Below are 56,316 nucleotides of genomic sequence, written 5' to 3'. Positions count from 1 at the left end.
ATAAACGTCCTGCCTGACCGGCTACTGCTGTTCAGCGGCGCTGACGGCGATCATCAGGTGGGGGAGTTTCAAGTGACCATACCCGGGGGATTTTGACCGACCCACGGGGGTAGGCGCTCTTCAGCCCCGCCGTCAGCGTCAACTCGCGATAGGTCTGCGAATCCACATTGAGGCTGAAGCCGTCGGCACCGCCTTCCTGATAGGCGGGCGAGCGAACCAGCCCATAGTCCAACCGCAGCGAGGGCGCGATCGCAAGTCCCGGCTCGATCGGGATCAGCCTGCGAGCGCCGGCACCCGCATGACCGCTGTAGGAGCGATAGCCGGCACCGGCCGTGCTGTTGATGAAGCTGAGCGAGCGGCTCTCGCCATTGTCATTGAGCGCACCGTCGAGCTGGCCATCGATCTGGAAGCCGTTTCCGAGCGCATAGGCGCCATAAAACCCTGCTTGATATGAATCGATCGCGAGCCGGTTCGGAACCGCGACTTCGCTTCCGGTGATGGTCTGATGCGAATAAGCGAACACGCCGCCAAGCATTGCGCGCGGGGCGATCGTCGTGTCCACGCCGGCGGCGATGCCACCACCCGAGGCGTTGTAGCCGGCGACGCCATCGACAGCTCCCTGCCGGACACTGCCGCCGAGCGGCTTCATCCAAAAATTCCGCTCAGGCGCCACGCCCGTATTCAACCCGAGAACATCGTCGAGCCGCCCCGTCATCGTCTGCTGGAACGCGCGCTGCGTGGCATAGGTCGCCTGCGATGCCGCGCCGCTGAGAACGGGCAAGGTCTGGTTGACGGCGTTGACGAGACCCGGACCGTTGAGATTGTCGAGCGCGGTGAAGCCCGTCGCCATGCTGCCGCTCCACCCGAGCCACGTCGCAGACAAGCGGTAGAGCATATCGGCCGCACCGAGCCCTGCGCGGCTGTTCTGGGCTTGCAAGGTTTCGGCGTAGGGCCGCACCAAAGAGAGATAGGCGACGCCACCGGTCAGGTTGCCCGAGAGGTCGTAGGTGCTGACGAGCATCTGCGCACCCGATGCATCGCCGCTCGCGGCACCATAGAGGCTGGCGAGCGTGCCCTTCGAGAGCGTGTTGAAGAGGACATTGCCCTCTGGTGTCACCGACCCCAGCAGCGTGAAGTTGGCGGCACTGCTTCCCGCGGGCGCAATGCCGGCACCCCAAAAATATCCGTTCTGGTAGTTCGTGATGACGAAGCGACCGGGAGCAGAGGTGCCAAATAGCGTGGGGCTGACGATCCGCCATGGTGTGCCCGATGTCCACGCCCATTGCGGAACGGAGTTTGCGGGAACGGCTTGCGACGCCGGCGGCGTGAAAGTCGCGGGATCGTAGGGCAGCATGTAGGCCCAATGCGTCACGAGCAGGCTGTCGCCCGTGATCATCTGCATTTCCATGCCGGTCACGCCGTTGACGGTTCGCATGTGGCCGAGCCCAACCGTCACTGCGCCGCCCGCGGTCGGCGTGAACAGCGTCGTGATCTGGCCCGCGGTCGTGACAAACCCCTGGATGGTCGAAGTATCGGTCAGCAGCGCCGGACCAAGCTTGAGCTGCGCAACGCTCGTTCCGGTGAAGGCGCCGTTGGTCGCGGCCGCCAGCGACCACAGCGTCTGGTCGCCGATCGGGATCGGACTTGAAAAGCCGGTCTTCGGCGCGGCATAAGCCAAGAGCTGCGCCGTTGGCACGTACCAATGCGTGTTGGAAAGGGTCGAATCCCAGATCGCCGACTGGGCGCGGGCCTGCGAGCCGCCGCAGAGCAGCGTGGCGCCGGCAACGGACACCAGCGCAGCCGCGCGACACATCGCATGCACCATCGGCAAGATCGTTCCTCCCGAACCGCAGGATATGACCCTGCGGCGCCACCGGGCGGAGCAACCATTATTCCATTGGGGAGGCTGCCCCATGATCGTGGGGGTGTGGGGCAAGGTCGCGGCCTCGGCGCGCGAAGGGCGCCTCTTTGACCACCCTACGACGCTGTTCGCGCAGCTGCGCCAAGTTGCTCTTGTAGCCCGGATGGAGCGAAGCGAAATCCGGGACAGGTTCATCCGCTGATGCGATCGCCCCGAATTGCGCTGCACTCCATCCGGGCTACGAAGCTATTCCGTCTTCAAATCGTCCGGCCTCGGCATCAGGACGATGTTGTAGCCGGAATCGACATAGTGGATCTCGCCGGTCACGCCGCCGGAGAGATCCGACAACAGATACAGCGCTGAGCCGCCGAGCTCGTCGAGCGTGACGCCGCGGCGGAGCGGCGAATGTTTTTGCATGAAGCCGAACATCGCGCGCGCCTCGCCGATGCCCGAGCCGGCGAGCGTACGGATCGGACCTGCGGAGATGGCGTTGACGCGGATGCCACGCGGTCCGAAATCGGAGGCGAGGTAGCGCACGGAGGCCTCCAGCGCCGCCTTGGCCACGCCCATCACGTTGTAGTTCGGCATCGCGCGCTCCGAGGCGCCGAAGGTCAGCGTGATCATGCTGCCGCCCTCCGTCATCAGCTCGGCGGCACGCTTTGCGACCTCCGTGAACGAGAAGCAGGAGATCACCATGGTGCGCGAAAAATTCTCGCGGCTGGTGTCGGCGTAGCGGCCCTTCAGCTCGTTCTTGTCGGCAAAGCCGATGGCGTGGATGACGAAATCGAGCTTGCCCCATTTCTCGCGCAGCACGGCGAAGGTCGCATCGACGCTGGCGATGTCCTCGACGTCGCAAGGCAGCACCAATTCAACGCCGAGCTGCTCCGCCAACGGCTTGACGCGCTTGCCCAGCGCCTCGCCCTGGAAGGTGAAAGCAAGCTCGGCACCGTGGGCATGCAGCGCCTTCGCCATGCCCCAGGCGATCGAATGATCATTGGCGATGCCCATGATCAGACCGCGCTTGCCGTTCATCAGTCCTTCCATCTCGCAATTACTCTCCGCTCTCCGTCATGCCCGGGCTTGTCCCGGGCATCCACGTTCTTCCGCAACCGGTAGCAAAGACGTGGATGGCCGGGACGAGCCCGGCCATGACGAAAAAACTACCAGTGCGTCCGCAATGACGTCACACATCCAGCCGGCTGAACACCAGCGTGGCGTTGGTGCCGCCGAAGCCGAAGGAGTTCGACAGCACGGTGCCGATCTTGACGTTGTCGATGCGCTTGCGCACGATCGGCATGTCGGCAAACACGGGATCGAGCTCCTGGATGTGAGCGCTCTCGCAGATGAAGCCGTTGTTCATCATGAGCAGCGAGTAGATCGCCTCCTGCACGCCGGTCGCCCCGAGCGAATGGCCGGTCAGCGCCTTGGTCGCCGAGATCGGCGGGCACTTCTCGCCGGCACCGAACACGCGACGCAGCGCGTCGATCTCCGGCGGATCGCCTGCTGGCGTCGAGGTCGCGTGCGGATTGATGTAATCGACCTTGGTCTTCACTGTCGACATCGCCATGCGCATGCAGCGCTCGGCGCCCTCACCGGAAGGCGCGACCATGTCGTAGCCGTCCGACGTCGCGCCGTAGCCGACGATCTCGCCGTAAATGCGCGCGCCCCGCGCTTTGGCGTGTTCGAGCTCTTCCAGCACCAGCACGCCGGCGCCGCCGGCGATCACGAAGCCGTCGCGGTTGACGTCATAGGGACGCGAGGCGGTGGCGGGCGTGTCGTTGTATTTCGAGGACATCGCGCCCATGGCGTCGAACAGCACCGAAAGCGACCAGTCCAGTTCCTCGCAGCCGCCGGCGAAGATGACGTCCTGCTTGCCGATCTGGATCGTCTCATAGGCATTGCCGACGCAATGGTTCGACGTCGCGCAGGCCGAGGAGATCGAATAGTTCACGCCCTTGATCTTGAACCAGGTCGCGAGCGTCGCGGAAGCCGTGGACGACATCGCCTTCGGCACGGCAAACGGTCCGACGCGCTTCGGTCCCTTGGTGCGGGTGATGTCGGCGGATTCGACGATGGTGCGGGCTGACGGGCCGCCGGAACCCATGATGATGCCGGTGCGGATGTTGGAGACTTCGTCAGGCCCAAGACCGGAGTCCTGGATCGCCTGCTCCATCGCGATGTGATTCCACCCTGCGCCCTGGCCGAGGAAGCGCATCGCACGCCGGTCGACGACCGTCGCAGGATCAATCGTCGGCGCACCTTGCACCTGCGAACGGAAGCCGAGCTCGGCATATTTCTCAGCCCGCGTAATGCCCGACTTCGCCTCGTGAAGGCTCGCAAGCACTTCCTGGGTGTTGTTTCCGATCGACGAGACGATACCCATCCCGGTGACCACAACCCGCCTCATGACAGCCTCGCCTAAATCATTGTCTTTCTTGGTGATGCGCTCAGCCCAGGATCGTGCCCTGCTTGAACAGGCCGACCTTCAGATCCTTCGCGCGATAGATAATCTGGTCATCGACCGAAAGCCATCCGTCGGCGATGCCGAGCACCAGCTTTGAGCGCATCACGCGCTTGATGTCGATGTTGTACACAACCTTGCGGGCCTCGGGCAGCACCTGACCGCTGAACTTCAGCTCGTTCAGGCCAAGCGCGCGGCCGCGCCCCTCTCCACCGCTCCAGCCCAGAAAAAAGCCGACCATCTGCCACAGCGCATCGAGACCGAGGCAGCCGGGCATGACGGAATCGTTCTTGAAGTGGCAGCCGAAGAACCAGAGGTCGGGCTTCACGTCGAGCTCGGCGCGCACCATTCCCTTGCCGAACTCCCCGCCATTGTCATTGATTTCCGTGACGCGGTCGAACATGAGCATCGGCGGGAGCGGCAGTTGGGCATTGCCCGGGCCGAACATCTCGCCGCGGGCACATGCCAGCAAATCTTCATATTCGTAGCCGTTGCGCCTGTTCAGCATGCGGAAGCCTCTGTTCAAATCCCGATTGAGCGGCGTTTCTGGCGAAAATGGGCCCCGTTTCGTTCGGAAAGCCGCGCCAATTCCCGTCATCAGGCGCGACTGCCACGAGCCAGGATGGACTGCGGGCCGGGCCTCAATGCCCGGCTGCGCCATAATCGGCCAAGCGGAACCGCGGGCTCTCTAACACAGGCATTTCGGGTGGCAAAGCGATCTCATGAAGGTAAAGTGACCACCTGCTCGCCCGGTTCCACTTCTCATTAGAAACTCTCTAGTTGCGAGAAACTTGCATCTGCATCTATCTGTCCATATATTGCATATAGATGCAGTGTCCACGCGTGCCCGAAATCTGGAAATGAGCGAGAATCCCGCGCCCCATCACGACGACGACGTCCATACCGCCGCCCTCCTGTCCGGCCGCCAGCCGGCCTTGACCGGGTGCCCGTGGCATGACGTCAACGAAATGCTCCAGTCCGCGGGGCTTCGTCCGACGCGCCAGCGCATGGCGCTCGGCTGGCTCCTGTTCGGCAAGGGTGCTCGCCACCTTACGGCTGAAATGCTCTATGAGGAGGCGACGCTGGCCAAGGTGCCGGTGTCGCTCGCGACCGTCTACAACACGCTGAACCAGCTGACCGATGCCGGCCTGCTGCGCCAGGTCAGCGTCGACGGCACCAAGACCTATTTCGACACCAACGTCACCACCCACCACCATTATTACCTCGAGAACAGCCACGAGCTGGTCGATATCGAGGATCCGCATCTGGCACTGTCCAAGATGCCGGAGGTGCCCGAGGGTTACGAGATCGCGCGCATCGACATGGTCGTGCGCCTGCGCAAGAAGCGCTGAGATCGATCCAAAGCTGCTGAATTTGTCATCATGGCCGGGCTTGTCCCGGCCATTCTCGTTTTTGCGCTGTCATTCCGGGATGGTCCGAAGGACCAGACCTCAGATGCACAATTGCGCATCGGGGAATCTCGAGATCCCGGGTCTGGCGCTTTACGCCAACCCGGGTTGACGCCTGCGGCGTCAATTAACCTGCTCGTCCGAATAGACGCCCCAGAGACGCTCCTGCTGGATCCAGCCGTCAAAGCCGTTGCCGGTGACGCGGCACCAGTTTGCAGTGCACTTCTTGACCTGCGTGACGACGCCGGCCTGGAGCTTGGCCGCAACCGCGCTGTCGGGATCGGCCCGATCGTAGATCGGCGCGAGCTCGTCCTTGTGCTTCATGGTGACGACCGCGGTGCGGCGGCCCGACAGCAGCGAGTGATAGACCCAGCCCTCGGCGCCTTCGGAATCGCGCACCCGGCGCCAGTTCTCGAACTCGGCGGTGATTTCGACCGGCAGCCCGGCGCGGGTGTAGACCCAGGCGACGTCATTGTCCTTGGTCGGGCCGGCGCGGACGTTCACGTGATCCGATTTGAGGCTGACATAACGCGGCACCGGCAGGCCGCTCGCGGTCTGGGGGGTGCTATCCTTCGCCGAATGGGAGGGGCTGACCGAGGCGCTCAACCAGGTGCAAACGAGCGCCATCACCAAACAAAAACGCCCCAACGCCATCAACCCGTCTCCTGTCGAGGGCCCCGCCACGCCGGGCCCTCACCCCAAATTCAGAACCTGCCGCGCAAGCCCCTCGCCCGTGTTCCCGAAGCCTTAACCCGTGGTTCTTGTCTTGGCCCGGCCTTCTGCTAGAGAGGACGGACATCTGAACAACCAGTTTGCCCCGATTTTCCGGTCGGAAAAATCGGGAGAGCTTGAAGGAAGCGCCGGGGACGACACGGCAAAGGCAGTGTCGAACAACCGGGTTAATGAGGCCTCAACGGCCGGCCTTTGGCGACAAAGGCGGCTTGCGGCGCCTCATGAGGGCATGACATGTCGGTGAAGAAAAAGCCCCTCGTGGTGGTGACGCGCAAGCTGCCGGACTCGATCGAGACCCGGATGCGCGAGCTGTTCGACGCGCGGATCAATCTCGAGGACACGCCGATGTCGGCCGAGCAGATCGCTGAGGCCGCGCGCACCGCCGACGTGCTGGTTCCGACCGTCACCGACCACATCACTGCCGACATCGTTAACCAGCCCGACTGCAAGCTCCGCCTGATCGCCAATTTCGGCAACGGCGTCGACAATATCGATGTCGAGGCCGCGCATGCCCGCGGCATCACCGTCACCAACACGCCGAAAGTCCTGACCGAAGACACCGCCGACATGACCATGGCGCTGATCCTGGCCGTGCCGCGCCGGATGATCGAAGGCGCCTCGATCCTGACCGAAGGAAAGCCCTGGCCCGGCTGGTCGCCGACCTGGATGCTCGGCCACCGCATCGGCGGCAAGCGCCTCGGCATCATCGGCATGGGCCGCATCGGCCAGGCGGTCGCGCGCCGCGCCCGCGCCTTCGGCCTCCAGATCCACTACCACAATCGCCGTCCCGTGGCGCCGAAGATCGCTGAAGAGTTAGGGGCGACCTATTGGGAAAGCCTTGACCAGATGCTGGCGCGGATGGACATCATCTCGGTGAACTGTCCGCACACGCCGGCGACCTATCATCTGCTGTCGGCACGGCGGCTGAAGCTGATCCGCAAGGACGCCTACATTGTCAACACCGCGCGCGGCGAGGTGACCGACGAGGACACGCTGATCAAGCTGATCGAGGGCGGCGAGATCGGCGGCGCCGGCCTCGACGTCTATGAGCACGAGCCCGCGGTCAATCCAAAGCTGGTGCGGCTCGCCAAGGCCGGCAAGGTGACGCTGCTGCCGCATATGGGCTCGGCCACGATCGAGGGCCGCGTCGAGATGGGCGAGAAGGTGATCATCAACATCCGCACCTTCCTCGACGCGCACAAGCCGCCGGATCGCGTGCTGCCGAGCATGCTCTGAGGTCTATTTGCCGCGCGTTTCGCGCTTGCGCCAATCCGCGGCGAAATCGATGAAAGCGCGTAGCGCGGGCGGCGTCTGGCGCCGGCTCGGATAGTACAGGAACGGGCCCGGAAACGGTTCGCACCAATCTTCCATCAGGCTGACCAGCGCGCCGGATGTCACGGCGTCATGGACGTAGCCATCGAGCGTCGCCCAGATGCCGGCGCCGTCGAGCGCAGCGCGCATGGCAAGGCCCATGTTGGTCGAGATCAGCTTTGCGGGCGGATCGACCTTCACGATCTGGCCAGCCTTCTCGAACTCCAGATCATGCATGACGCCGCTCGAGTACCGGGCGCGGATGCAGTCATGGTCGAGCAGATCCTTCGGATGCTTCGGCGTGCCGCGGCGCGCGATGTACGCAGGCGATGCGACGACGACATAGCTCTGCGGACCGCTCAGCGGGATCGCCTGCGCGAGGTGCTCGCCATAACGCACGCCGGCATCGTAGCCCGCGCTGACGATGTCGACGAAGCCGCTTTCGGAAACGATGTCGAGGTCGACCTGCGGGTAGGTCGCGAGGAACGGCCCGACCATCGGCGCCAGCACGAGGTCCACCGCGGGCGGCGGCGCGTTGATGCGCAGGCGGCCCGAGGCCACCTCGCGCATGCCGCGGACCTGATCCAGGGCATCGCCGACATCGCGCAGCGCCGGAGCGATGCGGGACAGCAGCAGCTCGCCCGCCTCGGTCAGCGCGACGCTGCGGGTGGTGCGGTTCATCAGGCGGACGCCGAGGCGCTCCTCCAGATCCCGCAGCCGCTGGCTAAGGCTCGACACCGACACGCGAATTTCGACCGCCGCACGCCGGAAATTGCGGGTGCGGGCAACCGCCACGAAGACGTCGAGATCACGCAGATCGGGCTCGGCCATTGTCCTCTAATGTGAACAAGCTATTCTTGATTGTCCAGCTTATCGGCCTAATCGGTCAGGCGCATATCTGACCTCGTCACGCGGCGCAATCAGCCTGCCGCCTTCTCGAGGAGAGCCATCATGGAACAGCGCAAACTCGGTTCAACCGGTCCGACCGTCTCCGCCCTTGGTCTCGGCTGCATGGGCATGTCGGAGGTCTATGGCCCCGCCGACCGCGGCGAAAGCATCGCCACGGTCCATGCGGCGCTCGATGCCGGCATCACGCTGCTGGACACAGGTGATTTCTACGCCATGGGCCACAATGAAATGCTGGTGCGCGAGGCCCTGAAGGATGTGTCGCGCGAAAAAGTGCAGATCAGCGTGAAGTTCGGCGCACTGCGCGGGCCCGCCGGCGAGTTCGCCGGGATGGACACAAGGCCGGCCGCAACGAAAAACTTCCTGGCCTATTCGCTGCAACGTCTCGGCACCGACTACATCGACGTCTATCGCCCGGCGCGTCTCGATCCCAACATCCCGATCGAAGAGACCATCGGCGGTCTCGCCGATCTCGTGAAGGCCGGCTACATCAGGCATATCGGCCTGTCCGAGGTGGGCTCCGACACCATCCGCCGCGCGCACGCCGTGCATCCGATCGCCGATCTCCAGATCGAATATTCGCTGATCGAGCGCGGCATCGAACGCGACATCCTCAGGACCTGCCGCGAGCTCGGCATCGGCATCACGGCTTACGGCGTGCTGGCGCGCGGCCTGATCAGCGGCCATTGGTCGAAGGACTCCGGCAAGACCGGCAGGGATTACCGGCTGATGACGCCGCGCTTCCAGGGTGCAAATCTCGACGCCAATCTCGCACTGGTGGAGCAGCTCCGCGCCATCGCCACGGAGATCTGCGCAACGCCGGCGCAGGTCGCAATCGCCTGGGTGGCGGCTCAAGGCAAGGAGATCGTGCCGCTGGTCGGCGCACGCACCCGCAACCGTCTCACCGAAGCGCTCGGTGCGGCGAAGGTAACGCTGACGCCGGCGCATCTTGCGGCGCTTGCAAAAGCATTCCCGCCCGACGTCGCTTCCGGCACGCGCTACGCGGCCGAGCAGATGGCGCATCTCGACAGCGAGAAGCCGGCGACGCGGTAGCGGCAGCGATCAGGTGCGATGGGCGCTGAGATCGGTGACGACAGGCCCATCGCCGTTGAGCGGATTGGCCGGATCGCGCGCGTAGCGCAGCGTCTCGAAGCGCATCGCGCGCGCGTCGATCATCAGGAGGCGGCCGACGAGGCCGTCGCCGAAGCCGACGATCTCGCGGATCGCCTCCAGCGCCATCATCGAGCCCATCACGCCAGCAAGCGCGCCCATGACGCCGGCCTCGGCGCAGGCCGGCACCGTGCCGGGCGGCGGCGCCTCCGGAAACAGGCAGCGATAGGTCGGATTGAACACGCCCTGCTCGTTCTTCTCGTGCGCGCGGATGGTGGTGAGCGAGCCGTCGAAGGTGCCGAGCGCCGCCGTGATCAGCGGCCGCTTCGCGAAGAAGCAGGCATCCGAGACCAGATAACGCGTCGAGAAATTGTCGGAGCCGTCGAGCACGAGATCGTAGTCTCCGATCATGCTCAGCGCATTGTCGGCATTGAGCCAGGTGGCATGGCCGACGAAGCGGACATGCGGATTGAGCGCGGAGATCCGCTCGGCCGCGCTCTCGACCTTGTGCCGGCCGATATCGGGCGTCGTATGGATCACCTGGCGCTGGAGGTTTGACAGCGAGACCACGTCGTCATCGACCACGCCGAGCGTGCCGACGCCGGCGGCCGCCAGATACATCAGCGCGGGCGCGCCGAGCCCGCCGGCGCCGATCACCAGCACGGAGGCCCGCTTCAGCGCAGCCTGGCCCGGCCCGCCGACGTCGCGCAGCACGATATGCCGGGCATAGCGTTCAAGTTCGTCCGGGCTCAGCATCGTCGTCCTTCGTTCTCTCAAACCCTCATGGTGAGGAGCGCGGAACGCGCGTCTCGAACCATGAAGGCCCCGATCTCGCCTTCGGCCATCCTTCGAGACGCGGCCTTCGGCCGCTCCTCAGGATGAGGGCCTCGGTGCGTGGCTCGGCTCTTGGCCTGAACCACCCCAACATTGTTCGCGACCAACGAGATGTGCTTCAATGGTAGCACGTTCAATGGGCTGGCTGGATTTGTCATGAGATCGATGCTTGCGGCAACACTGATGTTTGCGGCTGCCACAGGCGCGAGCGCCCAGATGACGACGCCAGAGGTCCCCGGCACCAAGCCGAAGCCGGTCCAGACCGTGCCGATCCGGCCTCCCGCACTGCAGACGCCGTCGGCGACGGCTGATGCGATGGCGCAGGCGGAACGGCTGTCGCTCCAGTCCGACCTCGCCTGGGTCGGCCAATATAACGGCGCCATCACCGGCGACGTCAGCGCGCGCATGGTCGAGGCGATCAAGGAGTATCAGAAGGCCAAGGGTGGCAAGCCGACCGGCGTGTTCAATCCGCAGGAGCGCGCCGCGCTCGCCGAGACCGCGCGGCGCAAGCAGGAGAGCGTCGGCTGGAAGATCGTGATGGAGCCGACCAGCGGCGCCCGGCTCGGCATCCCCGGCAAATTGGTGCCGCAGCAGGCGACCGATGCCAACGGCTCGAAATGGACTTCGCCGACCGGCACGGTGCAGGTGCTGCTGAGCCGCCGCAAGGAAGCCAACCCGACCACGGCGAAACTCGCCGAGCTGGAGAAGGAACCGTCCGGGCGCAAGGTCGACTACACCGTGGTGAAGCCCGACTTCTTCGTGTTGTCGGGGTTGCAGGGCCTCAAGAAATTCTACGTGCGAGGCACCTTTAAGGGCGACGAAGTCCGCACCATGACGATCCTCTACGACCAGGCGACCGAGAACACCGTCGAGCCGGTCGTGATCGCGATGTCGAGTGCGTTCAATGCGTTTCCGACGGGACCGCAGGCCGCGCCGCCGCCGCGCAAGACCGTCGAATACGGCACCGGCATCGTCGTCAGCGACGATGGTGCGATTGTCACGGACCGCCTCGTCACCGATAGCTGTCTCGCGATCACCATTGCCGGCTATGGCAGCGCCGACCGTCTCGCCGAGGACAAGGAGCACGATCTCGCGCTCCTGCACATCTATGGCGCGCGCGGCCTGAAGCCGCTCAGCCTCACCGGCGGCGCGGCGAAGACGAGCGTCGATGTCGTCGGCATCGCCGATCCGCAGAGCCAGGGCGGAGCCGCGGGCGTGTCGAACCTCAAGGGCGCGCTGGCGCCGGTCACCAGCAGCGACTCTGCACTATCCCCTCCGCCGGCGGTCGGCTTCTCCGGCAGCCCGGCCATCGACGGCGACGGCAAGTTCGCCGGTGTCGCGCTGTTGAAGCCGGCGATGGTCGCGGGGCCCGCGACGTCGGTGCCGGCGTCGCAAGCGGTGATGGTGTCTGCGGAAACGGTGCGTGATTTCCTGAAGGCGAATGCCGTCACCGCGAATGGCACGTCGACGGATGCGAAGGCGGCCGTCGTCCGCGTGATCTGCGTGCGGAAGTAAGTCTCGTGTCCCGGACGCGCTGCAATGCGCCAGCGTTGCTGCGCGGAGCCGGAACCCATGTCTCTTCAAATTCGATGCACACAGATTCTGGGCCCCGGCTCTGCAGCGCACCGCTTCGCGCTGCGCTGCGTCCGGGGCACGAGATCAGGCGAGCCTAAATCGAATCCCGGCCTTCGCAAGCCCGCCCGAAATTCCCACCGGCGTGCCGTCCGCGCGCCAGCAGGCGGCGCCGGTCATGGTGCCGTCGTCGTGGAAGGCAATGCCGTTCATGCCGCCCGCCACCGTCGCGACGGGCTGCACCTTGTGGCCGAGGCCCGCCAGCTTCGCGCGCACGGCCTCCGGCACCTTCTGCTCGACTTCGAGCGCGTTGCCTTCGGTCCAGATACGCGGCGCCTCGACCGCTTCCTGCAGGCTCATGCCGTGGTCGATCAGATTGACCAGCGCCTGCATCGCGCTGGGGAAGATGCGCTTTCCCCCGGGCAGGCCGAGCGCATAGCGGAGCTTGCCGCCGCGCAGCGCCATCATCGGCGACATCGAGGTGGTGACGCGCTTGCCCGGCGCCAGCGACAGCGCGTGGCCGGGGCGCGGATCGAACAGGTTCATGTAGTTGTTGGCGATGGCGCCCAGGCCCGGGATCATGATCTTGGCGCCAAAGAGATTGTTGATGGTCTGCGTGGTCGCGACCACGTTGCCGAACGCGTCCGCCGCGGTCATGTGCGTGGTGTGCGCGCCTTCGAGCTGCGAGACGCCGGCGCCCCAGGCCTGCGCCCGCGCCGGATCGATGGCGCGGCGGCGTTCCTCGGCATAGGCCTTCGACGTCAGCCGCTCCACGGGAACGCCGACATAGGCCGGATCGCCGCTGGCCGCGGCGCGATCGGCGAAGGCGATCTTCAGGACTTCGGCGAGATAGTGGATCGTCTCCGGCGTGCCGAAACCGAGGTCTCCGATGTCATAGGCCTCGAGAATGTTCAGCATCTGCGCGATGTGCACGCCGGAGGCCGCGGGCGGCGGCGGGCCAAGGATGGTCCAGCCGCGATAGTCGGCGCGGATCGGTTGCCGTTCGACGGTCTTGTAGCCGGTGAGATCGTTGCGGCGGATGAAGCCGCCGGTCTTCTCCATGTAGTCGACGAGGATGTCACCGAGCGGCCCCTCGTAGAGGGCCTTCTGGCCGTGGTCGGCGATGGTGCGGAGCGTCTCGGCATATTCGGCCTGCACCACGCGTTCGCCGACCTTGAGCGGTTCGCCATCAGGCAAATAGACCGCCGCAATCGGCTTGTCCTTGCGCATCTCGGCGGCGCTCTCGCTGATGCATTCGTGCAAGTACGGCGTCGCCGCATAGCCGCGCGCGGCATGCTTGATCGCGGGCTGCATGACGTCCGCGAGGCTCATGGTGCCGAACCGCCGCAGCGTCTCGCACCAGGCTTTCAGCGAGCCCGGCGTGGCAACCGCCTTCGGGCCGTTGAGGTTCTCGTTGCCGACGGTATCGAACACGTCGTGCGCCGCGCCCGGCCTGGAGGTGTAGGTGGTGTCGCGCACGGCCGCAGGCACGGTGCTCTGCCCGTCGATGAAACGGTGGCTGCCATCGGCCAGACGTATATGCGCCATGCCGCCGCCGATGATACCGACCATCATCGGCTCGACCACGGTCAGCGTGAACAGGGTCGCGATCGCGGCGTCGATGGCGTTGCCGCCCGCGGCCAGCATCTCGGCGCCGGCGCTTGAGGCCAGCGGATGGTTGCTGACCACCATGCCGCGGCTCGAGACCGCCGGCATCTTCTCGCATTCAAAGATCGTTGCCGTCCGGTCGCGCCAGTTTCCGCCCATGTCGCCTGCCCCTTTTATTCGCGGCGGCAAGCACATCATACGCGCGACTACGGGTCCAGTATTGGTACGGATTAGCTGGCATTCCCGATTCTGCCATCATCGTTAGCGTTGATTCGGACATCCGCGGTCCCCTTTGGATCGGGCAGGGCACGTCCTGAGCGAGTAGAGCTCAGCATCGAGAAGCGATGCACGTTCGCGTGGCGTTACCCCACAGACCCAAGCATTCCAAAGGATTCAACTTTCCATGCACACGATCGTACTGGCCACCCAAAAGGGTGGCAGCGGCAAGAGCACGCTTGCCATCGGCCTCGCGCTGGCGGCCAAGCAGGCCGGCTTCACCGTCCGCCTGATCGAAACCGACCCGCAGGGTACCCTGTCCAACTGGCAGCGTCGCCGCCACGCTGACGATCTCGTCGTCGAGCCGATCTATCACGCTGCCGACATCGCGCCACGCCTGAAGATGCTGGCCGACAGCGGCCTCCAGCTCGCGGTCGTCGACACCGCGGCCGGCCTCAGCGCCGCGACCACCGCCGCGATCCGCCATTCCGACCTCTGCCTGATTCCCGCTCGCCCGAGCGTCGCCGACATCGAGGCGACCGTCTCGACGCTGAGCGTCGCGCGCGCCTGGAAGCGGCCCTACAGCTTCGTGCTGAACCAGGCGCCGATCCGCGGCCAGCGCATCGACAACGCCGCCAACATTCTCGCCGAGGAAGCCGCGCTCGATCTCGCCGAGGTGCTCGCGCGCCCGCTGATCGTGATGCGCAACGACCACCAGGACTCGCTCGCGAGCGGCCTCGCCGTCAGCGAATTCGCGCCGAACGGCAAGTCGGCGGACGAGATCCGCGGCCTCTGGCGCTGGATCGAGACCCGGCTCGAGCTCGAAGCCACGACCAATGTCCTGATCGACCAGGTCATCTCGGTCGCGGACGGGATGCTGCACGTCGCCGCCGAACACGCGGCGGACGAGACCACGACACTGGCGTCCTGAGCGGGGCGATCGCTCGGACGACAGGCGGCCTCTTCACTCATCCGGTTGAAGAGCCCAAGCGACGAAGCAATCCGGCCACCGGCCCGGCCGGATTGCTTCGCTTCGCGTTTTTTGATGACCCTTGTAGCCCGGATGGAGCGAAGCGAAATCCGGGAAAGTCTCGCTGCGGAAAGTCTGGACCCGGATTGCGCTACGCTCCATCCGGGCTACGGGCCTTCGCGTTTTTCAGGCTTCGACCTTCACACTCACTTCTGACATTTCTGACACCAGAAGGTGGAGCGCCCGTTCTGGGTGAATCGCTTCACGGTGCCACCGCACCCTGGCGTCTTGCAGGTCTCGCCCTCGCGGTCATAGACCTTGAAGGAATGCTGGAAATAGCCGAGCTCGCCCGAGGTCTGGCGATGGTCGCGCAAACTCGATCCGCCGGCCTTGATCGCGTCGTTGAGCACGGTGTGAATGGCACTCACCAGCCGCTTCGCATGATCGGTCGGCTCACCGCCGCCGACACCCTTGCGACCCTTGGTCGCGAGTGTCGCAGCAATGCGGCGCGGTGACAGATGCGAGCGATGCAGCGCTTCGCAGACATAGATGTTGCCGAGCCCGGCGACCACGCGCTGGTCGAGCAGCGCGGCCTTCAGGCTCGTCGTCTTGCCCTCGCACGATCGCGCCAGCATCGCAGCATCGAATTCGTTGCCGAGCGGCTCGGGACCGAGATCGCGCAGCAGCGGCTCGTCCTCGAGCGCGTTGCGCGCGATCACTTTCATGTAACCGAAGCGGCGCGGGTCGTTGAACACGATGTCGGCGCCGGAGGACATCCGAAACAGCACGTGGTCGTGCGTGGAGTCCTTGCCGCGCGGGTAGTGAAACTCGCCCGGCGCGGCCTCGTTGTCCGGCTTGATGACGCGGAACGAGCCCGACATGCCCAGATGCATCAGCAGCACGTCGCCGGAGGCGAGATCGGCCATGAGGTATTTTGCACGGCGGCCAAGCCCGGTGACGACCTGCCCCTGGAGCCGGGCCACGAAATCGGGCTGGAAGGGAAAGCGCAGATCCGGCCTGCGGGCCTCCGCGACGAGGATTTTCGCACCCTCCATGACGGGCTGAAGGCCGCGGCGGACGGTCTCGACTTCGGGCAATTCAGGCATGGTCAGGCATTCACCTTATGAGGGCGGTGTGATAGCGCCATTGCGGCGGCCGCGCTATGGTCCGCCCACTGGAGTAGAGTAATGGATCGGCCGGGCGAAACCACGCATTTTGGCTTCAGGGACGTTCCCCTGGGGGACAAGCAGACGCTGGTGAACGATGTGTTTCACAGCGTGGCGTCGCGCTATGACTTGATGAACGACCTGATGTCCGGTGGCCTGCACCGGGTCTGGAAGGACATCATGATCACCGCGCTCAACCCGCCGCGGGGTGACCGGCCGTTCGCGCTGCTCGATGTTGCCGGCGGCACCGGCGACATCTCGTTCCGCGCTGCCAAGGTGGCAGGTCCCGGCTTCCATGCCACGGTGTGCGACATCAACGCCGAGATGCTGGCCGTGGGCCGCGAGCGTGCCGCGAAGCGGCATCTCGAGACCCAGGTCGATTTCGTCGAGGGCAATGCCGAAGCGCTCGCCTTCGCCGACTGCAGCTTTGACGCATATACGATCGCTTTCGGCATTCGCAATGTGCCGCGGATCGACCTGGCGCTGCGCGAGGCCTATCGCGTGCTGAAGCCGGGCAGCCGCTTCCTGTGCCTGGAATTCTCTACCGTCGAGATGCCCGGGCTCGACCGGATCTATGACCTGTTCTCGTTCAAGGTGATCCCGCCGCTCGGCCGCATGGTCACGGGCGACGCCGAGTCCTACCAGTATCTCGTCGAATCGATCCGCAAGTTTCCGAAACCCAACGCCTTCGCCGACATGATCCGCGACGCCGGCTTCGCCCGCGTCGGCTGGCAGACATTGTCCGGCGGCATCGTCGCACTGCATTCGGGCTGGCGTTTGTGATTTCTTCCATTACCCACATTTCGCGCCTGATCCGCGCCGCGTTCGTGTTTGCGCGCGAGGGCGTGTTCGGTTCCGTCGATCCGACCCTAGTGCCGCCGCCAGGGCAACTCGCGCTGAAGCTTGCGCGCCTCGTCGAACGGCGCGGTCCAAAGCACGGACCGCGGCTGACGCGCGCGCTGACCCGGATGGGCCCAGCCTATCTCAAGCTCGGGCAGTTTCTGGCCACGCGTCCCGACGTCGTCGGCGTCGTCATGGCGCGTGATCTGGAAAGCCTCCAGGATCGCTTGCCGCCGTTTTCGCAAGCCGAAGCGGAAGCTGCGATCGCGACCTCGCTGGAGCGTCCGCTCAAGGACGTGTTCGCGAGCCTCGGCCCGCCGGTCGCCGCCGCCTCGATCGCGCAGGTGCATCGCGGCGAGGTGTCGCGCGACGGTGTCCGCAGGCCTGTCGCGGTGAAGGTGCTGCGGCCGAACGTGGCCTCGCGATTCCGCCGCGATCTCTCCGATTTCTTCTACGTCGCGCACAAGGCCGAGACCTATTCGAGCGAGGCGCGGCGTTTGCGACTGATCGAAGTCATCAACACCATGTCGCGCTCGGTCGCGATGGAGATGGACCTGCGGCTGGAAGCGGCTGCAATGTCGGAGATGGCGGAGAACACAGGCGACGATCCTGATTTTCGCGTGCCAACCGTCGACTGGGACCGCACCACGCACAACGTGCTGACGATGGAATGGATCGACGGCATCGCGCTGAACGATCACAAGCGCCTGCAAGAGGCGCAGGTCGACCTGCCCGATCTCGGCCGCAAGGTGATCCAGAGCTTTCTGCGGCACGCCCTGCGCGACGGTTTCTTCCACGCCGACATGCATCCGGGCAATCTGTTCCTTGACGACGCCGGACGCCTCGTCGCGGTCGATTTCGGCATCATGGGCCGGCTCGGGATGAAGGAGCGGCGTTTCCTCGCCGAAATCCTGCTCGGCTTCATCACCCGCAACTATCGCCGCGTCGCAGAAGTGCATTTCGAGGCGGGCTATGTGCCTGCGCATCACTCGGTCGAGAACTTTGCGCAGGCCATCCGCGCGATTGGCGAGCCCATTCACAACCGGACGGCCGAAGAGATCTCGATGGCGCGGCTGCTGACGCTGCTGCTCGAGGTCACCGGCCTGTTCGACATGACGACGCGACCCGAGCTGATCCTGCTGCAGAAGACCATGGTGGTGGTCGAGGGCGTGGCGCGCGGCTTCAATCCCAAGCTCGACATCTGGAAGGTCGCCGACCCCGTGGTGCGCGAATGGATCGAACGCAATCTCGGACCGATCGGCCGGGTGCAGGGCGCGCTGTCCGGCACCGGCGAGCTCGCCCGCGTGCTGATGCGCCTGCCCGACATCGCGCAGCGCTCCGTCGTGGTGCTCGAGCAATTGGAGACCATGACGCGGGAGGGCCTGCGGCTGTCGCCGGAGAGCATCGCGGCGATGGGCCGCAGCGAGGGCCGCAAGAACCGCTGGCGCACCGTGGCGCTCTGGATCATTGCCGCCACCTTCATCGGAATCCTGATCGCCGTCCGGAATCTGTGATTGCACTGCAATCACGAAAACGATAGCATCGCTATCATTCCGTGCTGGAGGGGCGTCATGGCAAGCCTGACCATCCGCAAGCTCGACGAGGGCGTCAAAACCTATTTGCGCCTTCGCTCGGCCAGGAACCGCAGGTCGGTCGAGGAAGAGGTCCGGGTCATCCTCGGAGAGCTGATCGAGGGCCGCGAGGAGCCGCTGACGCCGTTTGCGCTGCCACCGGCACAATCCACCGCCCCCACGCCGCAACGGACCGGCGCCCTCCCCGAGGCCAGCGTCACCCTGATCATCGGCGGCGGGATCGCCGCCTACAAGTCGCTCGACCTGATCCGCCGGCTCAAGGAACGCCGGATCGACGTCCGTTGTGTATTGACCAAGGCGGCGCAGCAATTCGTCACGCCGCTGGCCGTCAGCGCACTGTCGCATGAGCGCGTCTACACTGACCTGTTCGACCCCCAGAGCGAGTTCGACGCCGGGCACATCCGCCTGGCGCGCGACTGCGACCTGATCGTCGTCGCGCCCGCGACCGCCGACCTCCTGGCAAAGATGGCCAATGGCCATGCCGACGATCTCGCCAGCGCTATCCTGCTCGCGAGCAACCGCAAGGTCCTGCTGGCGCCGGCGATGAATCCGCTGATGTGGAACAACGCGGCGACGCGGCGCAACGTCACGCAGCTTCAGCGTGACGGCGTGGTGCTGATCGGCCCGAATTCCGGCGAGATGGCCGAGGCGGGCGAAGCTGGGATCGGCCGCATGTCCGAGGCGATCGAGATCGCCACCGCCGCCGAGCGCCTGCTGCGGCCACCGGTGCCGCGCCCGCTCGCCGGCAAGCGCGTGTTGATCACCGCAGGCCCCACCCACGAGCCGATCGACCCGGTGCGCTACATCGCCAACCGCTCCTCCGGCAAGCAGGGCTTCGCCATCGCCGTCGCCGCGCAGGCCGCGGGTGCCGAGGTGATCTTGGTCAGCGGCCCGGTCGATCTCGGCGATCCCCCGGGCGTGACGGTGAAGCGCGTGGAATCGGCCCGGCAGATGCTGGAGCAGGTGCAAGCGGCGCTTCCCGCCGACATCGCGATCTTCGCAGCCGCGGTCGCCGACTGGCGGGTCGCCAGTGAGGGCGGGCAGAAGCTGAAGAAGACCTCGGCCGGCATGCCGCCGCTTCAGCTGGTCGAGAATCCCGACATCCTCGCCACGATCTCGAAGCTGACCGACCGGCGCCCTCCGCTGGTGATCGGCTTTGCCGCCGAGACCGAGCACCTCATCGACAACGCCAAGTCCAAGCTGGCCCGCAAGGGCTGCGACTGGATCGTCGCCAACGACGTCTCGCCGGCGACCGGCGTGATGGGCGGCGACCGCAACACCGTGCATCTGATCAGCCGCAAGAATGGTGAGGAGGACGGCGAGATCACAGTTGATTCCTGGCCGGTGATGACCAAGGAACAGGTCGCCATCGAGCTGGTCGCGCATGTCGCAAAGAGCGTGACCGACAAATCCCGGGAGCCGGCATCTTGAGCACGAAAGTCACGGTCGAACTGCAGCAACTGGCCCACGCCGAAGGCCTTCCGCTGCCGGCCTACCAGACCCCCGAAGCCGCCGGCCTCGACCTGATGGCCGCAGTTCCCGACAGCGAGCCGATGACGCTCGCCGCCGGCCAATATGCGCTGGTGCCGACGGGCCTCGCGATCGCGCTGCCGCCCGGCCACGAGGCGCAGGTCCGGCCGCGCTCGGGCCTTGCCGCCAAGCACGGCGTCACCGTGCTGAACTCGCCCGGCACGATCGATGCGGACTATCGCGGCGAGATCAAGGTGATCCTGATCAACCACGGCGCGGCGCCCTTCGTGGTCAAGCGCGGCGAGCGCATCGCGCAGATGGTGATCGCGCCGGTGGCGCAAGCCGCGCTGGTTCCCGTGGCGACATTGTCCGCGACCGATCGCGGCGCCGGCGGCTTCGGCTCGACCGGCCGCTAACGCACGGCAGCTCCCGCCGAATCACCCGAAGACCTACGTGGATTGGAACCGCGCGCCCGGCATTTTTGTGGGACCGCCTTTGCGTTCACGATCTGGACTCTTACTGCTGGAGTCACGGTGGGGGTATTGTCGTTTGATTCGCGCGCGACGGGGGTCGCCGCGCGCAAATTCGTGCGATCTGGGGCAACTATGTCAGGCGTGATCGTGTCGATGCGTCGGACGCTGCTGTCGTGCACATCGTTGGCGCGCAACGGCTTGTTGGGAGGCGCTCTTGCGGCGCTGCTGCCGGCTGCGCCGGCTGAGGCTGCCGACCTCGTCGACACACTTTCCATAATGCTGGACTTCAACCGGCAGGAGCTCGCGGTGCTGGCCACCGCGCTCGCGCTGCTCGGCTTCTCGGTCGTGGCCGCGATCCTGTTGATGCGCACGCGCGTGCGCACGGCGAACAACGAGGCGCGGCTGCGCGCGCGGATCGGGGAACTGCAACTCCAGTCCGATCGCTTCGGCGCGCTGCTGTTCGCCGAGCCGCAGATCCTGATCTCCTGGCCGGCCGGCGACAATCGCGCGCAGATTTCCGGCGACATCTCCATGGTGCTGCCGCGCGATTCCTCCCCCCAGCGCGTCCTCGCGTTCGGAACATGGCTGCCGCCGGAACCCGCGCTCCAAATGGATCACGCGGTCGATGCACTGCGTGACCGCGGCGACGGGTTCCAGCTGACGCTGACCACCGCGTATGGCCACACGCTGGAGGCCATCGGCCGCGCCATCGGCGGCCAGGCCATCGTCAGGATTCGCGAACTCTCCGGACTCCGGCGCGATCTGGCCGAGACCAATCTGCGCTACAAGGCCCTCGCCGACGAGACCGAGATGCTGCGCGGCTTTGCCGCCGCGGCTCCCTGGCCGATCTGGGCCAAGGCCGAGAACGGCACGCTGACCTACGCCAATCCGGCCTATGTACGCGCGACCGAGGCAAGCAGCGCCACCGACGCCCAGCAGCGCAAGCTCGAGCTGCTCGACAGTGCCGACCGGACCGCGATGGAGCGGGGCCTGAAGGACGCGGCCAGTTTCACCTCGCGGCTGCCGATCGTGATCGGCGGCGAGCGGCGCATCTACGACGTCCGCGCGGTCAATGTCGGCAGCGGCAATGTCGGCGTCGCCATCGATGCCAGCGAGGCGGATGCGCTGAGCTCGGCGCTGGTGCGGATGGCGGAGGCGCATCGGCGCACGCTCGACCAGCTCTCCTCGGGCGTTGCCGTGTTCGACGGCCAGCGCCGGCTCGCCTTCTACAACGATTCCTACCGTCGGCTGTGGGACCTCGACCGCATCTTCCTCGACGCCAATCCCGACGATTCCAGCGTGCTCGACCAGCTCCGCGCAGCGCGCAAGCTGCCGGAGCAGCCGGACTTCCGCGCCTGGAAGGCCAAGCTGCACGAGGCCTATCGCGCGGTCGAGGCCGCCAAGGACACCTGGTACCTGCCCGACGGCCGCGCGCTCTCCGTCGTCACCACACCGAATCCGGAAGGCGGCGTCACCTATCTGTTCGACGACGTCACCGAAAGCCTCGAGCTCGCCCGCCGCTTCGACGGCATGATCCGCGTCCAGCGCGAGACGCTGGACAGCCTCGCCGAGGGCGTCGCAGTGTTCGGCAGCAACGGCAGGGCGCAGCTGTTCAACCCGGCCTTCGTCCGGATGTGGAAGCTGTCGAGCGACGCCATGCGCGACGAGCCGCACATCCAGACGGTCGAAGGCTGGTGCCATCAGCTGTTCGACGACGCGCAAGTCTGGCGGCAGATCCGCGAGGCCGTCACCTCGATCGAGAGCCGCGCCGACGTGCCGCTGAAGCTGGAGCGCAAGGACGGCAGCGTGCTCGACGGCATGATCCGTCCGCTGCATGACGGCGCGACCATGCTGACGTTCCAGGACATCACCGACACCGAGAATGTCGAGCGTGCGCTGCGCGAGCGCAACGAGGCGCTTGAGGCCGCCGACCAGATGAAGGTGGATTTCGTCCACCACGTCTCCTACGAGCTGCGCTCACCGCTCACCACCATCATCGGCTTCGCGCATTTCCTCAGCGATCCCTCGACCGGGCCGCTGACGCCGAAACAAGCCGAATATCTCGACTACGTCACCAAATCGACCAACGCGCTGCTGGCGCTGACCAACAACATCCTGGATCTCGCCACGATCGACGCCGGCGCCATGAAGCTGGAACTCGGCCCGGTCGACGTCAGCAAGGCCATCGAGCTCGCCGCCGAGGGCATCCAGGACCGCCTCGCCACCGACCGCATCCGCCTCAAGGTCGAGATCGCGCCCGATATCGGCAGCTTCGTCGGCGACGAGAAGCGCGTGGTGCAGGTGCTCTATAACCTCCTCGCCAACGCCGTCGGGTTTTCTCCACAGGATTCCACAGTCGGCATCAGCGCACGCCGCACCGAACGCAGCGTGGTCTTCACTGTGACAGATTCCGGGCCTGGAATACCTGCCGACATGAAGGACAAGGTGTTCAACTGGTTCGAAAGCCGCTCGCAGGGGTCGCGTCACCGCGGCGCCGGCCTCGGCCTGTCGCTGGTGCGCTCCTTCGTCGAGCTGCATGGCGGCAAGGTGCGGGTGGATTCGATCGTGGGCAGGGGCACGGTCGTGATCTGTGACTTCCCGACCGACCAGGCGGCGCGTCGCGACGCCGCCGAATGACTGAACCGACCACATTCTCCGTCGCGCTTGTCAACGAGACGGCCACTGCGCAATTGATGGCCGACCTTGCGCTGCTGGTCGGCCCCGGCGACGTCATCACCCTCACCGGCGATCTCGGTGCCGGCAAGACTGCGGCTGCGCGAGCCATGATCCGCTATCTCGCCGGCGACGAGGCGCTGGAAGTCCCGAGCCCGACCTTCACGCTGGTGCAGGGTTACGAGCTGCCGCCGTTTCCGGTGATGCACGCCGATCTCTACCGCGTCGAGGACGAGAGCGAGCTCGAGGAGATCGGCCTGTCACCGCTTCCCGATGCCACGCTCGTCCTGATCGAATGGCCGGAGCGCGCACCGTCGGCGATGCCGCAAGACCGCATCGACATCGCGCTGACGCACCGGCCGGCGCTGGGCTCGAACGCGCGCGCCGCCGACATCACCGGTTACGGCAAGAGCGCCGTGCAAGTCGCGCGGCTGAAGGCGCTGCGGGAATTCCTCGAGGCATCCGGCTACATGGATGCAACGCGCAAGCACATGGCCGGTGATGCCTCGACCCGCTCCTATGCGCGACTGCTGCGCGACGACGAGATCGTCATCCTCATGAACTTTCCGCAGCGCCCCGATGGCGCAGCGATGTACAGCGGAAAATCCTACAGCGCGGCGGTGCATCTCGCCGAGAACGTCAAGCCCTTCGTCGCCATCGACGAGGGCCTGCGCGCGCAGGGCATCTCCGCGCCCGCGATCCATCATTCCGATCTCGACCACGGCTTCCTGATCACCGAAGATTTCGGCAGCGAAGGCGTGATCGAGGGCAATCCGCCGCGCCCGATCGCGGAGCGCTACGAGGCTGCAACCGACGTGCTGGCGATGCTGCACAGCGAGACATTGCCGGAGACGCTGCGGCTGGCGGATCAGACCTACACCATTCCCGTCTTCGACACCGAAGCACTTCTGATCGAAATCGGGTTGATGCCGGAATGGTATCTGCCCGACCGCAATGCGCCGCTGAGCGACGAGAAGCGCGCGGAGTTTTTCGCCATGTGGCGCGAGCTGCTGAAGAAACCGCTGGCCGCGCCGAGGACGTGGATCATCCGCGACTACCACTCGCCCAATCTGATCTGGCTCGGAATGCGCACCGGCATCGCGCGCGTCGGTGTGATCGACTTCCAAGACACCGTGCTCGGGCCGCACTCCTATGACGTCGTGTCGCTGCTGCAGGACGCGCGTATCGACGTCCCTGAGACCCTCGAGCTGACACTGCTGTCGCGCTACATCAAGGCGCGCCGCGCGGACGACGCGAGCTTCGATCCCGCTGGCTTCGCCGAGCTCTATGCGATCATGTCGGCGCAGCGGAACACGCGCCTGCTCGGCACCTTCGCCCGCCTCAACCGCCGCGACGGTAAGCCGCATTATCTGCGCCACCAGCCGCGGATCTGGACCTACCTCCAGCGCTCGCTGGCACATCCCGCGCTGGCTCACCTGCGCGACTGGTATCTCGCCAACGTCCCGCCGCCCCAAGGGGCGTCCCAAGAGCCGTCTGAAGAGCAGCCTGAAGAGCAGCCTCAAGCCTGATTTGCGGCCGATTTACCGCCTGTTAGCCATCGCATCGGTATCATCGCCCGCAGGCAGCCGGACAAGGATGGGGCTGGAGCAAGGGCGGATGGCGGTCAAGACGGACCATCGTGGCAACAGCCGGGTTGTTTTCGAGCGCGGGATACCGGCCCAGATGATGGGGATCGACGGCACCTGGCGGCGCGAGTGCACCATGGAGGACGTCTCCGAGAGCGGCGCCAAGCTGACCATCGACGGCTCGGTCGAGGGCCTGCATCTGAAGGAATTTTTTCTCCTGCTGTCCTCCACCGGACTTGCGTACCGTCGCTGTGAGCTGGCGTGGGTCAACGGCGACCAGATCGGCGTCAATTTTCTCAAGCTCGGCGACAAGAAGAAGAAGGCGCGTTCCACATCCGGTGGGGCGTGACGGCCACACCCGTCGTACAACCGTCACGGCAGGTGGTTAAGGCGGTTAAGACGCGGTGCGGCCAATTGCGGTCCGTGTTAGGATTGCTGCGTACGCGAACTTCAAAAGTTCTCAAGTCCAGGATTCCGGGAAAGACGAGTCTGAGAAAGCGAACGATGTCCGTCAAGCCGACCAAAGCCATGGTGCTCGCCGCGGGGTTCGGGCTGCGCATGCGTCCGTTGACGGAGAAGATGCCGAAGCCGCTCGTGCCGGTGGCCGGCCAACCGCTGCTGGACCATGTGCTCGACAAGCTCGGCGACGCCGGCGTGACCGAGGCGATCGTCAATGTGCACTATCTGCCGGACCAGATCATCAATCACACCGCATCCCGCCAGCATCCGCGCGTGACCATCTCGGACGAGCGCGACCAGGTGCTCGGCACCGGTGGCGGTGTGGTCAAGGCGCTGCCGCTGCTCGGCGATGCGCCGTTCTTCCATGTCAATTCCGACACGCTGTGGATCGACGGCGTGCGCTCGAACCTGGCGCGGCTTGCGGAAAACTTCGACCCCGAGCGCATGGACATCCTGCTCTTGATGGCGCCGACCGCGACCAGCATCGGCTATAGCGGCCGTGGCGATTACGGCATGCTGCCCGACGGCGCCCTGCGCAAGCGCAAGGAAAAGGAGGTCGTTCCGTTCGTCTATGCCGGCGCTGCGATCCTGTCGCCCTCGATCTTCGCCGATGCGCCGCAGGGCGAGTTCTCGCTGACCAGGATGTTCGATCGCGCCAACGAGCAGGAGCGGCTGTTCGGCCTCCGCCTCGACGGCGTCTGGATGCATGTCGGCACGCCCGACGCGGTGCACGCGGCGGAAGAGGCGTTTCTGGAGAGCGTGGCGTAAGCCTGCCCCTGTCATGCCCCGCGAAGGCGGGGCATCCAGTACGCCGCGGCTTCTCGGCTAAATCTCCACCGTCTCTGGAATACTGGATCATCCGCCTTCGCGGATGATGACACCTGTTCCGGTCCGGCGAACAGCGGGGACTATCTCCCCTCCACCCATATCCATTTGAATCCGCGTCCCTATATTGGCGCCTGATTCCCGAATCAGGCAGCCCATGCGCGTTTTCAGCGTTCCCATCTCAGTTCCGTTCCTGCGCACGGTCGTCTCGAGCCTGCTCGACGGCCGGCTGGTCGACGGATTCGAGGCGCGCAAGGAACCGGCGCGGCTTGCGGATGCCACGCTGTACCTGCCGACAAGGCGCGCCATGCGCGTCGTGCGCGAGATCTTTCTCGACGAGATGGCGGCCGATGCGGTGGTCCTGCCGCGCATCGTCGCGCTCGGCGACATCGACGAGGACGAACTCGCTTTCGCCGACGAGGGCGAGCAGTTCTCCGGCGCAGCGCCGCTCGACATTCCGCCACGGCTCGGCGAGCTGGAACGGCGGCTGACGCTGGCGCGGCTCGTGGCTGCCTGGGCCAAGGGCCCGGTGCTGTCCCCGCTGGTGGTCGGCGGCCCCGCCTCGACACTCGCGCTGGCCGGCGACCTCGCACGCCTGATCGACGACATGGTGACGCGCGGCGTCGACTGGAGCGCGCTCGACGGCCTGGTGCCGGATATGCTCGACCGCTACTGGCAGCACTCGCTCGAATTCCTGCGCATCGCGCGCATTGCCTGGCCCGGCCATCTCGCCGAGATCAACCGGATCGAGCCCGCGGCGCGGCGCGATCTCCTCATCGCGGCGGAAGCCAGGCGGTTGACCGCACATCCCCATGGTCCGGTGATCGCCGCCGGCTCCACCGGCTCGATGCCGGCCACCGCAAAATTCCTGCATGCGGTCGCATCGCTGCCGCATGGCGCCGTGGTGCTGCCGGGCCTCGACACCGACCTCGACGAGGACGCCTGGCGCAGCATCGGCGGTGTGCGCGATTCGCTCGGCAAGTTCGCCGAGCATCCGGCGTCGAACCATCCGCAATATGCGATGCATGCACTGCTGGAGCGCTTCGGCATCAAGCGCAGCGACGTCGACATCCTCCAACCGCCGGCGGAAGGCGGCCGCGATCTGCTCGCATCGGAATCGATGCGTCCGTCGGCGAAGACGGAAGTCTGGCACGACCGGCTGAAGCAGCCTGATGTCGCCGCGAAGATCGCGGGCGGCATGAAGAATCTCGCAGTCGTCGAAGCCCCCAACCCTGAAATGGAAGCGCTCGCGATCGCCATCGCGATGCGCGAGGCGCGCCATCTCGACAAATCAGCGGCGCTCGTGACGCCCGACCGCGCGCTGGCGCGGCGGGTGATGGCCGCGCTGACGCGATGGGATCTCGCCTTCGACGATTCCGGCGGCGACGTGCTGATGGAAACATCCGCCGGCGTTTTCGCGCGTCTGGCATCGGAAGCGGCGACCAAGGGATTGGAGCCGCCGACGCTGCTGGCGATGCTGAAGCATCCGCTGTGCCGGCTTGGCCGGCTGCCTGGCGGATGGAAGGCGGCGATCGAGGGCCTCGAGCTTGCAGTCCTGCGCGGCACGCGGCCGCCTGCGGGCACCGCGGGCCTGCTGCGCGAATTCAATCGTTTCCGCGAGGAGCTGGCAAAGCTGTGGCGCAGCGAGGTCTCCGCGCTGCACCGTGCGGAGCCGCGTGCGCGTCTGAAGGCGGAGGACCTCGATCGTATCCAGGCGCTGATCGATGCCCTCCGACGAGCGTTGGCGCCGATCGAGAGTCTCGCGTCATCGAAACCGTACGACTTCGCCGAGCTCGCGCACCGGCACCGCGAGATCATGATCGAGCTGTCGCGCGACGAGCAGGGCATCCCGCTCGCCTTCGAGGAGCGCGAGGGCCTGGCGCTCGCAGCCGCCTTCGACGACCTCCTGCGCGGCGGCACCACCAGCGGATTGATGGTGACGCTGCCTGACTACGCCGACGTTTTCCAGACGGCGTTCAGCGACCGGGCCGTGCGGCGGCGGGACAAACCCGGCGCGCGGCTGCAGATCTACGGCCCGCTGGAATCGCGCCTGATGCAGGCGGACCGGATCATCATCGGCGGCCTGATCGAGGGCGTCTGGCCGCCGGCGCCGCGCATCGATCCCTGGCTCAGCCGGCCGATGCGGCACGAGCTTGGCCTCGATCTGCCGGAGCGCCGCATCGGCCTCTCCGCACACGACTTCGCGCAACTGCTCGGCGGCGACGAGGTGATCCTGACCCATTCCGCGAAGGCCGGCGGTGCACCGGCGGTCGCCTCGCGCTTCCTGCACCGGTTAGAGGCGGTCGCGGGCGACGAGCTCTGGAAGACGGCCATCCGCGCGGGCGAAAAATACGTGCAGTTTGCCGGCGCGCTGGACCAGCCCGACGAGGTCAGGCCGGTCAAGCAGCCCGAGCCGCGGCCGCCGCGCGCGACGCGGCCGCTGAAGATGTCGGTCACCGCGATCGAGGACTGGCTGCGTGATCCCTACACGATCTACGCAAAGCACATTTTGCGGCTCGACGCGCTCGACCCCGTCGACATGCCGCTGTCGGCCGCCGACCGCGGCTCGGCGATTCACGATGCGCTCGGCGAGTTCACGGAAAGCTACGCCACGCGCCTGCCCGACGATCCCGCCCGCGTGCTGCGCGCGATCGGTGAAAAATATTTCGCGCCGCTGATGGAGCGCCCTGAAGCGCGCGCGCTGTGGTGGCCGCGCTTCCAGCGCATCGCGCGCTGGTTTGGCGAATGGGAGACGGCACGCCGCGACGTGATCGAGGTCATCACTGCGGAGACGCGTGGCGAGATCTCGATCCGGCTCGACCACGACCGCAGCTTCCAGCTTTCCGCCCGCGCCGACCGCATCGAGCGGCGCCAGGGCGGCAGCTATGCCATCCTCGACTACAAGACCGGGCAGCCGCCGACCGGCAAGCAGGTCCGCATGGGCCTGTCACCGCAGCTCACGCTGGAAGCGGCGATCCTGCGCGAGGGCGGATTCCCTGACATCGACGCGGGTTCGTCCGTCAGCCAGCTCGTCTATGTGCGCCTGAGCGGCAACAATCCGCCCGGCGAGGAGCGCATCCTCGAGCTCAAGTATAAGCAAGGCGACGAGCCGCAGCCGCCGGACACGGCCGCCGCCGAAGCACGGGCGAAGCTCGAGGCGCTGATCCGTGCCTTCGAGGACGAGAATCAGGCGTACACCTCGTTGAACCTGCCGATGTGGACCAACCGCTACGGCACCTATGACGACCTCGCCCGCATCAAGGAATGGTCGGCGGCCGGCGGTTTGGGGATAGAGGAATGGTGAAGCTGCCCCGCCCCATTCCCGACGAGGTACGTGCGCGGCAGGCGCGCGCGTCCGATCCGACTGCGTCGGCGTTCGTGTCGGCCAATGCCGGCTCGGGCAAGACCCATGTGCTGGTGCAGCGCGTGATCCGCCTGCTGCTGTCGGGCGTACCGCCGGAAAAGATCCTCTGCATCACCTTCACCAAGGCCGCCGCCGCCAACATGGCCGAACGCGTGTTCACGACGCTCGGTCATTGGGTAACGCTGGATGACAACGCGCTCGACGCGGCGATTAAGGCGGTCGGCATCCCACATCCCGATCGAAGACTACGCCGCGAAGCGCGAAAGCTGTTTGCCTGCGCGCTGGAGACGCCGGGCGGGCTGAAGGTGCAGACCATCCACGCGCTCTGTACCCGGCTGCTCCAGCAGTTTCCGTTCGAGGCCAACGTGCCGGCGCGCTTTGCCGTGATCGACGAGCGCGACCAGACCGACATGATGGAGCGCGCCAATCTGAAGGTGCTGCTGGAGGCCGCGCGCGATCCGGAGACCGTTACCGGCCGCGCGCTGCTCACCGCGATGGCGAGTGCGGCCGACGTCACCTTCAAGGAGGTCGTGCGCGAGGCCTGTCTCAGCCGCGATCATTTCATGGCCTGGACCGACGAGGCCGGCAACGCCGGGGCAGCTGCTGAGCAGATGGCGGCGGTGCTGGGCGTGGAGACGAGCGATCGGATCGAGGACGTCGAGACGGAAATTCTCGACGGCCCATTCCTGCCGCGATCGCGCTGGAACGACATCGCCTTCGCGCTGGAAGACGGCACCTCTTCCGACAAGAGCCAGGCCGCTCGTTTCCGCGAGGCCAAGGTGTTTTCCGGCGCTGCACAGGTCGATGCCTATCTCGGCGTCTTCCTCACCGATGAAAAGCTGCCGCGCAAGGCGGTGCTGACCAAGAAATTTGGCGATCACAACCCATCCGTCGCCCGGCTGTTCGAGAACGAGGTGCAGCGCCTCGGCGGATTGATCGAGAAGCGCCGCGCGGTGACCATGCGCGACCGCACCGCGGCCCTGCTGCATATCGCGACCGCGGCCGCCGCAAACTACCGCCGTGAGAAGCAGGAGCGCGGGCTGCTCGACTACGACGACCTCATCGACAAGACGCTGGCGATGCTCGACCGCGTTTCCTCGGGCTGGGTGCATTACAAGCTCGACCGTGGCGTCGACCACGTCCTGATCGACGAGGCCCAGGATACGAGCCCGCGGCAGTGGGACATCGTCGCGCATATCATTTCGGAGTTCACCGCCGGCGAAGGCGCGCGTGAAGGATTGAAACGCACGGTCTTCGCCGTCGGCGACGAGAAGCAGTCGATCTTCTCCTTTCAGGGCGCCCAGCCCCGGGAATTCGATGCGCGCCGGCGCGAGCTGCACCGCAAGTTCACCGCCGCCGGGCTGAAGTTCGATCCGGTCGCCTTCACCTATTCGTTCCGTTCGGGCGCGGCGATCCTGCGCTCGGTCGACCACGTCTTCCGCGAGCCCCAGATCTACAAGAGCATCCATTCGGTCGAGATCGGCCATCCCCTGCACAATGCGCTCGCCGATGCGGGCCCGAGCGTGATCGAGCTGTGGGATCTCGCCGAGCCCGATGACAGGCAGGAGATCGAGGGCTGGCGCGCGCCGTTCGATGGCGTCGCCGCCACCAGCCCCGAGGTGAAGCTCGCCCGCCGCATCCAGACCGAGATCAAGCAACTGGTCGAGAGCGGCACGCTGACGGGACACGAAGGCGAGCGCCGGCCCTTACGTTACGGCGACATGCTGATCCTGGTGCGCCGGCGCGGCAATGCGTTCGACGCCGTGATCCAGGCGCTGAAGCACGCCAACGTTCCGGTCGCCGGCGCTGACCGGCTGAAGCTGACCGAACACATCGCGATCATCGACCTGATGAATCTGGCGGACGCGCTGCTGCTGCCGCAGGACGATCTCGCGCTCGCGGTTGCGCTGAAGAGCCCTCTGTTCGGGCTCGATGACGACGACCTGTTTCAGCTCGCCTGGGGCCGCAAGGGATCGCTGCGCCGCGCGCTCGCCGAACATGCCGCCACAAGCGAGACGTTCGCCACGGCACTGCGGCGGCTTGAAGCCTGCGAGACGCGGTCGCGCGAGGAGACTCCGTTCGCCTTCTACGCCTGGCTGCTCGGCGGCGACGGCGGACGCGCACGCATCCTGCGCCGGCTCGGCCATGAGGCCAACGACGCGCTCGACGAGTTCCTGGAGCTGGCGCTGAATTACGAGCGCAAGGCACCGGCCTCCCTGCAGGGTTTCATGGCCTGGCTGCGCTCGGCCGACACCGAGGTGAAGCGTGACATGGAGATCTCGCGCGACGAGGTGCGGGTCATGACGGTGCACGGCGCCAAGGGCCTCGAAGCCTCCGTCGTGTTCATGGTCGACACGACATCATCGCCGGCGGATTCGCAGCGCGTCCGGCTGATCCACGTGCCGCGCGGCAACGGCGGCGAGGTCGTGGTCTGGGCCGGGCGCAAGGCCGATGATCCCAAGCCCGTCGCCGACGCACGCAAGGCCATGATCGAGGAGACCGAGGACGAGTATCGCCGCCTGCTCTATGTCGCGATGACGCGCGCGGCCGATCGGCTGATCGTCGGCGGCTGCATGCCCGGTAACATGAAGACGGTCCGCAAGCTGAGCTGGTATGACCTCATCGACACCGGGCTCACCGGCTCGGGCCTGGACAAGCAGACGATCGAGACGCCGCTCGGCAAGGTGACCCGATTCGCCCGGCCGGAGGATGTCGCGGCGCTGGGCACGCCTGCGATGTCGATGGACCAATCGATCGCATTGCCGGACTGGCTGCGGACGCCGGTACCGCACGAGAGCGTCGATGACGATCCAGTGCGCCCCTCCGGCCAGTCGGCCGAGGAAGGCCGTAGCGTGCGGTCAGGCGAATCGGTGCAGTCGCGCGCGCTGGCGCTGCAGCGCGGCACGCTGGTGCACCGGCTGCTGCAATCCCTCCCCGACATCGCCCCCGAGCGCCGGCGCGACGCCGCGCTTGGCTTCATGGCGCGCAACGCGCCCGATTGGACGGAGGCCGACCGGACCGCGCTGACCGACAAGGTTCTCGCCCTGATCGCCGAACCGCGCTTTGCCCCGGTGTTTGCCGCCGGCAGCCGTGCCGAGGTCTCGATCGTCGGCCGATTGGACCGGCCGGGCCGGCCGCCAGCGCTGGTGTCGGGGCAGATTGACCGGCTGGTCGTTGGTCCGGATGAGGTTCTGATCGTCGATTTCAAGACCAACCAGGCGGCGCCCAAAAGCGCCGCTGAGGCGCCCGCCGCCTATGTCCGGCAGCTTGCGCTGTACCGGGCGGTGCTGGCGCGGCTTTATCCCCGAAAGCCGATCAGGGCCGTCCTGCTCTGGACCGAGGCCCTTGAATATATGGAGATTTCAGCCCCCGCGCTGGACGCGGCGCTGGCATCCCTTCATGTCGGCGTGAGCGTCCTTGACCCGGCAAGGGGCCGTTCATAGGTTGACGCCATGATCCCAAGCGCGATTCCCATCCGCGCCGATTCTTTCAACCGAGTGAGGTACTCCAATGGCCGTTAGCAAGGTTTCCGACGCCGATTTCGAAGCCGAAGTGCTCAAGGCGAACGGCCCCGTGGTCGTCGATTTCTGGGCCGAATGGTGCGGCCCCTGCCGCATGATCGCACCTGCGCTCGACGAGATCGCCGGCGCGATGGGCGACAAGGTCAAGATCGTGAAGCTCAACGTCGACGAGAGCCCGAAGACCGCGTCGAAATACGGCGTGATGTCGATCCCGACGCTGATGATCTTCAAGGGCGGCGAGATGGCCTCCCGTCAGGTCGGCGCCGCGCCGAAGGCAAAGCTTCAGCAGTGGATCACGTCGGCGGTCTGATCCGCTTCGCGCGAAACTGAGAATTCTTCAACGGCCGGCGACCCGCCGGCCGTTTTGTTTTTGCTCGACGGCAATCACGCCGATCTCGTTTCGGCGAGTTTGGCGAGACTGGCGAGAACATCGGGAAAGTCCGATGCGACAGCCGGACCGATCTCGGACGCTTGCGGCCCTCGCGCGTCGACGGCGTAAATGATGCGCGTGCGCCCTGCCCCAAGGGATTCGATGCGGTGGGCGACCTTGATGACGAGATCGCCGACCCGCGTTTCGTCGACGAAGCAGACGTTCTCGCGCACATCGATCAGTTGCGAACGCAGCGCCTCCTCGCCGGGCGGCTTCATCGTGAACCAGGTGCCGGTCGCAAACGGCCCGTCGATGTCGATCTGCTCGATGCCTGCATTCCAGCTTTTCCAGCCGGGGACATCGCGGAAGATGCTCCAGATCGTCCCTGCGGTTGCGGACGTCTCGACAGCATATTCGTGTCGCCAGACATCTCCGTCATCCATGGCGCGCTCCCTCTTTGTTATGTACGCCGATAATGAGCGCACTTCTCAAGAAGTCCAACCGTAGCCCGGATGGAGCGCAGCGTAATCCGGGGCGGCCATCGCTTTTGGCAAGATTCCCGGATTGCGCTTCGCTCCATCCGGGCTACAGAGCCGTCTACTTGATCCAGCCGGTCGCCAGCGCATTTGCCAGATCCGGCTGATTGTTGCGGCGCGCGAGCGCGGCCATCGCCTCGTGGTCATATGCGACGTGCCGGAACGTCACCTGCCAAACACCGTCAACGAGCTCAAGGATCGCATAACGCGCGTGCGGCGTGCCGGCTTCGACGACATGCGGGAATGGATGCACATCGCGATAGCCGGGGCTGCCGACGCTGCCGGGATTGACGATCAGCCGGCCGTCGCGCAACCGCACCGCGCGGGCAAGATGGGTGTGCGCGCAGAGGATCAGCGATTGCGTGATGCCTTGCGCGAACTGCTCGATGCGGTCGAGCGGCGAGAGCGCCACCGTGCCGTCGGGATGCACGGTGTCGAGCCAATAGACCTCGTCGTCATCAGGCGTCGCGTGGCAGAGGAAGACCTGCTCGCGAAACACCCGCGTCATCGGCTGCGCGCGCAGCCAGTCGAGTTGCGCGGCGTTGAGCGCTGCATGGGCCGGACGGTCCCACGAGCCCATCTTTTCCGGCGGGCGGTCGAGCAGGTAGCGGTCGTGATTGCCGAGCACGTGCACGGCGTCGAGCTGCATCAGGATCTCGATGGTCCGGCGCGCATCGAGCGGGCCGCTCAGCATGTCGCCGAGATTGACGATGTCGGTGACATCATGCGCGCGGATGTCGGCAAGCACCGCCTCCAGCGCGAGATGGTTTCCGTGGACGTCGGCAATCGCGGCAAAACGCATTGAGATTCCTGTAGCTCGGATGGAGCGAAGCGTAATCCGGGGCCTTGATCGTTTGTGGCACGATTCCCGGATTGCGCTTCGCTCCATCCGGGCTACGCAACCTCTATGCAGGAGGCGTGCCGTTGATACCCAGCACGTGGCCGGCAAGATAAAGCGAGCCGGCGATCAGGATGCGCGGCGGCACCTCGTAGGCGAGCTTCGCCAAGCCGCGCAGCGCGGCTTCGATCCCGGGCGCGGTCTCGACGCGCATGCCGAGGCTGCGTGCGGCATCCGCGAGGCGGTCGACCGGCATTGCATTTTCGGTGTCGGGGATCGGCACCGCGATGATGTGACGGGTCAGGCCGGCGAAATTGGCGAGAAAACCTTGCGCGTCCTTGTTGGCCATCATGCCCGCGATCACGACCAGCGGACGCGACACCCGCTCCTCGAGATCGCCGAGCGCAGCCGCCGCGACGCGGCCGCCTTCGGCATTGTGGCCACCGTCGAGCCAGATCTCCGAGCCCTGCGGTCCGAGCGCGAGCAGCTCGCCCGAGGTGATGCGCTGCATCCGCGCCGGCCATTCGGCGCCGACGATGCCGGCCTCGAAGGCCGCCTGGTTGACCTTGAAACTCGGGATCGCGCGCAGCGTCGCGATCGCAAGGCCCGCATTGTCGAACTGGTGGCGGCCGAACAGGCGCGGCGCCGCCAGATCCATCAGGCCGCGATCGTCGGAATAGACCAGACGCCCGTGCTCGACATTGACGTGCCAGCTCTCGCCCGCGGCGAACAGCGGCGCGCGCATGCGCCTGGCCTCCGCCTCGATCACGGCCATCGCCTCGCCTGTCTGCTCGGCGCAGATCACGGGCACGCCGCGCTTGATGATCGCGGCCTTCTCGCCGGCGATGGAGGTCAGCGTATCGCCGAGGAAATCCATATGATCCATGCTGATCGGTGTGATCACGCACGCCGCCGGCGTATCGATCACATTGGTCGAATCGAGCCGGCCGCCAAGGCCGACTTCGAGCAGCACGACATCGGCCGGGTTCTGCGCGAACAGATGAAACGCAGCCGCCGTCTTCAGCTCGAACACGGTCGCGGCTTCGCCGGCATTGACCCGCTCGACCTCTTCCAGCGCCACGCGCAATTCATCGTCGCCGACCAGCACCCCGCCGCCGACGCGACCGAGCCGGAAGCATTCGTTGATGCGGACGAGATAGGGCGAGGTGTAGGCATGGACCCGCAGGCCCGCGGCCTCCAGCGTCGCGCGCAGATAGGCGAGCGTCGAGCCCTTGCCGTTGGTGCCGGCGATGTGGATCACCGGCGGCAGCTTGCGTTCGGGGTGACCGAGCCGCTCGAGCAAGCGGTGCATCCGCTCAAGCCCGAGATCGATACGCTTCTGGTGCAGGGCCGACAGCCGCCCGATCAATTCACCGAGCGGCGGCTTTGCGCTGTCAGAGGACGCGTTCACGCGTGCGGCGCGGCCGGCGCCGTCTCGGCGGCCGAGACGATCTGCGCCGGACTGACGACCGGTTGCACCGATTTCGATGCGCCTTCCTGCGCCGGTGCCTTGGTCAGCAGGCGGCAGAGCCGCGCCAGGGTCGGGCGCAGCTCGTGACGGTGCACGACCATGTCGACCATGCCGTGATCCTTCAGATATTCGGCGCGCTGGAAGCCTTCCGGCAATTTCTCGCGGATGGTCTGCTCGATCACGCGCGCGCCGGCGAAGCCGATCAGCGCGCCGGGCTCGGCGATCTGCACGTCGCCCAGCATCGCATAGGACGCGGTGACGCCGCCGGTGGTCGGGTTGGTCAGCACGACGATATAAGGCTGTTTCGCCTCGCGCAGCATCTGCACCGCGACCGTGGTGCGCGGCATCTGCATCAGCGACAGGATGCCTTCCTGCATGCGCGCCCCGCCCGATGCGGCGAACACGATGAACGGCGACTTCTTCTCGACGGCGAGCTCCAGCCCGCGCACGATGGCTTCGCCCGCGGCCATGCCGAGCGAGCCGCCCATGAAATCGAAATCCTGCACGGCGACGACGACGGCGGCGCCTTCGAGCTTGCCGTAGCCGACCTTGATCGCATCGTTCAGATTGGTGCGAGCGCGCGCATCCTTGATGCGGTCGACGTACTTTTTCTCGTCACGGAACTTGAGCGGATCGGGCGTGACGTCGGGCAGCGCGACATCGTACCAGGTCTCGTTGTCGAAGATCGACTTCAGACGCGCCACCGCGCCCATGCGCATGTGGTAGTTCGAGCCGGGGATGACGAACTGGTTAGCCTCGACGTCCTTGTAGAACACGAGCTGTCCGGAATCCGGGCACTTGATCCACAGATTCTCCGGCGTCTCCCGCCGCAGCATGTTGCGGATCTTCGGCCGGACCACATTGGTAAGCCAGTTCATGGTTTGCTCCGATGTGCGAGCCCCGCGGAAGGGCCGCCAGAAGGATATATGGCGGCCGGGCCTCTGCCCGGCAAGCCGCCGTGTTCGCCCGTCCCCAAAGCGGAATTATGGCCTATTCGGCCGCAGCTTTCGCGCCCTTGACGCCCTGGGCCAGGGCCGCCGTCAGCTCGGCCACGGCGTTAACGGTTTTGGCGGTCGCGCGACCCTCGGCATCGAGGCTGTTCTTGAGTGCATCGACCAGTGCCGTGCCGACCACCGAACCATCAGCCTTCTCGGCAATGGCGCGCGCCGCCTCCGGCGTGCGGATGCCAAAACCAACGCAGATCGGCAGCTTGGTATGCCGCTTGATGCGCGCGACAGCTTCACCGACGGCATTCGCGTCCGCCGCCGCGGCACCGGTGATGCCGGCGATAGAGACGTAGTAGACAAAGCCTGATGTGTTCGCGAGCACCGCGGGCAGGCGCTTGTCGTCGGTGGTCGGGGTCGCGAGGCGAATGAAGTTCAGGCCCGCCTTCAGCGCGGGAATGCAGAGCTCGTCGTCTTCCTCCGGCGGCAAATCGACGATGATCAGGCCGTCAACGCCGGCCGTCTTGGCATCAGCCAAAAACTTGTCGACGCTGTAAATGTAGATCGGATTGTAATAGCCCATCAGCACCAGCGGCGTGACGTTGTCGTCCTTGCGGAAGTCGCGCACCAGTTCCAGCGTCTTCTTCAAGGTCATGCCGTTCTTGAGCGCGCGCAGACCTGCAGCCTGAATCGAGGGACCATCCGCCATCGGATCGGTGAAGGGAATGCCGAGTTCGATGACATCGGCGCCTGCCTTGGGCAGCGCCTTGACGATATCGAGCGACGTCGTGAGATCGGGATCGCCGGCCATCACATAGGTGACGAAGGCCGAGCGGCCCGCTTTCTTCAGCTCGGCGAAACGGGTGTCGATACGCGTGGTCACTTGCTCTTGCCCCTCAGGATGTCGCCGACCTGCGGGACGTCCTTGTCGCCGCGGCCGGAGAGATTGACGACCATCAGGTGATCTCTCGGCCGCTTCGGCGCGAGCTCCATCACCTTGGCGATGGCATGCGCGGGCTCGAGCGCGGGGATGATGCCTTCCAGTCGCGACAGCAATTGGAATGCTGCGAGCGCCTCGTCATCGGTCGCCGAGAGATAGTTGACGCGGCCGATCTCGTGCAGCCAGGAATGCTCGGGACCGATGCCGGGATAGTCGAGGCCGGCGGAGATCGAATGCGCGTCCTGGATCTGGCCGTCCGCATCCATCAAGAGATAGGTGCGGTTGCCGTGCAGCACGCCGGGACGGCCGCCCGCGATCGAGGCCGCATGCAGTTGCGTGAGCCCATGGCCGGCGGCTTCGACGCCAAAGATTTCGACGGAGGGATCGTCGAGGAACGGATGGAACAGGCCCATCGCGTTTGAGCCGCCGCCGATGCAGGCGACCAGCGAATCCGGCAGGCGTCCCTCGACCTCCTGCATCTGCGTCTTGGTCTCGTTGCCGATGATCGACTGGAAGTCGCGCACCAGCGTCGGATAGGGATGCGGGCCCGCCACCGTGCCGATGCAGTAGAACGTGTTGTGCACGTTGGTGACCCAGTCGCGCAGCGCCTCGTTCATGGCATCCTTCAGCGTGCGCGTGCCCGACTGCACCGGGACCACGGTTGCGCCCAGCATCTCCATGCGGATGACGTTGGGCTGCTGCCGCTCGACGTCGACGGCGCCCATATAGACCACGCATTCGAGGCCGAAGCGCGCGCACAGCGTCGCGGTGGCGACGCCGTGCTGACCGGCGCCGGTCTCGGCGATGATGCGCTTCTTGCCCATGCGCCGCGCCAGCATGATCTGGCCGAGCACATTGTTCACCTTGTGCGAACCGGTGTGGTTGAGCTCTTCGCGCTTGAGGTAGATCTTGGCGCCGCCGAGATGCTCGGTGAGGCGCTCGGCGAAATAGAGCGGCGAGGGCCGGCCGACATAGTTCTTGAGGTAGCCGTTCATCTCGGCCTGGAAGGCCGGATCGGCCTTGGCCGCCGTGTAGGCCTTCTCTAGGTCGAGGATCAGCGGCATCAGGGTTTCGGCGACGAAGCGGCCGCCGAAAATGCCGAAGTGCCCGCGCTCGTCCGGACCGCTGCGGTAGGAATTTGGTTTGGCGATGTTCATCGAACGCTCAACTCTTGACTTGCATCTTGGGTGGCGCGCGCGGCGCGAATGAAGGCCTTGATCATCTCGGGATCCTTGACGCCGGAGGCGCTCTCGACACCGGAGGAAACGTCGACGCCGCCGGCGCGCGTGACCCGAAGAGCCTCGGCGACGTTGTGGGCATCAAGTCCGCCCGAGACCATATACGGCAGCTTGAGTTCCAGGTTTTCGAGCAAACGCCAATCGAAGGCCGCGCCGAGGCCGCCCGGACGGGTCGCGTCCTTTGGCGCACGCGCGTCGAACAGGATGCGATCGGCAACCTCTGCGTAGCCGGGCAGCACGGCGAGATCGGCGGCGGTTGCGACCGGCACCGCTTTCATCACCGGGCGGCCGAACCGCTGCTTGATGTCGCGCAGGCGTGCGACGCTCTCCTTGCCGTGGAGCTGAAGGATATCCGGCGACAGCGCGTCCATGATGTTGTCGAGCGTGGCGTCGTCGGCATCGACCGTGAGCGCGACCTTGAGCGCGCGCCGCTTCACCTGGCGTCCGAGGTCGCGGCCAAGCTCCAGAGAGACGTGCCGCGGCGACGGCGGAAAGAACACGAACCCCACCATGTCGGCGCCGGCGTCGAGCGCTGTTTCGAGCGTCTCGCCCGTGGACAGGCCGCAGATTTTGACGAGCAGGGACATGGTCTCAAAGCAGGTGAAGGCCGCGGGTCTGCGGCCGGAAAACCGGGTTTTCGGTTGCGGCCGCTTCTACAACGTCGCGCGCTGCTTGTCTCGCCCGATGGGCCCGTAAAGGCCGACCCCGGAGGGAACGGGGAGGCGCTGGGGCTGGGGCTTCGCTGCGGCCGCCTGGGCCCGCAGATCGGCCAATTCGGTCCTGGCAGCCCGTGCATCCGCATCATTCCGGCGCGCCGCGCGCCGCCAGTGCCGCTGGCCGAGCCAGACCGCGCAGCCGCCCGCAAGGACCCCGAGGGCCGCCACCACGTTGAGGAGCAGGAACAGCGGCAACGTCACCGAGAATGACGGGTCGTTCGTAATGAAGGGGTCGAAAGAGACCGTGACGAAATGCCGGTTGGCGACCGCGAAGGTCACCAGGATCAGGCCCAGCGGAATCACGATCAGCGCGGTCAGGAACTTTCGCATCTCGCTTCGCTCGCCTTGAATCAAGCTTCCGGCCGCTTCTCTCGCGACCGCGGAAAACCCTGACGCCGGTCTCAGTCTGGCGCGCCTGGATCCGGATGGTCGCGGTTCAGCCGTTCGCGCATTTCCTTGCCGGTCTTGAAGAACGGAACGCTCTTCTGATCGACGGGCACATGGGCGCCGGTGCGCGGATTGCGCCCTGCGCGCGCAGGGCGATGCTTGACCGAGAAGGCACCGAAGCCGCGCAACTCGACGCGATCACCGCGCGCGAGAGCCGCTACGATCTCTTCGAGAATCGCATTCACAATGTTCTCGACATCCCGCTGGTACAGATGCGGGTTGTGCTCGGCGATACGCTGAACAAGTTCGGATTTGATCATCGAGAGATAGGACCCGGAAGCGTGCGGATGACCATTTCCGTGAAAATACTGTGATCTGTCAAGACGCTAAATGAAGGTTGAGCGTCGGGAAAATGCGTGACAAATGCCGAAAAAGCGGGCTGCCCCGCCACCCGCCAGACGGGAAAAGCCTCTGAGGCTCGCCCGGTTCCATCAATTTGACGCAGCCGGCTGCCACAGGGCCAGCATTCCATCCATTCCGAGCCGATCGACGGCCTGCGCGACGCCGGTTTGCCCGATCTGATGCGCAATCGAGCCTAAACCAAGCGCTTCCAGCGTGACGACAGCAGCCGTTTTGAGGAACGGCAGATCGCCAAAGCGGGGCTGGAGCTTGTAATCGCGGACGGTGAGGCCCTTCTTGACGCCCTTCTGCTCGACCAGCCAAGTCACGGCGGTCTTCTCGTCGCCGAGCTGATCGATCAGCTTGAGATCGATCGCCTGGCGTCCGGTGAAGACGCGGCCATCGGCGACTTTTTCGAGCTGCGTGTCATCCATGCCACGCCGCTCCTTCACCAATCCCTTGAACCAGGCATAGGAATCCTTCACCAGCGCATCGAGCGCGGCGCGGGCCTCGGGGCTGGTCGGCTCAAAACCGTTCGGCGCGGCCTTCAGCGGCGAGGATTTGACCTCCTCGACCTTCACACCGACGGTCTTCAGCAGCTCCGTGACGTTGGGAAACTGGAACAGCACGCCGATCGAACCGACCAGCGAGCTCTGCTGGGCAATGATGTGGTCGCTCGCAATCGCGGTGATGTAACCGCCGGACGCGGCGAGGCCTTCGACCACGACGACGAGCGGCTTCTTCGCCTTCAGCCGTACAAGCGAGTCATAAAGCTGCTCGGAGCCGGCGGTGGTGCCACCCGGCGAGTTGATGTGAATGATGACGGCGGCGGCCTGCGAGTTCTCCAGTCGCTCCAGCGCCTGGGTACGATCGGAGTCGCTGCGGATCAGGCCATCGATCTGGACCCGCGCGATCGAGCCGGCTGATGCGAACGTGCCGCGCGCACCGGGTGTTGCGATCAGCGCGAAGCCCGCAATCGCCGCGATCGCGATCAGCGCCGCCATCACGCGCCAGAACGTCAGCTTGCGACGAATCCTGCGGCGATCGACGATGATGTCCGAATCGAGCGACATCGGAATATCTCCAAATGAAAGGCTGGGCGCGTTGTGCCGTCACAGCGTGACCATTGGCTTATCTGGATACATCAATTGCGGCGTAATTTGAAGAAAACAAGGCTGGCGTAGCCCGGATCGTAGCGAAGCCATCAGATGTCGTCCCCGCGAACGCGGGGACCCATACCCCCAGGGAGAAGTTGTCGCGCGAGTTGGCAACCACGAGTCTTCACCAAACTCGATCCTGTGGTTATGGGTCCCGGGCTCGCGCTTCGCGCGCCCCGGGACGACAGCGGAGCATGCCGCAACAAAAAAGCCCCGGCACGCGCCGGGGCTTTGATGGTTGCGAAACGGGTGTTTCGCTTACTTGTCGCGGTTCTTGAGCGCGGTGCCGAGGATGTCACCGAGCGTCGCCCCCGAATCGGAGGAGCCGTACTGCGCGATGGCTTCCTTCTCTTCGGCGACCTCGAGTGCCTTGATCGACACCTGGACCTTGCGGGCCTTCTTGTCGAACTGGATCACGCGGGCATCGACCTTCTCGCCGACGGCGAAGCGCTCGGCGCGCTGGTCGTTGCGGTCACGGGCGAGCTCCGAACGCTTGATGAAGGTCGAGAAGTCGGTACCGGTGATCTTCACCTCGATGCCGCTTTCCTTCACTTCGAGCACTTCGCAGGTCACGACCGCGCCCTTCTTGACATCGCCCGGCTCGGCGAAGGGGTCGCCTTCGAGCTGCTTGATGCCGAGCGAGATACGCTCCTTCTCGACGTCCACATCGAGCACCACGGCTTTCACCACGTCGCCCTTCTTGTAGTTGTCGATCACCTGCTCGCCCGGAAGCTTCCAGTCGAGGTCGGAGAGATGGACCATGCCGTCGACGTCGCCCTCGAGGCCCAGGAACAGACCGAACTCGGTCTTGTTCTTGACTTCGCCCTCGACCACCGAACCGGTCGGGTGACCTTCGACGAAGACCTCCCACGGGTTGCGCATGGTCTGCTTGAGGCCGAGCGAGATGCGGCGCTTGACGGAATCGACTTCAAGCACCTGCACTTCGACTTCCTGCGAGGTCGAAACGATCTTGCCGGGGTGCATGTTCTTCTTGGTCCACGACATCTCGGAGACGTGGATCAGGCCTTCGATGCCCGGCTCGAGCTCGACGAACGCACCGTAGTCGGTGATGTTGGTGACGCGGCCGGTGAAGCGGGCACCCAGCGGGTACTTGGCTTCGATGCCCTGCCACGGATCGTCCAGCAGCTGCTTCATGCCCAGCGAGATGCGGTGCGTCTCGTGGTTGATCTTGATGATCTTGACCTTCACGGTCTGGCCGATCGAGAGCACCTCGGTCGGGTGGTTGACGCGGCGCCACGCGATGTCGGTGACGTGCAGCAGACCGTCGATACCGCCGAGATCAACGAACGCACCGTAATCGGTGATGTTCTTGACCACGCCGTCGATGACCTGCCCCTCTTCGAGGTTCTGCACCAGCTCCTGGCGCTGCTCGGCGCGGGTCTCTTCCAACACCGTGCGGCGGGAGACGACGATGTTGCCGCGGCGGCGATCCATCTTGAGGATCTGGAACGGCTGCGAGTTGTTCATCAGCGGCGCAACGTCGCGGATCGGACGGATGTCGACCTGCGAGCGCGGCAGGAAGGCCACGGCACCGTCGAGGTCGACGGTGAAGCCGCCCTTGACCTGGTTGAAGATGACGCCGTTGACCTTCTCGTTGTTCTGGAAGGCCTTCTCGAGCTTGCCCCAGCTCTCCTCGCGGCGCGCCTTGTCGCGCGACAGCACGGCTTCGCCGAGGGCGTTCTCGATGCGATCGAGGAACACTTCGACCTCGTCGCCGACCTTGATCTCGCTGTCACGGCCGGGGCCGGAAAATTCGCGCAGGGCGACGCGGCCCTCGGTCTTCAGGCCGACGTCGATGACGGCCATGTCTTTTTCAATTGCAACCACCTTGCCCTTGACGACGGAGCTTTCCTGCAGGTTGCCACCTGCGAAGGACTCGTCGAGCATCGCGGCGAAATCGTCACGCGACGGGCTATAGGTATCAGCAGAAGTCGAAGCCATTTGTTCTCCAGTTGCGGAAGTCGTGCCGGCCGTTGGGTTCATGGGCGCATCGCACACGCAGTGTCGGAAGGTCCGCAAGACCTTCGAGCGACCGCTCGTTGCTCCGGCATGGAAGCGGAGCAGCGGAAACGGGCCGGCTGAGGCCCGCGCGTTCGATACGTGGAAATCTTGGTCCGGAGCCTGGATCGCGCCGGGCCCAAACAGGGGACCGGGGTTATCGACCTCAAAGAGCGGGAGCGGGCGCTTCCTCCAATGACGGCGGCGGCTTAACCCCGCGACCGGCCCGCTCGGACGGCCTCGATAATGTCGATGGCGGCCCGGACGCCGCCTTCTATATCCAGTTGGGAGTTATCTAGCAAGTAAGCATCCGGGGCCGGTTTCAAGGGCGCAATCGGCCGGTTCTTGTCGCGCTCGTCGCGCCGGATGATGTCAGCGAGCACCGCCGCCTCGTCCGCCTCCTCGCCCCTCGCCTTGGCCTCCATGGTTCGGCGGTGGGCGCGGACCCTGGGGTCGGCCACAACGAAGATCTTCACGTCGGCATGGGGGCAGATCACGGTTCCAATATCCCGGCCGTCGAGCACGGCGCCGGGCGGATCGGCGGCGAATTGCCGCTGGAAATTGAGCAGGACCTCGCGAACCCTGGGGATCGCCGAGACGATCGAGGCGCCCTCACCGGCCTCCTGGGTCTTCAGGGCGGGATTGCCGAACTTTTCGGGATCAAGCTCCAGTGCAGCCTGCACCGCAGCTGCCTCGTCCCGGAGATCATGACCGGATTCCATCACGGCGTAGGCCACCGCGCGGTAAATGACGCCGGTATCGAGATGACGATAGCCGTAATGATGGGCGAGCCGCTTGCCGAGCGTCCCCTTGCCCGAGGCTGCGGGCCCGTCGATGGCGATGATCATGAAAACTCGGCCCCAAGCGAACGCATCATCGGGATGAAGTCCGGAAAACTGGTGGCGATGAAGGCGGTGTCGTCGACGGTCACGGGCTGGTCGGAGGCGCAGCCCATCACCAGCGCGGACATCGCGATACGATGATCCATGTGCGTGGCAACAGTGCCGCCGCCGGGGACATGGCCGCGGCCCTCGACGATCAGATCGTCGCCGGAGACCTCGACCTTGACGCCGTTGACGCGGAGCATGTCGGCGGTGGCCTCAAGCCGATCGGATTCCTTGACGCGCAGCTCCTGGAGGCCGCGCATGATGGTCGTGCCCTCGGCGAAGGAAGCCGCCACCGCCAGCACCAGATATTCGTCGATCATCGAGGGCGCGCGTTCCCGCGGCACCTCGACGCCGCGCAGTTTCGACGCGCGCACGCGCAGCTGCGCCATCGGCTCGCCGGCATCGCCGCGGACTTCGCTTTCCTCGATCGAGGCGCCCATTTCGCGCAGCGTGGTGAACAGGCCGGTGCGCAGCGGATTGGTCATGACGTCGGACAGGACGACGTCCGAGCCTTCGACGATCAGCGCGGCAACGATTGGGAAGGCGGCAGAGGAGGGATCGGCGGGCACCACGACGGTGGCGCCGTGCAGCTCGGGCTGCCCCACCAGCGTGATGCGGCGGCCGTGCTGCCCCTCCTGCGCGGAGGTGATGTCGGCGCCAAAGTGCTTCAGCATCAGCTCGGTGTGGTCGCGGCTGGCCTCAGTCTCAATCACAGTGGTGGTGCCCGGCGCGGCCAGGCCCGCCAGCAGCACGGCCGATTTGATCTGGGCCGAGGCGACCGGGGTCTTGTAGGTGATCGGCAGCGGATCTCGCGCGCCCTGGACGGTCAGCGGCAGACGGCCGCCCTCGCCGCCGGACACCACTTTGGCGCCCATCTTCTCGAGCGGATCGAGGATTCGGCGCATGGGGCGGCTGCGCAGCGAGGCATCGCCGTCGAAAACCGCCGAAATCGGGCAGCCGGCAACGGCGCCCATGACGAGCCGGCAGCCGGTGCCGGAGTTGCCGAAATCAAGCGGCGCCCTGGGCTCGGCGAAGCCTGCGACGCCCACGCCGTTCACCTTCCAGGCGAAATCGCCAGTGCGCTCGACCCTGGCGCCCAGCGCCTGCATGGATTTTGCGGTGTTGAGGACGTCCTCGCCCTCGAGCAGGCCCGAAATCCGGGTCTCGCCGACCGCGAGCGCGCCCAGGATGAGGGCGCGGTGGGAGATCGACTTGTCCCCGGGGACCCGTACTTTCCCGGTCAGGGGACCGCTTGCGCGCGACTGAAGCGGCGTCGGCTTGTCGGAATCAGTCAAGTTTGTGTCCTTGGATAGGCCCGAAACATCCCTGCGGGGCTCGCGGGGTACCACAAGGTCTGCCCGCCGTCACGGGCATGTCTTTCTCCCGTAATGCGCTATTGACAGCGGGCCGCCAACTAGCCAAGTGAAACACCGCTTTTCAGACATTCCCAGGATTCCTGCCGTGGCCAAGTCCGAACTCGGAACCAAACGTATTTGCCCGACCACGGGCAAGAAGTTCTATGACCTCAACAAGAATCCGGTGATCTCGCCCTATACCGGCGAAGTCGTGCCGATCGCCCCCGTGGCGCCGGCTCGCGCAACCCGTGGCGCCGAAGCCCGCCACGCAGCGGCCGCCGACACCACGCCGGAGCCGGCAGAGGTCGAAGAGGTCTCGCTCGAGGAGGCCGATGCCGAGGAGAACACCGGCAAGGTCAAGGCGGTGGTGCCCGAATCCGAGGACGATATCGAGGTCGACGAGACCATCGACGACGACGATGACGATGATTCGACCTTCATCGCCGACGAAGAAGAGGGCGATGAGGACGTGACCGACATCATTGGTGATGTCGGAGGTGATGAAGAGACTTGAGATCAGCCCTGATCTGTGAAAAAGGGTGCACCGCGCGAGTCACCAGGCTCGGCGGTCGGGAGTGATCCACCAGGATCCTCCCAACTGGAAGACTAAGGGGCCATAGCTCAGCTGGGAGAGCGCTTGCATGGCATGCAAGAGGTCGGCGGTTCGATCCCGCCTGGCTCCACCACGCTTCGCCCTTCGGGCTACGCGTGGCGCAGCCGCGCGGAGCTCGAAGAGCGAAGCGTGGTGTCCGGCGAAGCCCGTTGGGCGAAGACGGACTGATGAGACCCCCACCTAACAACGACCCCAGGCGATATCCGTGAATGTGGTACGTCTACATCCTCCGCAGCGTCGAATTTCCCGAGGGGGAATACGTTGGGGCCACGGAGGATTTGAAGCGCCGGGTTCCGGAGCACAATGCGGGCAGATCCACCCATACCGCCAAGTTCAGACCGTGGAAGCTGATCTGGTACTGCGCGTTCCCCGACAAGTACAAAGCGCTCGAATTTGAGAAGTACCTGAAGTCCCACTCCGGCCGCGCCTTCACGAAGAAGCGGCTGTCCTAGCCTCTAGCGCCCCCCCTACTCCCCGATCACCGCATTCAACCGATCCCGCAGCGCCACGATCTCGTCCTTCATCGCGACCAGCTCCGACACCGAGCAGTCCGACGCCGCCAGGATCGATTGCGGCACGGCGCGCGCTTTTTCCTTCAAGGCGTGGCCCTGCGGGGTCAGCGCGATCAGCACCTGGCGTTCGTCCTCGCGCGAGCGCGTGCGCCTGACGAGGTGGGCGGCCTCGAGGCGCTTGAGCAGCGGCGTCAGCGTGCCCGAATCCAGGAACAGCTTTTCGCCGATGTCCTTGACCGGCACGTCGTCGCGCTCCCACAGCACCAGCATCACCAGATATTGCGGGTAAGTCAGGCCGAGCCGGTCGAGCAGCGGCTTGTAGACGCGGTTGAAGGCATGCGCGGCCGAATAGACCGCGAAGCAGATCTGATTGTCGAGGCGCTGCGGGTCCAGCGCCGATAATTTCCGGGGCATCGAGAATCTCACGCGGTTTCCTCCATTCTGGGACCGGGCGGCCGTACATTCAATTGCGAACAATTAAATGTGAGGCATGCAGATTTCAATTGCGTGCAATCTAATTGTTTGCGATGTAGGTTCCACCCCAACCGGAAGACCTGAGGAGACGAAAATGTCGGTAAACGTCCTGTACAAGACCAGCGCCAAAGCCACCGGCGGCCGCGACGGCCATGCGGCGACCCTCGACGGCGCGCTCGACGTCAAGCTCACCACCCCGAAGGAACTCGGCGGCGGAGGCGGCGCCGGCAACAATCCCGAGCAGCTGTTTGCGGCCGGCTATGCCGCCTGCTTCATCGGCGCGATGAAGTTCGTGGCCTCGCAGGGCGGCCCCAAGGTTCCGGCTGACGCCTCGGTCACCTCCACCGTCGGCATCGGCCCGCGCTCGGCCGGCGGCTTCGGTCTCGACATCGACCTCGCCGTCTCGCTGCCGGGCCTCGCCCGCGCGGAAGCCGAGGCGCTGGTCGAGAAGGCCCACCAGGTGTGCCCCTACTCCAATGCCACGCGCGGCAATGTCGACGTTCGCCTGACGGTCGTCTGATCAAACGGCGGATTGGCTGGCCCGAGATCCCCCTCGGGCCGGCCGCTTCCGCCTGATTTGCCACGTTGCGGGATGGCGCGGCGGCGGCGCATGCGGCCCTACGCAGCAAGCCATTGCTGGCGCAAAAAAACCTCGCTAGGCCTGTGATCAATGATCGACACAGGGGAAGCGAAGGCATGACTGAAGCCGTTTTGGGCGCAATGAGCGGACTGCGCGTCATCGATCTCACGCGCGTGCTTGGCGGTCCCTACTGCACCCAGATCCTCGCCGACCACGGCGCCGACGTGATCAAGGTCGAGCCGCCCGCCGGCGACGAGGTGCGCGACTGGGGCCCTCCGTTCCACGAGGAAGACGCGGCCTATTTCATCGGCATCAACCGCAACAAGCGCTCGATCGGCCTCGACCTCGCCTCCGAGGGCGGCCGTGTCGTGCTGCTGAAGATGCTGGAGACCGCCGACGTCCTGATCGAGAATTTCAAGCCGGGCACGCTGGAGAAATGGGGCATCGGCAACGATGTGCTCAGCAAGAAATTCCCGCGCCTCGTGCATTGCCGGATCTGCGGCTTCGGCGCCGACGGACCGCGCGGCGGCAATCCCGGCTATGACGCCATTATCCAGGCCATGACCGGCATGATCGCGGCGACCGGTTCGCCCGAGAGCGGTCCGATGCGGATCGGCGTGCCGCTGGTCGACATCACCACCGGCCTCTATGCGGCGATCGGCATCCTAATGGCGCTGTCGGAGCGGCAGCGCTCGGGCCAGGGCCAGTTCCTGGAGACGACGCTGTACGAGACCGGCCTTGCCATCATGCATCCGCACACCGCGAATTATTTCATGCACGGCAAGCCGCCGTCGCTCACCGGCAACGAGCATCCCAACCTCGTGCCTTACGCGATCTTCCCGACCAGGACCGACGACATTTTCATCGGTGTCGGCAATGACGGCACCTTCCGCAAGCTCGCCAAGGAGATCGGCAAGCCCGAGCTCGGCACCGATCCGCGCTTTGCCTGCAACAAGGACCGCATCGCCAATCGCGAGGCGCTGCGCGCCGAGCTTGCCGCCGTGTTCAGCCAGCACGAGGCCGAGCCGCTGTGCAATCGCCTGCTCGCCGCCGGCCTGCCCGCAGGCCCCGTGCAGAAGATCGACCAGGCCTTGACCAACGCGCACACGATCGCCCGCGGCGATGTCATTGAGAAGGACTGGTACAAGGGCGTGGCCTCGCCGATCCGGCTCGATCGCAGCAAGCCGAGCCTGCGCCGCCTGCCGCCGAAATTCAGCCAGCACTCCCAGGAGGTGCTGGGCGAGTTCGGCTACTCCAAATCGGAGATCGACGCGATGGTCGAAAAGGGCACCGTCTGCGGCCCCGAGCGCAAGCGCTAAACGCCCTCGCCGCCTCACCCGAGCAAATGCCGCACTGCGGCGCGGGCACGCATGTGCACCGCGAACGGAGGAGGCTGCGCGCTCGGCATTCGCCTATTTGACGGCTTCCCTTTTGGCCGCGCTTGCTGCTTTCGTTTCTCCCGCTTACACAGTCATGTGAACGTCATATGGCGCTGCTAGCGCAAGCGCTTCTTTTTGACGGCCAAGGGAGGTTTACTTGATGGCTCTTCGACACTTTGGGGCGGCTGCCGCAGTTGCAATCACGATCGGCATGGGCGCATCGCCGGCCTTGGCCGTGACCGAAATCCAGTGGTGGCACGCGATGACCGGCGCCAACAACGACGTCATCGTCAAGCTCGCCACCGACTTCAACGCCTCGCAGACCGACTACAAGGTGATCCCGACCTACAAGGGCAACTATCCCGATACGATGAACGCCGGCATCGCGGCGTTCCGCGCCGGCAACGCCCCGCACATCATGCAGGTGTTCGAAGTTGGCACCGCGACCATGATGGCCGCCACCGGCGCCGTAAAGCCCGTCTACAAGCTGATGGCCGAGGCCGGCGAGAAGTTCGACCCCAAGATCTACCTGCCCGCCATCACCGGCTACTATTCGACCTCGAAGGGCGAGATGCTGTCCTTCCCGTTCAATTCGTCGTCGACCGTCATGTGGGTCAACCTCGACGAGCTCAAGAAGGCGAACGTCGAGATCCCGAAGACCTGGCCCGAAACGTTCGAGGCCGCCAAGAAGCTGAAGGCTGCGGGTCATGACACCTGCGGCTTCTCCGGCTCCTGGGTCACCTGGGTCAATCTCGAGCAGCTCTCCGCCTGGCACAACGTGCCGCTCGCCAGCAAGGCCAACGGCCTCGACGGTTTCGACACCGTGCTGGAGTTCAACGGCCCGCTTCAGGTCAAGCATCTCGAAACCCTGGTCGAGCTGCAGAAGACCAAGACTTACGACTATGCCGGCCGCACCAACACCGGCGAAGGCCGCTTCACCTCCGGCGAATGCCCGATCTACCTGACCTCGTCGGCGTTCTTCGGCAACGTCAAAGCGCAGGCCAAGTTCAACTTCACCGCCGTGCCGATGCCTTACTATCCGGACGCCAAGGGCGCGCCGCAGAACTCGATCATCGGCGGCGCCTCGCTCTGGGTCATGGGCGGCAAGTCGGCCGAGGAATACAAGGGCGTCGCGAAATTCCTGACCTTCCTCTCGGACACCGATCGCCAAGTCTACATCCACAAGGCCTCGGGCTATCTGCCGATCACCAAGGCGGCCTACGCCAAGGCGAAGGAAGAAGGTTTCTACAAGGATCAGCCCTATCTCGAGACCCCGCTGCTCGAGCTGACCAACAAGGAGCCGACCGAGAATTCGCGCGGCTTGCGTCTCGGTAACATGGTTCAGCTCCGTGACGTCTGGTCGGAAGAGATCGAGCAGGCGCTGGCCGGCAAGAAGACCGCCAAGCAGGCGCTCGACGCCGCCGTCGAGCGCGGCAACACGATGCTGCGTCAGTTCGAAAAGACCGCCGTCAAGTAAGGCGATGAGCGGCAGGCCGGTAAGCCGGCCTGCCGCTCAGCTGACATCATGCAAAAGCAAGCCATTTTCCAATCAAAGCTATTGCCCTACGCGCTGGTTGCGCCGCAGCTCGCGATCGTCCTGATATTTTTCTACTGGCCGGCCGCGCAGGCGGTGATCCAATCCTTCCTGCTCCAGGACGCCTTCGGTCTGTCGACAAGCTTCGTCTGGTTCGAGAATTATCAGGACCTGTTCAAGGACCCGGCCTATTTTGAGGCGGTTGTCCGTACGTTCGTCTTTTCGTTCGCCATCGCCGTGTCGTCGCTGTCGTTCGCGCTGCTGCTCGCCGTGATGGCGGACAAGCCGCTGCGCGGCTCAATGCTCTACCGCACGCTGCTGATCTGGCCCTATGCGGTGGCGCCGCCCGTGGTCGGCGTGCTCTGGATCTTCATGCTGCATCCCTCGCTTGGCGTGCTGTCGCGCTATCTGCGCAACCTGGGCGTCGACTGGAATCCGCTTCTCGACGGCAACCAGGCGGCTGGGCTGATCATCCTCGCCGCGGCGTGGAAGCAGATCTCCTATAATTTCCTGTTCTTCCTCGCCGGCCTGCAAGCCATCCCCCGAAGCGTGTTCGAGGCCGCCGCGATCGACGGCGCCCGTCCGATGCGCCGGTTCTGGACCGTGACCTTCCCGCTGCTGTCGCCCACGATCTTCTTCCTGCTGGTCGTCAACATCGTCTACGCCTTCTTCGACACCTTCGGCATCATCGACACCATGACCCGCGGCGGTCCAGGCACGTCGACGGTCACGCTGGTCTACAAGGTCTATTCCGACGGCCTGCTCGGCGGCAATCTCGGCAGCTCCGCGGCACAGTCGGTGATCTTGATGGTCATGGTGATCGTGCTGACGGGAATCCAGTTCCGCTTCGTCGAACGCAAGGTGACCTACTGATGGTCGAGGAAGAGGGCTTTCGGCGCTACGTCGCCCACGCCATTCTCTGGATCGGGATCGCGATCGTCGCATTCCCGGTCTACATCGCCATCGTCGCCTCGACCCAGGACAACGCCTTGATCGCAAACGGGCAGATGTCGCTGCTGCCGGGCGGGCACTTCTTCGAGGTCTACTACCAGACCATCTTCGTCGGCACGAGCGGCTCCACCCGCGAGCCCGTCGGCAACATGATGCTGAACTCGCTGGTGATGGCGCTGGCGATCGCCATCGGCAAGATCGCGATCTCGATCATCTCGGCCTATGCGATCGTGTATTTCCGCTTTCCGTTCCGGATGGCGATCTTCTGGATCATCTTCATCACGTTGATGCTGCCGGTCGAGGTGCGCATCTACCCGACCTACAAGATCGTCGCCGATCTGCACATGCTCGACAGCTATGCGGGCCTCGCGCTGCCGCTGATCGCGTCGGCCACCGCGACGCTGCTGTTCCGCCAGTTCTTCATGACCGTGCCGGACGAGCTGCTGGAGGCCTCGCGCATCGACGGCGCCGGCCCCTTGCGCTTCTTCTGGGATACGCTGCTGCCGCTGTCGCGCACCAACATGGCGGCGCTGTTCGTGATCCTCTTCATCCTCGGCTGGAATCAATATCTCTGGCCGCTGCTGATCACCACGCGCGACGACATGCAGACCATCCAGGTCGGCATCCGCAAGATGATCACCACCACCGATGCGCTGACCGAATGGCCGATCGTGATGGCGACCGCCGTGCTCGCCATGCTGCCGCCGGTGTTCGTCGTCGTCGCCATGCAGAAATTGTTCGTGCGCGGCCTGGTCGAGACCGAGAAGTAGGTTTTTGGGAATGAGTTTTCATGGCTAACGTCACCCTGCGCAACGTCCGCAAGACCTATCCCGGCGGTTTCGAGGCCATCAAGGGCGTCAACGTCGATGTCGGCGACGGCCAGTTCTGCGTGCTGGTCGGTCCCTCCGGCTGCGGCAAGTCCACGCTGCTGCGCATGGTCGCAGGTCTCGAGACCGTCACCGGCGGCGAGATCGACATCGGCGGCCGCGTCGTCAACCAGATCGAGCCCGCCGATCGCGACATCGCGATGGTGTTCCAGAACTACGCGCTCTACCCGCATATGAGCGTCTTCAACAACATGGCCTACGGCCTGCGCAACCGCGGCATGAAGGAGACCGAGGTCAAGACCCGCGTCGACGAGGCCGCGCGCGTGCTCGAACTCACGCCGATGCTGGAGCGCAAGCCGCGTCAGCTCTCCGGCGGCCAGCGCCAGCGCGTCGCCATGGGCCGCGCCATCGTGCGCCAGCCGAAGGTGTTTCTGTTCGACGAGCCGCTGTCGAACCTCGACGCAAAGCTGCGAATCGCGATGCGGGTCGAGATCCGCAAATTGCAGCGCCGGCTCAACACGACGTCGATCTACGTCACCCACGACCAGCTCGAGGCGATGACGCTCGCCGACGTTCTCGTGGTGATGAACGGCGGCCAGGTCGAGCAGTTCGGCAATCCGCTGGCGATCTACGAGAAGCCGGCGACGACCTTCGTCGCCTCCTTCATCGGGGCACCGCCGATGAACCTGATGTCGACGCGCGCCGATGAGATCAAATCGCAGCTCGGCGGCGGCGCGACCGAGGCCGGCATCCTCGGCATCCGCCCGGAAGATTTCGTCATCACCGACCAGACCCCGGCCGGTGGCGTCGCACTGCCGCTGACCGTGGAAGCGATCGAGCGCGTCGGCGCCGAAACCTTCGTCTACGGCACCCGCGCCCAGGACGAGCAGCGCGTCGCCGCCACCCCCGGCGAGCTGCCGCCCGGCGAGGTCATCGTCCGCATTCCCGGAACCGAGGCCCCCGCCATCGGTGAGAGGATCCGCGTCGCCGCGGTACGGCCGAAGCTGCACCTTTTCAGCGGCGACGGACGGACGCGGATCGAGGCCTGACCGGTTCCGAGGGTCCGGCCGATCAAAAACGCGAAAAACAACCCCATGCACAGTAGCCGGGGGTTTGATTTCATTGGAGAAATCGCCTCGGAAATTCGTCATGCCCGGGCTTGTCCCGGGCATCCACGTTCTTGGCGCGACGAATGGGCCGTGGATGGCCGGGACAAGCCCGGCCATGACGATCTGCGCATGGCGCGGCGACATGGCCCATCCACAGGCCCCCCGCTACGTCCTTGAACCGACACGGGGTTATGACCATATTGCTGACCAAGGGGCGCCGCTTCCGGGCCCTGAAATGCCAAAGTCGCTTCGAGAGGACTTTGTAAACTATGTCTCGTGTTCCAACGCTTTCCAGTCCGTTCCTTTTGGGCTTCGACGAGATCGAGCGCGTGCTCGACCGCGTCGTCAAAGGCGCCGACGGCTACCCTCCCTACAATATCGAGAGGTGCGACCGGTCGGACGGCCAGCCCGAGCGGCTGCGGATCACGCTGGCGGTCGCCGGATTCACCCGCGACCAACTCGATGTAACCATTGAGGAAAACCAACTCGTGATTCGCGGGCGTCAGCAGGACGACAAGACCCGGCAATACATCCATCGCGGCATCGCCGCGCGCCACTTCCAGCGCACCTTCGTGCTGGCGGAGGGGATGCTCGTGCTGGGAGCGGATCTGAAGAACGGGCTGCTGTCAGTCGATCTTGCCCGGCCTGAACCGGAGAGGATCGTTAAGACAATCGCTATCAATGAGCACGAATAATGGAACGAGTAGCGGACTCGACCGCTTAGTTTCTGTGATGGAGTCGAGACCATGAGTGAAGGTCACGTTGCGTTCGAATACGAAGCCAAGAACGTCTCTCCGGAGACGCTGGCAACCCTCGGCGAAGGCCATATCGCCTATGTGAAGCAGATCCGCTCCGAGGATGTGCCGGGCCTGTTTCCCGAAGCGCCGAAAATCGCGCCGGGCCTCAAGCTCTTCGCGCTCCACGCCGCCGACGGCACGCCGATCATGCTGACCGACAGCCGCGAAGCCGCGGTCGCCAACGCCTGGAGCAACGAGCTGCAGGCGGTGAGCGTCCACTGACACGCGCGCGCTCTCGCGCGCGACTGACGAATTCAAATGCGCGGGCATGCCTCGACACCAGGGCGGCCCGCGCATTTTTTATGGCCATCCCACGACGCGGCACCAAGCGGACGCCTCGCTTTCTTTGTACTATGGCCCGATATCCTCAGGCTACTCGATCAGCCGGATCGGGCTATGGAAGCGTGACCAGACCATCATGACGGACGAGCCAATCGCGTACATTGGAGGTGCTCAGGCTCGATTCGTTGAGGCGGTGTTGGCATTTCGCCGTTGGGCTGATCGCTACCCTGTTGGCCAGAGATCTGGCGAGTGGCAATGCGACTATGGAGAATGGCCCGCGATCACGACTGCCTTCGCCGCGTTCCTGGATTCGGGCGTTCCGCAGCATTGGAGCGCTCCTATCGTCGAGTTGCTGCTTTACATCCTTGCTCGCGACAATGAAGTGGAGGTACTCAAGCGCGAGTTGATGGCCAAGCCGGCTCATCTGCTGGCTTTGGCGAGGTTAGCCCCGCATTCGCCGGAGCGAGATGCCCGGTGGCAACTCGCTGATGCGCTTGGGAGCGACGAATTTGCCGCCGATGAAGTCGAACCGCTGTTGGAGCAATTCTTTCACGACGCGGATGAGTATGTAAGCCGGCGAGCGCTTCTTGCTCTCGCGCGCAGGCGGTCGAAAAGGTCGGAGACGCTGGCGCTTCGCGCGTGGAGCACGGAGCATGAATATCAGCGGATGGCCGCGCTCGACGCACTTTCCGCGGTTAACTCGCCGTCGTTGCCGTCATATCTCGATCTCGCTCAGCGCGATGGGCGGCAGTATCTCGTCAATTTTGCCAATTCGCTCCGCGCGAAGCCGGCTTCAGAAGGTAGCGAGTAGGAGAAGGCGACCACATCGACCGAACGTCGTCTTGCACCGCTCGGGTATTGCCGACGCACCGTCACCCTTGATTAGCTGCCTGACCGCCCTGCCAGCCGCGCGCGAATGTCCGGCTTCAGCACCCCCGTGGGTCGGTCAAAATCCCCCGGGTATGGTCACTTGAAACTCCCCCACCTGATGATCGCCGTCAGCGCCGCTGAACAGCAGTAGCCGGTCAGGCAGGACGTTTAT

General features: G+C 65.3%; 51 protein-coding genes and 1 tRNA gene. 29 read left to right on the top strand and 23 right to left on the bottom strand.

The annotated features are described in order from the left end of the window. Positions 1–31: 31 nt before the first annotated feature. On the bottom strand, positions 32–1,825 hold the full coding sequence (locus tag QJT78_RS25190) for an autotransporter outer membrane beta-barrel domain-containing protein (RefSeq protein WP_281460346.1): 1,794 nt from the start codon (positions 1,823–1,825) through the stop codon (positions 32–34). An 88-nt stretch (positions 1,826–1,913) separates the two neighbouring features. On the opposite strand from QJT78_RS25190, the gene QJT78_RS25185 reads away from it, so the two are divergent. Next, a complete protein-coding gene (locus QJT78_RS25185) occupies positions 1,914–2,063 on the top strand; it encodes a hypothetical protein (protein WP_155257821.1) in 150 nt (49 codons plus the stop codon). A gap of 44 nt (positions 2,064–2,107) precedes the next feature. Here QJT78_RS25185 and fabI read toward each other — a convergent pair whose 3' ends face one another. From fabI to fabA, 3 genes are all read right to left on the bottom strand, one after another. Next, positions 2,108–2,905, bottom strand: coding sequence for an enoyl-ACP reductase FabI (gene fabI, locus QJT78_RS25180; protein WP_028149828.1), 798 nt, complete (start codon positions 2,903–2,905; stop codon positions 2,108–2,110). A gap of 139 nt (positions 2,906–3,044) precedes the next feature. Beyond that, positions 3,045–4,268 (bottom strand): beta-ketoacyl-ACP synthase I, encoded by a 1,224-nt coding sequence (gene fabB, locus QJT78_RS25175; RefSeq protein WP_028149827.1) that lies wholly within the window; start codon positions 4,266–4,268, stop codon positions 3,045–3,047. A gap of 40 nt (positions 4,269–4,308) precedes the next feature. Further along, on the bottom strand, positions 4,309–4,830 hold the full coding sequence (fabA, locus tag QJT78_RS25170; RefSeq protein WP_028149826.1) for a 3-hydroxyacyl-[acyl-carrier-protein] dehydratase FabA: 522 nt from the start codon (positions 4,828–4,830) through the stop codon (positions 4,309–4,311). Between the two features lie 352 nt (positions 4,831–5,182). On the opposite strand from fabA, the gene irrA reads away from it, so the two are divergent. Then, positions 5,183–5,674: an iron response transcriptional regulator IrrA gene (gene irrA / locus QJT78_RS25165; protein ID WP_028149825.1), complete on the top strand. Its 492-nt coding sequence runs from the start codon at positions 5,183–5,185 to the stop codon at positions 5,672–5,674. A 180-nt stretch (positions 5,675–5,854) separates the two neighbouring features. On the opposite strand, the gene QJT78_RS25160 is transcribed toward irrA, so the two are convergent. Then, on the bottom strand, positions 5,855–6,385 hold the full coding sequence (locus tag QJT78_RS25160) for an SH3 domain-containing protein (protein ID WP_028149824.1): 531 nt from the start codon (positions 6,383–6,385) through the stop codon (positions 5,855–5,857). Positions 6,386–6,697: 312 nt separating this feature from the next. Between QJT78_RS25160 and QJT78_RS25155 the strand changes: the two genes are divergently transcribed. Beyond that, positions 6,698–7,699, top strand: coding sequence for a D-glycerate dehydrogenase (locus QJT78_RS25155; protein WP_028149823.1), 1,002 nt, complete (start codon positions 6,698–6,700; stop codon positions 7,697–7,699). Between the two features lie 3 nt (positions 7,700–7,702). Here the strand turns inward: QJT78_RS25155 and QJT78_RS25150 are convergent, their stop codons facing one another. Further along, positions 7,703–8,605 carry a LysR family transcriptional regulator gene (locus QJT78_RS25150; protein WP_281460345.1) on the bottom strand — a complete coding sequence of 301 codons (903 nt, stop codon included), beginning with the start codon at positions 8,603–8,605 and terminating at the stop codon, positions 7,703–7,705. A 120-nt stretch (positions 8,606–8,725) separates the two neighbouring features. On the opposite strand from QJT78_RS25150, the gene QJT78_RS25145 reads away from it, so the two are divergent. Then, on the top strand, positions 8,726–9,733 hold the full coding sequence (locus QJT78_RS25145; protein WP_028149821.1) for an aldo/keto reductase: 1,008 nt from the start codon (positions 8,726–8,728) through the stop codon (positions 9,731–9,733). A gap of 9 nt (positions 9,734–9,742) precedes the next feature. Here QJT78_RS25145 and moeB read toward each other — a convergent pair whose 3' ends face one another. Continuing rightward, entirely contained in the window at positions 9,743–10,546 is an 804-nt protein-coding gene (moeB, locus tag QJT78_RS25140) for a molybdopterin-synthase adenylyltransferase MoeB (protein ID WP_028149820.1), read from the bottom strand. A 234-nt stretch (positions 10,547–10,780) separates the two neighbouring features. Here moeB and QJT78_RS25135 point away from each other — a divergent pair, with 234 nt between their 5' ends. Further along, positions 10,781–12,139 (top strand): serine protease, encoded by a 1,359-nt coding sequence (locus QJT78_RS25135; RefSeq protein ID WP_028149818.1) that lies wholly within the window; start codon positions 10,781–10,783, stop codon positions 12,137–12,139. Positions 12,140–12,283: 144 nt separating this feature from the next. Here the strand turns inward: QJT78_RS25135 and ggt are convergent, their stop codons facing one another. Beyond that, on the bottom strand, positions 12,284–13,963 hold the full coding sequence (gene ggt / locus QJT78_RS25130) for a gamma-glutamyltransferase (RefSeq protein WP_281460344.1): 1,680 nt from the start codon (positions 13,961–13,963) through the stop codon (positions 12,284–12,286). 244 nt (positions 13,964–14,207) lie between these two features. On the opposite strand from ggt, the gene QJT78_RS25125 reads away from it, so the two are divergent. Next, complete coding sequence (locus QJT78_RS25125; protein WP_028149816.1) at positions 14,208–14,951, top strand: ParA family protein; 744 nt, start codon at positions 14,208–14,210, stop codon at positions 14,949–14,951. Positions 14,952–15,196: 245 nt separating this feature from the next. On the opposite strand, the gene mutM is transcribed toward QJT78_RS25125, so the two are convergent. After that, positions 15,197–16,096 (bottom strand): bifunctional DNA-formamidopyrimidine glycosylase/DNA-(apurinic or apyrimidinic site) lyase, encoded by a 900-nt coding sequence (gene mutM / locus QJT78_RS25120; protein WP_028149815.1) that lies wholly within the window; start codon positions 16,094–16,096, stop codon positions 15,197–15,199. Between the two features lie 81 nt (positions 16,097–16,177). Between mutM and ubiE the strand changes: the two genes are divergently transcribed. The 11 genes from ubiE (at position 16,178) to trxA (ending at position 33,269) form a co-directional block, all read left to right on the top strand. Continuing rightward, entirely contained in the window at positions 16,178–16,939 is a 762-nt protein-coding gene (gene ubiE, locus QJT78_RS25115; protein ID WP_028149814.1) for a bifunctional demethylmenaquinone methyltransferase/2-methoxy-6-polyprenyl-1,4-benzoquinol methylase UbiE, read from the top strand. After that, positions 16,936–18,510 carry a 2-polyprenylphenol 6-hydroxylase gene (gene ubiB / locus QJT78_RS25110; protein ID WP_028149813.1) on the top strand — a complete coding sequence of 525 codons (1,575 nt, stop codon included), beginning with the start codon at positions 16,936–16,938 and terminating at the stop codon, positions 18,508–18,510. The genes ubiE and ubiB overlap by 4 nt, the downstream gene beginning before the upstream one ends. Positions 18,511–18,567: 57 nt before the next feature. Continuing rightward, positions 18,568–20,019: a bifunctional phosphopantothenoylcysteine decarboxylase/phosphopantothenate--cysteine ligase CoaBC gene (gene coaBC, locus QJT78_RS25105; RefSeq protein ID WP_028149812.1), complete on the top strand. Its 1,452-nt coding sequence runs from the start codon at positions 18,568–18,570 to the stop codon at positions 20,017–20,019. Beyond that, entirely contained in the window at positions 20,016–20,474 is a 459-nt protein-coding gene (gene dut, locus QJT78_RS25100) for a dUTP diphosphatase (protein WP_028149811.1), read from the top strand. Before coaBC ends, dut begins: the two co-directional genes overlap by 4 nt. A 189-nt stretch (positions 20,475–20,663) precedes the next feature. Further along, positions 20,664–23,168 carry a PAS domain-containing sensor histidine kinase gene (locus QJT78_RS25095; RefSeq protein ID WP_028149810.1) on the top strand — a complete coding sequence of 835 codons (2,505 nt, stop codon included), beginning with the start codon at positions 20,664–20,666 and terminating at the stop codon, positions 23,166–23,168. Beyond that, positions 23,165–24,733, top strand: coding sequence for a tRNA (adenosine(37)-N6)-threonylcarbamoyltransferase complex ATPase subunit type 1 TsaE (gene tsaE, locus QJT78_RS25090; protein ID WP_028149809.1), 1,569 nt, complete (start codon positions 23,165–23,167; stop codon positions 24,731–24,733). Before QJT78_RS25095 ends, tsaE begins: the two co-directional genes overlap by 4 nt. Before the next feature lie 88 nt (positions 24,734–24,821). Further along, on the top strand, positions 24,822–25,139 hold the full coding sequence (locus tag QJT78_RS25085) for a PilZ domain-containing protein (RefSeq protein WP_281460343.1): 318 nt from the start codon (positions 24,822–24,824) through the stop codon (positions 25,137–25,139). A 155-nt stretch (positions 25,140–25,294) separates the two neighbouring features. Further along, positions 25,295–26,017, top strand: a complete 723-nt coding sequence (locus tag QJT78_RS25080) for a nucleotidyltransferase family protein (RefSeq protein WP_028149808.1) — start codon at positions 25,295–25,297, stop codon at positions 26,015–26,017. A gap of 214 nt (positions 26,018–26,231) precedes the next feature. Then, positions 26,232–29,378: a double-strand break repair protein AddB gene (gene addB / locus QJT78_RS25075; RefSeq protein ID WP_028149807.1), complete on the top strand. Its 3,147-nt coding sequence runs from the start codon at positions 26,232–26,234 to the stop codon at positions 29,376–29,378. Beyond that, positions 29,372–32,881, top strand: a complete 3,510-nt coding sequence (gene addA, locus QJT78_RS25070; RefSeq protein WP_028149806.1) for a double-strand break repair helicase AddA — start codon at positions 29,372–29,374, stop codon at positions 32,879–32,881. Before addB ends, addA begins: the two co-directional genes overlap by 7 nt. A gap of 67 nt (positions 32,882–32,948) precedes the next feature. Next, positions 32,949–33,269, top strand: coding sequence for a thioredoxin (gene trxA / locus QJT78_RS25065; RefSeq protein WP_008540017.1), 321 nt, complete (start codon positions 32,949–32,951; stop codon positions 33,267–33,269). A 74-nt stretch (positions 33,270–33,343) separates the two neighbouring features. Here the strand turns inward: trxA and QJT78_RS25060 are convergent, their stop codons facing one another. The 13 genes from QJT78_RS25060 to aroA form a co-directional block, all read right to left on the bottom strand. Further along, positions 33,344–33,772, bottom strand: a complete 429-nt coding sequence (locus tag QJT78_RS25060) for an SRPBCC family protein (protein ID WP_028149805.1) — start codon at positions 33,770–33,772, stop codon at positions 33,344–33,346. Between the two features lie 154 nt (positions 33,773–33,926). Beyond that, the gene (locus QJT78_RS25055; protein WP_028149804.1) at positions 33,927–34,667 is read right to left on the bottom strand and encodes a metallophosphoesterase family protein; all 741 of its coding nucleotides are present in this window, start codon (positions 34,665–34,667) and stop codon (positions 33,927–33,929) included. 103 nt (positions 34,668–34,770) lie between these two features. Next, the gene (locus tag QJT78_RS25050; protein WP_028149803.1) at positions 34,771–36,114 is read right to left on the bottom strand and encodes a folylpolyglutamate synthase/dihydrofolate synthase family protein; all 1,344 of its coding nucleotides are present in this window, start codon (positions 36,112–36,114) and stop codon (positions 34,771–34,773) included. Continuing rightward, positions 36,111–37,052, bottom strand: coding sequence for an acetyl-CoA carboxylase, carboxyltransferase subunit beta (gene accD, locus QJT78_RS25045; RefSeq protein ID WP_028149802.1), 942 nt, complete (start codon positions 37,050–37,052; stop codon positions 36,111–36,113). The genes QJT78_RS25050 and accD overlap by 4 nt, the downstream gene beginning before the upstream one ends. 112 nt (positions 37,053–37,164) lie before the next feature. Further along, positions 37,165–38,001 (bottom strand): tryptophan synthase subunit alpha, encoded by an 837-nt coding sequence (gene trpA / locus QJT78_RS25040; RefSeq protein WP_028149801.1) that lies wholly within the window; start codon positions 37,999–38,001, stop codon positions 37,165–37,167. After that, a complete protein-coding gene (gene trpB / locus QJT78_RS25035; RefSeq protein WP_028149800.1) occupies positions 37,998–39,215 on the bottom strand; it encodes a tryptophan synthase subunit beta in 1,218 nt (405 codons plus the stop codon). Before trpB ends, trpA begins: the two co-directional genes overlap by 4 nt. After that, the gene (locus QJT78_RS25030; RefSeq protein ID WP_028149799.1) at positions 39,212–39,883 is read right to left on the bottom strand and encodes a phosphoribosylanthranilate isomerase; all 672 of its coding nucleotides are present in this window, start codon (positions 39,881–39,883) and stop codon (positions 39,212–39,214) included. Before QJT78_RS25030 ends, trpB begins: the two co-directional genes overlap by 4 nt. A gap of 66 nt (positions 39,884–39,949) precedes the next feature. After that, a complete protein-coding gene (locus tag QJT78_RS25025) occupies positions 39,950–40,342 on the bottom strand; it encodes a LapA family protein (protein WP_028149798.1) in 393 nt (130 codons plus the stop codon). A gap of 71 nt (positions 40,343–40,413) precedes the next feature. Further along, positions 40,414–40,719, bottom strand: coding sequence for an integration host factor subunit beta (locus QJT78_RS25020; protein ID WP_007598410.1), 306 nt, complete (start codon positions 40,717–40,719; stop codon positions 40,414–40,416). Between the two features lie 171 nt (positions 40,720–40,890). After that, on the bottom strand, positions 40,891–41,871 hold the full coding sequence (gene sppA / locus QJT78_RS25015) for a signal peptide peptidase SppA (protein ID WP_028149797.1): 981 nt from the start codon (positions 41,869–41,871) through the stop codon (positions 40,891–40,893). 342 nt (positions 41,872–42,213) lie between these two features. Then, the gene (gene rpsA / locus QJT78_RS25010) at positions 42,214–43,917 is read right to left on the bottom strand and encodes a 30S ribosomal protein S1 (protein WP_014490919.1); all 1,704 of its coding nucleotides are present in this window, start codon (positions 43,915–43,917) and stop codon (positions 42,214–42,216) included. Between the two features lie 266 nt (positions 43,918–44,183). Beyond that, positions 44,184–44,822: a (d)CMP kinase gene (gene cmk, locus QJT78_RS25005; RefSeq protein ID WP_028149796.1), complete on the bottom strand. Its 639-nt coding sequence runs from the start codon at positions 44,820–44,822 to the stop codon at positions 44,184–44,186. Beyond that, positions 44,819–46,156 (bottom strand): 3-phosphoshikimate 1-carboxyvinyltransferase, encoded by a 1,338-nt coding sequence (aroA, locus tag QJT78_RS25000; RefSeq protein WP_028149795.1) that lies wholly within the window; start codon positions 46,154–46,156, stop codon positions 44,819–44,821. Before aroA ends, cmk begins: the two co-directional genes overlap by 4 nt. Positions 46,157–46,322: 166 nt before the next feature. On the opposite strand from aroA, the gene QJT78_RS24995 reads away from it, so the two are divergent. From QJT78_RS24995 to QJT78_RS24985, 3 genes are all read left to right on the top strand, one after another. Beyond that, entirely contained in the window at positions 46,323–46,730 is a 408-nt protein-coding gene (locus QJT78_RS24995; RefSeq protein ID WP_028149794.1) for a TIGR02300 family protein, read from the top strand. 96 nt (positions 46,731–46,826) lie between these two features. Continuing rightward, positions 46,827–46,902: transfer RNA gene (locus tag QJT78_RS24990), tRNA-Ala, on the top strand. A gap of 136 nt (positions 46,903–47,038) precedes the next feature. Further along, positions 47,039–47,281 (top strand): GIY-YIG nuclease family protein, encoded by a 243-nt coding sequence (locus QJT78_RS24985; protein ID WP_028149793.1) that lies wholly within the window; start codon positions 47,039–47,041, stop codon positions 47,279–47,281. Positions 47,282–47,296: 15 nt separating this feature from the next. On the opposite strand, the gene QJT78_RS24980 is transcribed toward QJT78_RS24985, so the two are convergent. Beyond that, positions 47,297–47,755: a MarR family transcriptional regulator gene (locus tag QJT78_RS24980; protein ID WP_028149792.1), complete on the bottom strand. Its 459-nt coding sequence runs from the start codon at positions 47,753–47,755 to the stop codon at positions 47,297–47,299. A 154-nt stretch (positions 47,756–47,909) separates the two neighbouring features. On the opposite strand from QJT78_RS24980, the gene QJT78_RS24975 reads away from it, so the two are divergent. The 9 genes from QJT78_RS24975 to QJT78_RS24935 all read left to right on the top strand — a co-directional run bounded on the left by QJT78_RS24975 (position 47,910) and on the right by QJT78_RS24935 (position 56,085). Then, the gene (locus QJT78_RS24975) at positions 47,910–48,335 is read left to right on the top strand and encodes an organic hydroperoxide resistance protein (RefSeq protein WP_014490914.1); all 426 of its coding nucleotides are present in this window, start codon (positions 47,910–47,912) and stop codon (positions 48,333–48,335) included. A gap of 176 nt (positions 48,336–48,511) precedes the next feature. Continuing rightward, a complete protein-coding gene (locus tag QJT78_RS24970; protein WP_038943554.1) occupies positions 48,512–49,714 on the top strand; it encodes a CaiB/BaiF CoA-transferase family protein in 1,203 nt (400 codons plus the stop codon). 220 nt (positions 49,715–49,934) lie between these two features. Further along, positions 49,935–51,251: a sn-glycerol-3-phosphate ABC transporter substrate-binding protein UgpB gene (gene ugpB, locus QJT78_RS24965; RefSeq protein ID WP_038943555.1), complete on the top strand. Its 1,317-nt coding sequence runs from the start codon at positions 49,935–49,937 to the stop codon at positions 51,249–51,251. A 48-nt stretch (positions 51,252–51,299) separates the two neighbouring features. Further along, complete coding sequence (gene ugpA / locus QJT78_RS24960; RefSeq protein WP_028149789.1) at positions 51,300–52,181, top strand: sn-glycerol-3-phosphate ABC transporter permease UgpA; 882 nt, start codon at positions 51,300–51,302, stop codon at positions 52,179–52,181. Beyond that, positions 52,181–53,029 (top strand): sn-glycerol-3-phosphate ABC transporter permease UgpE, encoded by an 849-nt coding sequence (gene ugpE / locus QJT78_RS24955; protein ID WP_028149788.1) that lies wholly within the window; start codon positions 52,181–52,183, stop codon positions 53,027–53,029. Before ugpA ends, ugpE begins: the two co-directional genes overlap by 1 nt. 20 nt (positions 53,030–53,049) lie before the next feature. After that, positions 53,050–54,135: a sn-glycerol-3-phosphate import ATP-binding protein UgpC gene (locus tag QJT78_RS24950; protein ID WP_028149787.1), complete on the top strand. Its 1,086-nt coding sequence runs from the start codon at positions 53,050–53,052 to the stop codon at positions 54,133–54,135. A gap of 329 nt (positions 54,136–54,464) precedes the next feature. Continuing rightward, entirely contained in the window at positions 54,465–54,890 is a 426-nt protein-coding gene (locus QJT78_RS24945) for an Hsp20 family protein (RefSeq protein WP_014438749.1), read from the top strand. Between the two features lie 51 nt (positions 54,891–54,941). Continuing rightward, positions 54,942–55,214, top strand: coding sequence for a DUF1150 domain-containing protein (locus tag QJT78_RS24940; RefSeq protein ID WP_011083553.1), 273 nt, complete (start codon positions 54,942–54,944; stop codon positions 55,212–55,214). A gap of 196 nt (positions 55,215–55,410) precedes the next feature. Next, on the top strand, positions 55,411–56,085 hold the full coding sequence (locus tag QJT78_RS24935; protein ID WP_157790068.1) for a HEAT repeat domain-containing protein: 675 nt from the start codon (positions 55,411–55,413) through the stop codon (positions 56,083–56,085). Positions 56,086–56,316: the final 231 nt, after the last annotated feature.

Origin of the sequence: Bradyrhizobium sp. Mp27 (assembly GCF_029953005.1) — a bacterium.
Classification (GTDB): domain Bacteria; phylum Pseudomonadota; class Alphaproteobacteria; order Rhizobiales; family Xanthobacteraceae; genus Bradyrhizobium; species Bradyrhizobium barranii.
This window is presented reverse-complemented; position numbering and strand designations above follow the sequence as displayed.

Excerpts from the sequence above, each read along its gene's own strand:
- QJT78_RS25190 (WP_281460346.1), bottom strand. The coding sequence starts at position 1,825 with ATGGTGCATGCGATGTGTCGCGCGGCTGCGCTGGTGTCCGTTGCCGGC.
- QJT78_RS25185 (WP_155257821.1), top strand. The coding sequence starts at position 1,914 with ATGATCGTGGGGGTGTGGGGCAAGGTCGCGGCCTCGGCGCGCGAAGGG.
- fabI (WP_028149828.1), bottom strand. The coding sequence starts at position 2,905 with ATGGAAGGACTGATGAACGGCAAGCGCGGTCTGATCATGGGCATCGCC.
- fabB (WP_028149827.1), bottom strand. The coding sequence starts at position 4,268 with ATGAGGCGGGTTGTGGTCACCGGGATGGGTATCGTCTCGTCGATCGGA.
- fabA (WP_028149826.1), bottom strand. The coding sequence starts at position 4,830 with ATGCTGAACAGGCGCAACGGCTACGAATATGAAGATTTGCTGGCATGT.
- irrA (WP_028149825.1), top strand. The coding sequence starts at position 5,183 with ATGAGCGAGAATCCCGCGCCCCATCACGACGACGACGTCCATACCGCC.
- QJT78_RS25160 (WP_028149824.1), bottom strand. The coding sequence starts at position 6,385 with ATGGCGTTGGGGCGTTTTTGTTTGGTGATGGCGCTCGTTTGCACCTGG.
- QJT78_RS25155 (WP_028149823.1), top strand. The coding sequence starts at position 6,698 with ATGTCGGTGAAGAAAAAGCCCCTCGTGGTGGTGACGCGCAAGCTGCCG.
- QJT78_RS25150 (WP_281460345.1), bottom strand. The coding sequence starts at position 8,605 with ATGGCCGAGCCCGATCTGCGTGATCTCGACGTCTTCGTGGCGGTTGCC.
- QJT78_RS25145 (WP_028149821.1), top strand. The coding sequence starts at position 8,726 with ATGGAACAGCGCAAACTCGGTTCAACCGGTCCGACCGTCTCCGCCCTT.
- moeB (WP_028149820.1), bottom strand. The coding sequence starts at position 10,546 with ATGCTGAGCCCGGACGAACTTGAACGCTATGCCCGGCATATCGTGCTG.
- QJT78_RS25135 (WP_028149818.1), top strand. The coding sequence starts at position 10,781 with ATGAGATCGATGCTTGCGGCAACACTGATGTTTGCGGCTGCCACAGGC.
- ggt (WP_281460344.1), bottom strand. The coding sequence starts at position 13,963 with ATGGGCGGAAACTGGCGCGACCGGACGGCAACGATCTTTGAATGCGAG.
- QJT78_RS25125 (WP_028149816.1), top strand. The coding sequence starts at position 14,208 with ATGCACACGATCGTACTGGCCACCCAAAAGGGTGGCAGCGGCAAGAGC.
- mutM (WP_028149815.1), bottom strand. The coding sequence starts at position 16,096 with ATGCCTGAATTGCCCGAAGTCGAGACCGTCCGCCGCGGCCTTCAGCCC.
- ubiE (WP_028149814.1), top strand. The coding sequence starts at position 16,178 with ATGGATCGGCCGGGCGAAACCACGCATTTTGGCTTCAGGGACGTTCCC.
- coaBC (WP_028149812.1), top strand. The coding sequence starts at position 18,568 with ATGGCAAGCCTGACCATCCGCAAGCTCGACGAGGGCGTCAAAACCTAT.
- QJT78_RS25095 (WP_028149810.1), top strand. The coding sequence starts at position 20,664 with ATGTCAGGCGTGATCGTGTCGATGCGTCGGACGCTGCTGTCGTGCACA.
- tsaE (WP_028149809.1), top strand. The coding sequence starts at position 23,165 with ATGACTGAACCGACCACATTCTCCGTCGCGCTTGTCAACGAGACGGCC.
- QJT78_RS25085 (WP_281460343.1), top strand. The coding sequence starts at position 24,822 with ATGGCGGTCAAGACGGACCATCGTGGCAACAGCCGGGTTGTTTTCGAG.
- QJT78_RS25080 (WP_028149808.1), top strand. The coding sequence starts at position 25,295 with ATGTCCGTCAAGCCGACCAAAGCCATGGTGCTCGCCGCGGGGTTCGGG.
- addB (WP_028149807.1), top strand. The coding sequence starts at position 26,232 with ATGCGCGTTTTCAGCGTTCCCATCTCAGTTCCGTTCCTGCGCACGGTC.
- addA (WP_028149806.1), top strand. The coding sequence starts at position 29,372 with ATGGTGAAGCTGCCCCGCCCCATTCCCGACGAGGTACGTGCGCGGCAG.
- trxA (WP_008540017.1), top strand. The coding sequence starts at position 32,949 with ATGGCCGTTAGCAAGGTTTCCGACGCCGATTTCGAAGCCGAAGTGCTC.
- QJT78_RS25060 (WP_028149805.1), bottom strand. The coding sequence starts at position 33,772 with ATGGATGACGGAGATGTCTGGCGACACGAATATGCTGTCGAGACGTCC.
- QJT78_RS25055 (WP_028149804.1), bottom strand. The coding sequence starts at position 34,667 with ATGCGTTTTGCCGCGATTGCCGACGTCCACGGAAACCATCTCGCGCTG.
- accD (WP_028149802.1), bottom strand. The coding sequence starts at position 37,052 with ATGAACTGGCTTACCAATGTGGTCCGGCCGAAGATCCGCAACATGCTG.
- trpB (WP_028149800.1), bottom strand. The coding sequence starts at position 39,215 with ATGAACATCGCCAAACCAAATTCCTACCGCAGCGGTCCGGACGAGCGC.
- QJT78_RS25030 (WP_028149799.1), bottom strand. The coding sequence starts at position 39,883 with ATGTCCCTGCTCGTCAAAATCTGCGGCCTGTCCACGGGCGAGACGCTC.
- QJT78_RS25025 (WP_028149798.1), bottom strand. The coding sequence starts at position 40,342 with ATGCGAAAGTTCCTGACCGCGCTGATCGTGATTCCGCTGGGCCTGATC.
- QJT78_RS25020 (WP_007598410.1), bottom strand. The coding sequence starts at position 40,719 with ATGATCAAATCCGAACTTGTTCAGCGTATCGCCGAGCACAACCCGCAT.
- sppA (WP_028149797.1), bottom strand. The coding sequence starts at position 41,871 with ATGTCGCTCGATTCGGACATCATCGTCGATCGCCGCAGGATTCGTCGC.
- rpsA (WP_014490919.1), bottom strand. The coding sequence starts at position 43,917 with ATGGCTTCGACTTCTGCTGATACCTATAGCCCGTCGCGTGACGATTTC.
- cmk (WP_028149796.1), bottom strand. The coding sequence starts at position 44,822 with ATGATCATCGCCATCGACGGGCCCGCAGCCTCGGGCAAGGGGACGCTC.
- QJT78_RS24985 (WP_028149793.1), top strand. The coding sequence starts at position 47,039 with ATGTGGTACGTCTACATCCTCCGCAGCGTCGAATTTCCCGAGGGGGAA.
- QJT78_RS24980 (WP_028149792.1), bottom strand. The coding sequence starts at position 47,755 with ATGCCCCGGAAATTATCGGCGCTGGACCCGCAGCGCCTCGACAATCAG.
- QJT78_RS24975 (WP_014490914.1), top strand. The coding sequence starts at position 47,910 with ATGTCGGTAAACGTCCTGTACAAGACCAGCGCCAAAGCCACCGGCGGC.
- QJT78_RS24970 (WP_038943554.1), top strand. The coding sequence starts at position 48,512 with ATGACTGAAGCCGTTTTGGGCGCAATGAGCGGACTGCGCGTCATCGAT.
- ugpB (WP_038943555.1), top strand. The coding sequence starts at position 49,935 with ATGGCTCTTCGACACTTTGGGGCGGCTGCCGCAGTTGCAATCACGATC.
- ugpA (WP_028149789.1), top strand. The coding sequence starts at position 51,300 with ATGCAAAAGCAAGCCATTTTCCAATCAAAGCTATTGCCCTACGCGCTG.
- ugpE (WP_028149788.1), top strand. The coding sequence starts at position 52,181 with ATGGTCGAGGAAGAGGGCTTTCGGCGCTACGTCGCCCACGCCATTCTC.
- QJT78_RS24950 (WP_028149787.1), top strand. The coding sequence starts at position 53,050 with ATGGCTAACGTCACCCTGCGCAACGTCCGCAAGACCTATCCCGGCGGT.
- QJT78_RS24945 (WP_014438749.1), top strand. The coding sequence starts at position 54,465 with ATGTCTCGTGTTCCAACGCTTTCCAGTCCGTTCCTTTTGGGCTTCGAC.
- QJT78_RS24940 (WP_011083553.1), top strand. The coding sequence starts at position 54,942 with ATGAGTGAAGGTCACGTTGCGTTCGAATACGAAGCCAAGAACGTCTCT.
- QJT78_RS24935 (WP_157790068.1), top strand. The coding sequence starts at position 55,411 with ATGACGGACGAGCCAATCGCGTACATTGGAGGTGCTCAGGCTCGATTC.